The sequence below is a fragment of the Streptomyces sp. NPDC020780 genome (assembly GCF_044334475.1).
Taxonomy (GTDB): domain Bacteria; phylum Actinomycetota; class Actinomycetes; order Streptomycetales; family Streptomycetaceae; genus Streptomyces.
In genome coordinates, this window is sequence record NZ_JBIRTB010000010.1 from 284,846 (window position 1) to 339,955 (window position 55,110).

Genomic DNA, 55,110 nt, shown 5'->3' on the forward strand with positions numbered 1-55,110 from the left:
AGCAGTCGGCGGTCCGTCCCGAAGACGTTCATGGCCAGGGGCATGGACGCCCCCTTGACGTTCTCGAAGAGCAGCGCGGGGCCGCCCGCCTTGTTGACGCGGTCGACGATCTCGCCGACCTCCAGATGCGGGTCGACCTCGGCCTTGATGCGCTTGAGATCGCCCTCGCGCTCCAGAGCCCGGAGCAGGGAGCGAAGATCGTCGTAAGCCATGCTGTCCAGTATCGGCCACCCGCTACCCTGGGCCCGTCACCGGGGCGGGACTGCGCGCCCCCTCACCTCATCCCGGGGGATCCTTCCACCATGCTGCGGGCCCTGATCTACCTTCTGCCGCTGGCGCTGACGATCTACGCGTTCATCGACTGCCTGAACACCCCGGAGGACGAGGCCAGGCATCTGCCCAAGCTGGCCTGGGTCTTCATCATCCTGCTGTTCTGGATCGTGGGTCCGATCGTCTGGTTCGCCGCGGGCAAGCTGCGCCACGTGCCCGCCGGGGGCCGTACGCCCTCCGAGTGGCACCGCGACCACCGCACCACCTGGGTGGCGCCCGACGACAATCCGGAGTTCCTGAAGGCGCTGAAGGAGGAGAACAAGAAGGACGAGTCCCTCCTCAAGGACTGGGAGGCGGATCTGCGCCGCCGCGAGGAGGAGATCCGGCGCCGCGAGGGCAACGCGGGCCCGGGGGAGTCCGCTCCGCCCGCCACGTCCTGAGGCCCGTCCCGTTCCGCCCGGGCCCGCACCGTCTCCGCCCGGGCCCGGTCCCGCCGCGCCAGGCGGCACACGGGCAGAGCGGCCGGCGGGGGGTTCACGAGGACAGCAGCCGGCCCAGCCGGTCGAGCAGGGGCAGCAGTGCTGTCCGCTCCTGGGGGGTGAGCGCCTCCAGTGCGCCGTGCACCACCCGCATCTCGGCTCGGATGCGGTGCGCCAGCTCGGTCCCCTCCGCCGTGCGGGCGGCCACCTTGGAGCGGCGGTCACCGGGTGCGGGGGCTCGGGTGACCAGACCGCGGCTCTCCATCCGCCCGATCAGCCCCGTGGCGTTCGAGGCGTCGCACACCAGGTGCCGGGCCAGGGCGCTCATGGGCATGGGCTCACCGAGCGCGATCAGCGCCCGTGCCTGAGAGGTGCTCAGACCGTGCCGGGCCGCGACGGCCGTGAGGTCGTCGTGATGACCGCGGACGACGAGCGCGAGGGGTTCCAGCAGCTCGTCCGGGGTAGGGACGGCGCGGGGTGCCGGTTCCGTCGTCATGGTCGGTCATCCTTCGATCGGTACGCGTGGTCCGGAAGCCTGGAAGAGACGCCACGCAGCCGCATTCATTTGACATGCCCAACTTTTGGCAGTTACCTGGCTTCTGTTGCTTGAGCATATCAAGCTCTTCCGGAGCACTGCCTTCTTGTCGTAGGGAGCACCCCCCATGCCCTCCGTACTCTTCGTCCTCACCGGCGCCGACCACTGGACCCTCAAGGACGGAACCGCCCACCCCACCGGCTTCTGGGCCGAGGAGCTGGCCGCCCCGCACCGCGTCTTCGCCCAGGCGGGCTTCGACATCACCATCGCCACCCCGGGCGGCGTCGCCCCGACCGTGGACGCCTCCAGCCTGGCCGCAGAGGTCAACGGCGGCCAGGAGCAGGCCGACGCCGTCGCCTCCTACCTCGCCTCGATCGACGAGACGCTCCGTATCCCCGCCCGGCTGGAGGACACCGTCCCCACCTCGTACGACGTCGTCTTCTACCCCGGCGGCCACGGCCCCATGGAGGACCTGGCCGTCAACGAGGTCTCCGGCCGGCTCCTGACCTCGGCGCTGGACTCGGGAGTCCAGGTGGGCATCCTGTGCCACGCCCCCGCCGCCCTGCTGCCCGCCCGTCGCGAGGACGGCAGCTGGCCCTTCGCCGACTACCGCATGACCGGTTTCAGCAACGTCGAGGAGACCCAGGCCGGCCTCGCGGACAAGGCGCCCTGGCTGCTGGAGGACCGCCTGACCGAGCTGGGTGCCCGGTACTCCGCCGGAGAGCCCTGGGGACCGCACACCGTGCACGACCGCAACCTGCACACCGGCCAGAACCCGGCCTCCTCCGAACAGCTGGCCCGCGAGATCCTGGAGGCCCTGTGACCGTCGGCACCCCCGGATCCACGGCCGACCTCGTCGCCCGCCTGCGCGCCACCTTCCGCACCGGCCGCACCAGGGACCTCGACTGGCGCACCACGCAGCTGACCAGGCTGCGCGCCCTGCTCACCGAACACGGCGACGAGCTCGCCGCTGCCCTCCACGCCGACCTGGGCAAGAGCCGCAAGGAGGCGTACCGGACGGAGATCGACTTCACGGTCCGTGAGATCGACCACACCCTTGAGCGCCTCGCGGGCTGGCTGGAGCCCGAGCCGGCCCCCGTACCGGCGGCCCTCGCCGGGGCCACCGCCCACACGGTCCAGGACCCGCTCGGCGTCGTCCTCGTCATCGCTCCCTGGAACTACCCGGTTCAGCTGCTGCTGGCGCCCCTCGTCGGTGCGCTCGCGGCGGGGAACGCAGCGGTCGTGAAACCCAGCGAGCTGGCTCCCGCGACCTCGGCGGCCGTGGCCCGGCTGCTGCCGGAGTACCTGGACACGGACGCGGTCGCCGTGGTGGAGGGTGCGGTTCCGGAGACCACCGCGCTGCTCGCCGAGCGTTTCGACCACATCTTCTACACGGGCAACGGCACGGTCGGCCGGATCGTCATGGCCGCCGCCGCGAAGCACCTGACGCCGGTGACGCTGGAGCTGGGCGGCAAGTCGCCCGCTTTCGTGGACCGCGACACGGACCTGAGGACCGTGGCCTCCCGGCTCGTCTCCGGGAAGTTCCTCAACGCCGGCCAGACGTGTGTGGCCCCCGACTACGTACTGACGGATCCGGAGACCGCTGCCCCCCTGGCCGAGGCGCTCGCCGCGGCGGTCGAGGAGCGGTTCGGCCCCGACCCCTCCGCGTCCCCCGAGTACGGCCGCATCGTGAACGAGCGTCACTTCGACCGGCTGGTGGGACTGCTGGACTCCGGCCGCACAGTGACGGGCGGTACCCACGACCGCGGCGAGAAGTACATCGCGCCCACCGTGCTGGCCGACGTCTCCCCCGACGCCCCCGTCATGCGCGAGGAGATCTTCGGCCCGGTACTGCCGATCATCACGGTGGAGGGACTCGACGAGGCCATCGGCTTCATCAACGACCGGGACAAGCCGCTGGCGCTGTACGCGTTCACGCACTCCCCCGCCGTACGCGGCCGGCTGCTGACCGAGACCTCGTCGGGCGGGGTGGGCATGGGTCTGCCGCTGGCCCACCTGACCGTGTCGGACCTGCCGTTCGGCGGGGTCGGTGAGAGCGGCATGGGCAGCTACCACGGCAGGTACTCGCTGGAGACGTTCAGCCACCGCAAGGCGGTCCTGGACACGCCACTGGCCTGAGCCCGCACACGCCGCGAGGGCGCGACCGCACACCTCTGCGGTCGCGCCCTCGCGGCGTGTGCCTCCCGGTCAGACCCCCGCGTAGGAGTGCTTTCCGGTGACGAAGATGTTCACGCCGTAGTAGTTGAAGAGCCAGCAGCCGAAGGCCAGCAGCGCCAGGTAGGCCGCCTTGCGGCCCTTCCAGCCGGCTGTCGCGCGCGCGTGCAGGTAACTGGCGTACGCGACCCACGTGATGAAGGACCAGACCTCCTTGGGGTCCCAGCCCCAGTAGCGGCCCCAGGCGTCGCCGGCCCAGATCGCGCCCGCGATGATCGTGAACGTCCACAGCGGGAAGACGGCCGCGTTGACCCGGTACGCGAACTTGTCGAGCGTCGCCGCGGCGGGCAGCCGCTCCAGGACGGACCGGGCGAAGGAGCCGGGCGTGATGCCGTTGGCGAGCTTGTTCTCGTAGCTGTCGCGGAACAGGTAGAGCAGCGTGCCGACCGCGCCGAGGTAGAAGACCGCGCCGCAGATGATGGCGGTGGAGACGTGGATCCACAGCCAGTAGGAGTCCAGGGCGGGTACCAGCTGGTCACTGGCGGTGTAGAGCGTGGTGGTGGCGATCCCCAGGTCCAGCAGGACCGTGGTGACCAGCATGAGTCCCAGCCACCGCACGTTCTTCTTCAGCGCCAGGAGGACGAGGTAGGCGCCGACGGCCACCGTGGAGAAGGTGATCGAGAACTCGTACATGTTGCCCCAGGGGGCGCGCTGCACCGACAGGGCGCGGGTGAGGACCCCGCCCGCCTCGACCGCGAAGGCCAGCACGGTGAGGGAGACCGCGATACGCCCCCACAGGTCACCCTTGAACGTACCGCCCGCCGCGCCCGGGCCGTCCGGGACGTCCCGGGTGCCGGCTGCGGAGCGGGTGATGACCTCGGGGCGGTCCAGGACCGCGGTGCCTCCGCGCTGGGCGACCCGCACCTTCACCGGGGAGGCGGCGGCTGCCGGGCCGTTCAGCGCGGCGGCCGTGCGGCCGACCTTGCTGCGGCTCCCGAAGACCCACTCCGCGATGTGCGCGAAGAAGGCCAGGGTGTAGACGGCCATCGACGAGTAGATCAGCACATTGCTGGTGTGCGCCAGATTCTCGTTGGTTGCGGCGGCGAGATTCACTTCTCAGCCCCTTCGGCAGGTTCTTCGGAAGGTTGATCGGGCTCGGGATCGGGCTCGGGATCGGGCTCGGGCGCGGTGGGCGCCTCGGTGTGGAGCGCGACCGCGAGGTCGCCCAGCTCCTCGGGGAGCTTCGCGGACTCGCTGCGGCCCAGGCCCGCCATCTCGACGACGGTGACGCCGTCCGTCCCCCGGACGGCCCTGACCCAGACCCGGCGGCGCTGGATGAAGAGCGACCCGGCGAGCCCGGCGATGGCGGCGATGGCACCCGTGAGTGCCCAGCCGCTGGCGGGCTGGCGTGAGATCTGGAAGCTGGCCCACTCCTCGACGCCCTCGAAGGTGATGGAACCGGCGCCGTCGGGCAGCTGCATGGTCTCGCCGGGACGCAGCCGCTTCTTGAGCTTGTCGCCGTTGCTGTCCTTGAACTCCGTCATCTTGGACGTGTCGAGCTGGTACACGTTCTGCGGCAGTCCGGAGTCGACGCCGAGGCTGCCGTGGTAGCCGTTGAGCGCGAGGACCGGGTAGTCGGCTCCGGGGAACTGCGAGAACATCGTGCCCTGGCCGTCACCGGCGAACGTCGGGACGAAGAAGGCCTGGAAGCCCAGCTGGGTCTTCCTGCCGTTCTTGTCGCGGTAGCCGTCCATCACCTTGACCGCACCCGTGGAGGTGACGTTGTTGTCGATGGGCAGCAGGGGGACGGCGGTCCGGTAGACCTCCTTGCCCCTGCCGTCCTTGACGGAGAGGACGGGGGCGTAGCCGTGGGCGTTGAGGTAGACCTTCGTGCCGTCGACGACGAGCGGCTGGTTGACCCTGATGACCTTCTTCCGCTCCCTGCCGTCCGCGCCCTCGGAGTACGTCACCCGGGCCTCGTAGGTGCGGGGCGTGCCGCGCTGGGGGCCGCTGCGCTCGTACGTGCCGACGAAGTCGTCGAGGGTGAAGCTGAACGGGCTCAGGTCCTCGGTGTCGAAGAGCGAGCCGGACTTGAAGTCGTCGTACTGGGTGAGGGTGTTGGAGAACCCGTCACCCTCGACGACCAGCTTGCCGCCCTCCGACTTGAACAGCTGCCCGCTGGCGAAGGCAACCAGCATGACGATCAGGGCGACGTGGAAGAGGAGGTTGCCGGTCTCGCGGAGGTAGCCCTTCTCGGCGGCGACGGCGTCCCCGGCGACGTGCGAGCGGAAGCGCCGCCCGCGCAGGACGGCGAGCGCGGCCTCACGGACCCGCTCGGGGTCCGCCTCGGTGCGCCAGGTGGCATAGGCGGGCAGCCGGGTCAGGTTCTTCGGGGCGGCGGGCGGGCGGGCACGCAGCTGGCCGACGAACTGGCCGGTGCGCGGGACGATGCAGCCGATCAGCGAGACGAACAGCAGGATGTAGATCGCGGAGAACCACACCGAGCTGTAGACGTCGAAGAACTGCAGCTTCTCGTAGAGCGGGCTGACGGTGGTGTGGGCTTCCTTGAAGGTCTGCACCTTCATCTCGTCCACGCTGTTCTGCGGGATCAGCGATCCCGGGACGGCGCCCAGCGACAGCAGGAAGAGCAGGATCAGGGCGACCCGCATCGAGGTGAGCTGGCGCCAGAACCAGCGGGCCCAGCCGATGACGCCCATCGCGGGGACGGCCGCGGCGGATTCCTCACGCGGGGCGGTGGAGAGCTGCTCCCCGGCCCTGCCGAGGTCGCGCTCGTCCGTGGTGTTCAGGTTGCTCATGAAAACTCAGATCCCCACAGTGAAGCCGTCGGACCAGACTCGCATCTCCTGGATGAGCGCGTCCCAGGCGCCCGTCAGCAGGAGCACCCCGGTCACGATCATCATGCCGCCGCCGATCCGCATGACCCAGGCGTAGTGACGCTTGACCCAGCCGAACGCGCCGAGTGCCTTACGGAAGGCGACCGCCGCCAGGACGAAGGGGAGGCCGAGACCGACGCAGTACGCCACGGACAGGACGGCTCCGCGTCCGGCGGTCCCCTGCTGCATGGCCAGGGCCGTGACGGAGGAGAGGGTCGGCCCCAGGCAGGGCGTCCACCCGATCCCGAAGAGCGCGCCGAGTATCGGCGCGCCCACCAGACCGGTCACGGGCTTCTTGTGGATGCGGAACTCACGCTGCGTCATCCAGGGCATCAGGCCCATGAAGAAGATCCCCATGAGGATCATCAGCACACCCAGGACCTTGGTGAGGAGCGCGCTGTGCTCCAGGAAGTTCTGGCCGAAGTAGCCGAACAGCGCGCCGCCGGAGACGAAGACGACGGTGAAGCCGAGCACGAACAGCGAGGCGCCCGCGACCATCCGGCCGCGCCGGGCGTCGGCCAGATCGGTGCCGCTGACCCCGGTGACATAACTCAGGTAGCCGGGCACGAGGGGCAGGACGCAGGGCGAGAAGAAGGAGACGAGGCCGGCGAGCAGGGCGATGGGCAGGGCGACCAGGAGGGCCCCGCTGAGGACGGTCTCGTTGTCCCCGGTGTACGCGGCTAGCTGGAACACCGGATCACTTCTCCGCGATCAGCGGGTCGATCATCTCGTGCAGCTTCTCCGCGTCGAGGCCGCCCAGCTTGCGGGCGGCGACCTTCCCCTGGCGGTCGATGACCACGGTCGAGGGGATGGTCTGCAGGTTCAGGGTTCCCTTGGGGAAGCGGAGGATGAGCTTTCCGGTCGGGTCGTACAGGCTCGGGTAGGTGACCCCGAAGTCCTTCTCGAAGTTGACCGCCAGGGACTTCTGGGTGTCCCGGGTGTTGATGCCGACGAACTGGACGCCCTGGCCCTCGGTCTCCTTGGCGACCTTGGCGAAGTGCTTGGCCTCCAGACGGCAGGGCCCGCACCAGGAGCCCCAGACGTTCAGGACGACGACCTTGCCCTTGTAGTCGGCGACGTCGAGGGCCTTGCCGTCCAGCGTGGTGCCGTCGAGCTTCGGCGCGGCGGTGCGCTCGCCCTCGGCCACCGTGGAGATGCCGCTGCTGCCGGTGACGAAGTTCGTGTTACCGCCGCCGCCGGACTTGATGTCGTTGCCGCCGCACGCGGACACCGTCAGGGCACCGGCCACCGCGGCGGCGGCGAGCAGGGTGAAGCGGCGTCGGGGTGCGCGGCGTCCAGAGCTCATGTGAAAAGTTTCGCATGGCAGTTCCGGGGATCTTCCGCACCCCCCTCGATGCCCGTAAAGCCCCTTGTCAAGCCTGTTTAAAGAAGGTGTTCCAACCGCCGACGGGCGCCTGACCGACCTCGAGCGTACGCAGTTTCGCGAGTACCGCCGGGTCCTGGACGTCGAGCCAGTCGACGAACTGCCGGAATGAGACGAGGCGCACATCCGGCTTGTCCGCGATCCTTCTGATCACTTCCTCGACGGCGTCCATGTAGATACCGCCGTTCCACTCCTCGAAATGGTTGCCGACGTAGAAAGGCGCGCGATTCGTCTCGTAGGCACGGTCGAAACCCGCGAGGTAGGCGTCGGTGGCCTGGGTGCGCCAGTCCGGATAACGCGAGGGCATGCCGTTGGTCGAATTCTTCGACTGGTTGGCGAGGATGTTGTAGTCCATGGAGAGGACTTCGAAGGAATGGCCGGGGAAGGGCACGCCCTGCAGGGGGAGGTCCCAGATTCCCTCGCGCTTCTCGGGCCACATCTGCAGGCCGCCGGGTGAGCTGGCGTCGTATCGCCAGCCCAGCTGTTTCGCGGTCGGCAGGAGATTGTCCTGGCCGAGCAGACAGGGAGTGCGTGCGCCGACGAGTTCCTTGCGGTAGTCGAACGGCAGCGGCTCGACGTCCTCCCAGCCGGTGTTCGTCCGCCATTCGGTGACGAAGGAGACCGCCTGGTCGATCTCGCTCTGCCATTGCGCGGGCGTCCAGTTCTCCACGGATCCGGAACCGCCGCAGAAATGCCCGTTGAAGTGGGTGCCGATCTCGTGCCCGTCGAGCCAGGCCTGCCGGACGTAGGTGAGGGTCTGCTTGACGTGGTCGTCGCTGAGGTAGCCGATGTCGGAGGCGCCCCGGGGGTTGTTGGGCGGGCGGTAGAGGGACTTCTTCGACTCCGGCAGCACATACAGCCCGGAGAGGAAGAAGGTCATCGCCGCGTCGTGTTCCCTGGCGAGTTCCAGGAAGCGCGGGAAGAGCCCGTTGCCGACCTCTCCGGCCCCGTCCCAGGAAAAGATCACGAACTGCGGCGGCTTCTGGCCGGGTTCCAGCGGAACCGGTGCGGTGGGCTGATTGGGCTGCTTTCCGGTGTCGGCCGTGGAGCCGTCACCGATGAGCCTGACGTTCTTCTTGGGAGGGCCCCCGCCGTTCCCGTGCGTCCCCTTGTCCCCCTTGGGGCTCTTCTCGGGTCCCGGCCGTCCGTTGCCCGACGAGCCGAAGGAGCCGCAGCCGGCCATCGAGAGTGCGGCTGCGGCTCCGAGTCCGGCCCCGAGCAGGCCCCTTCGGTTGATCTCGCGCATAGCGTCCCCATCTGCGGTCGTTTTACCTCATTGCCATACAAACTGGCGAAGGCTTAGATGAGGCAACCAACACGACGGTTCCGCTGATAATCATAAAAGTTGTTACGCGAGGTGACCCTTTCGGGTAACGCACCTCGCGCAGGGACGGGACGCCGGGCGAACCGGGCCTTATGCCCCGAACGCCTTCGACTTCCCCTTCACCGGCTTCGCCCCGGCCAGCAGGTGCGCGGGCACCAGGTCCCTGGCGGGCTCGGTGTACCCGACCGACACGATCTTGTCGCCCTGATAGGTGAAGCTCGTCAGCGAGGCCAGCGTGCACTGCCGCTTGCGCGGGTCGTGCCACAGCCGCCGCCGCTCCACGAAACTGCGCACGATCCAGATCGGCAGCTGGTGGCTGACGCAGACCGCCTCGTGGCCGCGGGCGGCGTCGCGCGCGGCGTCCAGGGCGCCCATCATCCGTACGACCTGCTCGATGTACGGCTCACCCCAGGACGGCTTGAACGGGTTGGTGAGATGACGCCAGTTCTCCGGCTTGCGCAGCGCGCCGTCACCCACCCCGAAGGTCTTGCCCTCGAAGACGTTGGCCGCCTCGATGAGCCGCTCGTCGGTGGCCAGGTCCAGGCCGTGGGACGTGGCGATCGGCGTGGCCGTCTCCTGGGCACGCTCCAGCGGGGAGGCGACGACGTACGTGATGTCGCGCTTCTCCAGGTGCTCCGCGACCCGGTCGGCCATCCGCCGCCCCAGCTCGGAGAGGCTGTAGCCGGCGCGGCGCCCGTAGAGCACGCCGTCCGGATTGTGCACCTCACCGTGACGCATCAGGTGGACGACCGTGATGTCCTTCGCCGGACCCGTACTGTTCTCGCTCATGCGGTGGCCTCCGACGCGGCGCGCGCGGCCGCGGGCAGGGCGGCGGCGACCCGCTCGACGGCCTGCGTGTCGTGGGCGGTGGAGACGAACCACGACTCGAACGCGGACGGCGGCAGGTAGACGCCCTGCTCCAGCATCGAGTGGAAGAAGGCGGTGAAGCGGAAGGCCTCCTGCTTCTTCGCGTCCTCGTAGTCGCGGACGGGCCGGTCGGTGAAGAAGACGGAGAACATGTTGCTCGCCGCCGACACCGTGTGCGCGACGCCCTCCCTGGTGAACGCCTCGCTCACCAGGGCCCGCAGTTCGGCGGAGACCGCGTCGACCTTCGCGTACGCCGCGTCGTCGAGCAGCCGCAGCTGGGCGAGGCCGGCGGCGGTGGCGACGGGGTTCCCGGACAGGGTGCCCGCCTGGTAGACGGGACCGGCGGGGGCCAGGTGCGCCATCACGTCGGCGCGGCCGCCGAAGGCCGCGGCGGGGAAGCCGCCGCCCATGACCTTGCCGAAGGTCATCAGGTCGGGGCGCACACCGTCGATGCCGTACCAGCCGGCCTTGGAGGTACGGAATCCGGTCATCACCTCGTCGGAGATGTACAGCGCGCCCTCGGCGGCGCAGATCTCCTTGAGCCCGGCGTTGAAGCCGTCCCCGGGCGGCACGACGCCCATGTTGCCGGGTGACGCCTCGGTGATCACGCACGCGATCTCGCCCGGTTGCGCGGCGAACGCGGCCCGCACGGCCTCCAGGTCGTTGTACGGCAGCACGATCGTGTCACCGGCCTGGGCGCCGGTGACACCGGGCGTGTCGGGAAGGCCGAAAGTGGCGACCCCGGAGCCCGCGGCGGCCAGCAGCGCGTCGACGTGCCCGTGGTAGCACCCGGCGAACTTCACGACCTTCGCCCGCCCGGTGAAACCACGGGCGAGGCGGATCGCGGACATGGTCGCCTCGGTGCCGGAGGACACCAGCCGTACCTGCTCGACGGGCTCGATCCGCGCCACGATCTCCTCGGCGAGCGCGACCTCGCCCTCCCCCGGCGTACCGAAGGAGGTACCGCGCGCCACGGCGTCCTGGACGGCGGCGACGACCTCCGGGTGTGCGTGTCCGAGGATCATCGGCCCCCAGGAACACACGAGGTCGACGTACTCACGGCCGTCGGCGTCGGTGAGGTACGGACCCGTACCGGACACCATGAACCGGGGCGTACCACCCACGGCCCGGAACGCGCGTACGGGGGAGTTCACGCCACCGGGCGTCACGAGGGACGCGCGGTCGAAAAGCGACTGTGAAACTGGGGCTTCGTATGAATACGCCACTTTGGTCCTGATCTGCGATTCGGGGTTCGGGGGTCCGGCCGGAAATCTCCGGCCGCCGGTGAGCAGGGAGCGCACTCTCCCCGTATGAGGCTCGTACAACGAAAGGGCGTCAGTCTCCTCGCGTCTGCGAAACTGGGGCGTCATAGGGAAAGCTCACACATGCCATGGTGTCAGAGGCACACGCGGTCCTGCGGACAGGTGTTTCACCGCACGTTCGCGGGGGAGGTCACTGAGACGGTGATCGGGTTGCGCGGCGGGGCTGTGTCTCCTAAGAAGTAGTCGGGTGGATGAGATATGCATCGCGGTGGCGGAGTGGGCGAAGGGACCGACGACCTGGGGCCCGAGCCTGCCCGGCGAGGGCGGCACCGGCGCGAGGCCGAGCGGGCCCGGAACGACCGGGCGGCGAGTGCCGGGGTTCCCGGGAGCAGGAGCAGTGGACGGGTGGGGGTGACCTACAAGTACTTCGGCGCCCCCGACGGGGCCACGGCCGCACGCGTGCCCATTTCCATGCGGCCCGAGGAGCTCGGCGGGGACGAGCTGGGCATGGGGGGCATGTTCAGCAAGATCAAGCCGGAGACGGTGGCGGCCATGGTCCTCACCGGCATACAGGGCATACCCCTGCACAAGGTCCCTCCGCTGGAGCTGGTCGTGCTCCACCCCGACTACGCGGTGGTCAAGCTCCCGATGACGGTCGTCGACCCGCTGCGGGACGTCGGCGAGGAGTCGGTCGGCGCGGCCGCCTTCATCTGGTCCACGGTCCCGGACCGCGGAGGCCCGCGTGACGCCTTCAACGTCTACCAACTGCTCCACGAGTGGCAGGACTTCTCCTACCGGCTGCACGACGCGGGACATCAGGCGTACTGCCTGGTGTGGCCCTGACCCCGGGCCCCGCCCGCGCTGATGTGTACGAGGGAGAACAGGGACCGCGCGGCCGGTGGTGCGGCGGGGAGCACCTGACGGTCACACCCCGTGTTCTGCCCTGTCCGCAGTAGAGGAACATATGACGTATGGCGGCTGATGAACTGCGTGTGGTCGTAGAGGCCACAGACGACGGTGTCGTCCTGATCCGTGTCCGGGGGACGCTCGACGCGTGGTCGGGGCCCTCCGCGCTGGTGGAGGCACTGGAAGGGGCCGTCGGCACGGGCGGGAGGCTGACCGTGGCCGACCTGTCCGGGCTGACGTTCGCCGACTCGACGGGGCTGCACGTGCTGCTGAACGCCCAGCGCGGGCACGCGGAGGCCGGGGTGGGGCTGGTGCTCGCGGGACCGCTCAGGACGGAGGTGCGCCGGCTCTTCGAGGTCTCGGGCACCGCGGGCGCCTTCCGCTTCGCGGAGACCGTGGACGCGGCGCTGGCATGCTGACCGCCTCCCGGCCGCGCCGCGCACAAGGCCGCCCGCGAGGGGGACGTGTGACCGGGAACCGGCCGGGCAGGCGCAAGAGGTAATGGACGGGGAACGAGAAGTGCCGTGGGACGCCAGGGGCCCGGGCGGTGAGCCGGAGGAGGCCGTCGCCCCGTCCCGGCCGGAGAAGCGGCCGGGCGCGGGCCCGGCACCCGACGTGCCACGGAACGCGGCTGCCGCGCGGGAGATCGTCACCCGGCTCCTGGACGCACAGTTCTGCGGGCTGTCCGGAGAGGGCCCGGCCGATGTCGTGGTGGCCGACGCCCTGCTGGTGACGTCGGAACTGGTGACCAACGCCGTGAAACACGGCGGCGGGCTCACCGGCTTCACGGCGGAGATCGTGGACGGGGGGCTCCTCGTCACCGTCGACGACGCCAGTACGCGGCCGCCGGTCACCACGGAGCACGATCCCGCCGTCGCCTCCGTAGGCGGCTACGGATGGCTTCTGGTGCGCCGCCTGACGAAGCGGGTGTCCGTCACGTACGTACCCGGGGGCAAGAGCATCGTCGCGCTGATCGCCCTCGCCTGAGCGACGGCGTCACCCCGGACCCGTACTGCGGGCACGGCGGTCGTACGCAAGGAGCCGAGGCGCACGCCGCACGGGTGGGGCTTGCGCACAGCAGGGCCCGGACAGTTGGCATAATTACCCTCATGGTCCCTGAGTCCCCAGACGATTCCGCGCCCGCCGGCCCGCAGGTGGTGACCGGCGAACGCGAGATCAACGGCCACTGGGTCATCGGAGCTCAGGGCGACCTCGACACCGACACCATAGATCCGCTCTTCCTGGCCATGTGGCAGGCCGTGGGCGGGCACAAGGTCGTCGTACTGGACACGTCCGCGGTCACCTTCGCGGACTCGTCCTTCCTCAGCCTTCTCCTCGGTGTGCACCAGGAGACGGACCTGCGCATCGCCGCCCCGCAGCCGGCCCTGACGCGCCTGCTGCGCACCGCGGGGGTCGAACGGGTGCTCAGGACCTTTCCCACGCTCGACGCCGCCCTGGACGCTTCCTGACCCGTCGGCGCCGTACCGCCTCAGAGCCTGTCGGGTGACCTCCGACCGAGCGGCCACGCCCCGGCGCGCACCCGTCCCGCGGTGCCCAAAGGCCGACGCGGCGCCGCTACGTGGGCTTTCCAGCGCCTTGGAACCGCACGCACCGGATCGCGTCCGCTTTCCGGTCCCAGGTCACCCGACAGGCTCTCAGCCGGAGGGGGCGGGCGGCGGAACGGCCTGCTGCTGGGCACCGGCGGGCGCCGCGGTGTCCTCCGCCTGCTCGGGCTGCCGGCCTGCGGCCTCGGAGCCGAAGAGCTCCGATATCCCGGTGATCTCCAGGATCCTGCGGAGGAAGTCGGGCGGGCTCTCCAGGCGCAGCCCCACCCCGCGGGAGGTCGTGGCGCGGTGGACCATCAGGAGGGCGGAGAGCCCCATCGAGTCGCACAGCCGCAGCCGGGAGCAGTCCAGGAGGAGCTCACGCGGGCCGGGGTCGGCGGCGAGGCAGCCGAGGGCGCGCTCCACCAGCCGCTCGCTGGTGTCGTGGTCCAGGTCACCGGCGAGACGGAGGCGTACGGTCCGCGGCCCGGCCTCAGCTGTCAGGGTGAAGGACGAACGGGGAAATTCGGTCATCCGAGTCTCCGGTATCGGGGCCGCCGGACACCAGGAGAGCGTCCAGCACGGAACGCCCGCGGTCGAGCAGCAGAGTGGCACGGGGAAAGTCCTTGAGCTCCGCCGTCAGGACGTCGAGGACCGGCCGCAGGGACCGGCCCGGCACCTGCCGCGCCTCGAGTACGGCCGCGGTCCAGGTCAGGAAGCCGGTGAAGAGCTCGGCGTCGTCCATGTAGAGGGCCACGCCCAGGTAGTCGACGATGTGGGCGATGTCCTGGGCCGTGTGCTCGCGCTGCTGTTCCGTGTAGGCCGCCGCCTCGGGGAAACGGCTCTCGAGCTGCGCCAGCACCTCCCGCACGAGCTGAGGCCGGCTGCGGACGACGAGGGTGTACTCCTGGTCACCGAGGTGCGGCAGATCGTCGATCTGCTGGCGGCCGGCGGTCAGCACGGGGACCGCTATGCCGTCCGCCATCAGGCGCGCCGCGGAACGCGCGTCGGGTGCCCAGGCGTCGGCGCCCAGCAGGCGCGCGTACCTGCCGTCGGGCCCGAAGGCCGCTCCGCCCGCCAGTACGGGCACTCCCACGGCCTGACAGGCGGTGATCGCCGCGTGCGCGGCGGGCAGCCGGGTGGGTATCGAGGAGGACAGCGCGACCACGTCCGCGCCGTAGGTGTGCAGATGGCTGATCAGGTGGGGTGTGGGCACCTGGGCGCCCAGGAAGTCGACCTGCCACCCGCGCAGCGTGAGGACCTCGGCGAGCAGCCGGGCCGGCAGCACGTGCCATTCCTGGTCCACGCAGGCCACGGCCACGCGGCCCAGCCGCGGGGCGGTGCGTACGGCGGGGTGGTGGGCGAGCGCGGCGATGACCCGCTCGGCTATGGCGCTCGCCGCGTGTTCCTGCGCCACACCGAGGCGGTTGGCCGCCCACTCCGCGCCGACCCGCGCCTGTACGGGGGCGATGACGTCCAACAGCGCGGTCTCCGCGTCGATCCCGTCCTCCAGGGCGGTGAACACCACCTCGGCGGCGGCGTGTTCGTCCCGGGCGGTCACCGCCGCCCACAACCGGTCCTGCAGGCCGCGCACCAGGGGCGCGGCGGATACGTGTGACGTCATGCCGTGTACCTGCCCCGTGTGTGACCGTCCACCGCACTGAGGTGGTTGGTCGGCGGGGCGGTGATGGCGACGAGCGCCATGTCGTCGTGCCGGCCGTCGTGCAGCCACTGGGAGGTGAGCATCTGCACCCGCTCGATCACGGCCGCGCCCGGCATGCCCACGCATTCGGCCATGGCCCGCATCAGCCGCTCCTCGCCGAACAGCTCGTCGCCGAGGGGTCCTCCGCGCGCCTCGGTGACGCCGTCGGTGTAGAGGAGGCAGGTCTCACCCGGCTGGAGATCGGTCTCCACGGTGCGGGCCTCGATGTGGGGCAGCGCCCCCACCAGGGTTCCCTGGGTGTCGATCTCCTCGACACGGCCGTCGTTGCGGATCACCAGCGGGGCGGGGTGGCCCGCCGACGTCAGGCGCAGGCGCACCTGGTGCTCCGTGCGCCGCACCGAAGCCAGCACCAGGGTCGCGAAGCGGGTGTGGTGGGAGTTGAGGAGCGCTCCGTTGAGGAGCCGCAGCATGCGCCCGTGGTCGTCCGCCATCGGCGTCAGCGCCTGCAGCGTGTTGCGGATCTTGCCGGTGAGTACGGCCGCGTCCAGGCCCTTCCCGCACACGTCACCCAGGACCGCCAGGGTCGACTCGGCGGGGGTGCTCCCCGGATGTACGTCGTAGAAGTCACCCCCCACCCGGTCCCGGGCGGCGGCGGCCTGGTAGCCGCCGGCGAACTCGACCCCGTTCACCCGGGACAGCTGCGGCGGCAGCAGATCGCGCATCAGAGTACGGGTGATGTCGCTCTGTTCCGCGTACAGCCGTGCGGCGGACAGAGCGGCGCCGGCGCGGGCCGCGAAGAGGCGGGCGAACACCTCCTCGTGCTCGTTGAACTCGGCGGAACCGGCGCTGCGCAGCAGCACCAGGACGCCCGCCGGAACACCGTGGCCCGGCAGGGGCGTGACGGCGGCCGATCCCACGGGGCCGGTGAAGTCCTCCGGGATGAGCCACGCGGGCAGCAGGCCGGGGTCGATCCACCGGGAGGGGACGGGAGGGAAGCCCTGCAGTGCCTCGCTCAGACCGGGTACCTCGGCCGGGTCGGCCGTCACCGTGCCATGACCGGCCGCGCGGCCCCCGACGGCGACCGCCATGGGCAGTTTCCGGCCCGAGGCGGGTGCGATGACGACGGCCGCTTCGGCCAGGTGCTGGGAGGCCAGCTGCGCGGTCACCCGCATGCAGCGATCGGTGTTCAGCGACGCCAGCAGAACGTTCGACGCCTCGGCGAGGAAGGTGGTGCGCTGCCGTTCCGTGGTCAGTTGCTGCTCGGCGAGGCGGCGGTCGGTGTCGTCCACCAGCCACCACACCACGTGCCCCTCCGGGCCCGGGTTCGGATGGGCCTCGAAACTGTGGGCTCCGATCTCTCCCCGGAAACCACGGCCGTGAGGTCCGGCCTCCTGGCCGGCCGCCGCCCGCGTCGTCTCCTCATGGGCTCGTGCCAGCCAGGACGGCACCGCCCGCGCCAGCGGGGCACCCGGGGCAGCGCCTTCCAGCAACGCCGCTGCGGCAGGATTGACGTCGATGAGTGTTCCGGACCTGTCGGCGACGATCACCGGGTACGGGGCCGGGCCCCACTGTGCTGCGGACGGCCGGCGAGCTCTCGTAGCGATGTGTTCCTTCGGAGGAGCCATGAGGGGGGACCCGCCGGGAGCGGGTCGCACCACCTTCCAACTGGACGAAAATTACTTTCCCAGCGGCAACCATTGCCCAACTGGGGTCCGGATGGCAACCCGCCTCCCGCTCGGGAAAGGGTGCGGGCCGGGCGTCCACACCGTCCTCGCCCGGAAAACCCACGATAAACACACACCTCCGGCGGGCCGCGGCTCCCACCGCCCGCCGGTGCGGTGTGCCGGATGCGCGGGCCCGGCACACCGTCCCGCTCAGCCCGCTTCGGGGCGGCCGTGCCAGTCCAGGCACAGGACCAGCGCGTCGTCCAGCGCGGGGCCGCTGCCCCGATGGCCCAGCAGTGTCTCCAGCACCGTGCGCGGAACGTGGGACGCCGGCAGCAGTCGTGTGTCGGTCATCACCCTGGACAGCGCGCGCAGGCTGTACTTCTCCCCCGCCGGTGACAGCGCGTCGTACACCCCGTCGCTGAGGAAGAGCAGGCGGTCACCGGGCTCGACGGTGAAGTCCTGCACCGTGTAGACCGTGTCCTGGAACATCCCCAGGGGCATCTGGGCCTCCAGCTCAATGGCTTCGACAGCCCCTGCGCGCAGCCTCCAGATGCGGGGCGATCCCGCGTCGATGATCTGCACGTGGCCGGTGGGCAGGTGGAAGCGGAGCAGCAGTGCTGCCAGGAACCGCTCCCCGTGGTGCTGGCCGAAGACCGCCTGGTCGGCCAGGTAAGCCTGGTCGGCCAGGCTCAGCCCGGCCCGGCGGGCGTTGCGCAGGGCGTTCACTGCCAGATTGGTGAGCATCGCCGCGTCTATGTCCTCACCCATGCCGTTGTTGACGGTGAGGACGAGTTCGTCGGCCGACGCGGACCAGTCGAAGCTGTCGCCGTGAATGGCGTAGGCGGGCTCCAGCTGAGCACCGATGGTGTACTCCGGGCGGGCGCACGACCGCCCCGGCAGGAGCTGCCACTGCATCTCGGCGGCGAGGGTCAGCCGCTCCACCCTCCGGGCCCGCAGGAAGACGTCGGTGTCCCGCTCCGCGACGACGACCTCGTGGGCGAGTGCGTCCGCGCAGGCCTGCAGCTCGTCCAGCTCCTGGGCACCGGGGCCCTCGCCCCCCTGGTCGGGGAGCGTGACTCTCAGCACACCCATCCGGTCGCCGCGGACACTGACCGGCAGATGCACGGTCGTGGTCGCGCCCGCCGGGTCGTGCACGCAGTGCGCCCGCTGGGCCCCGAAGGCCCGGCCGGGGGCGCCGACGTGCACCGGCAACGGGTCGCGCGTGTGCGGCAGCTCACTTATGGGCTGCAGCCGGGACATCGCGTAGTCGGCCATGAGCAGCTCCACGGCCACGGCCTGGAACCGCAGCTCGAGATGGGTCCGGAGCGCCTCGAGGATCTGGTGCGGCGCGGCCTCACGCAGCTCGCGTTCAACCGCGCTGGGTCTCTCCACTTGTACACGTCCTGCTTTCGTTGGCTTATCTTCGAATCTGCGACTGCTCGCACCGGTCGGCCACCACAGTCGACAGAGGCTCACTCGGGAGTGTCACATGTGTGAGGATTTCACCCCCGCGGCCCGGGACGCGTCCGCAGGCGCTCCGGAAGCCGACCTGCTTCTGGAAATGATCGAGATCGCCTGGGAGCGCAGCAGGGACGCCTTCGACACCGCACCCGTGTCACCGACCCAGACCCGCGTGCTGTACGCCGTCGAGCGGGAACCGGGGATCAACATGCGCAGTCTGGGACGGCACCTCTCGATGGCCGCACCCTCGGTGAGCCGGCTGTGCGACCGGCTCCAGGCCACCGGATTCCTCCACCGGGCCCCCGGGGCCGAGGACCGCCGCGAGATACAGCTGCGGCTCACCGAGGCGGGCGCGGCACACCTGCGCACGCTCCGGCACCGCCGCGCGGAGTTCCTGCGGCGGACCATGGACGGCATGACACCGGCCGACCGTCAGGCTCTGGCCATCGGCCTCTCGGCGTTCTGCGCGGCGGTCGCCGGTCCGCCGCAGACGGTGGACCGGCTGTACGAGCGCCGGCACAGCGCGTAGCCCGGATCTCCCACCGCGGCCCCGGGGAGGCCGACGGCCACATCGCGACGACCGGCTCCGGAAGGCCCTCCCTCAGCCGGGGCGAACCGCGTCCCCGGTCTCTCCCCCCAGCCCGCGCAGTGGCATCCTGACCGGGTGAACGGACCCGAGATCGCCTTCGAAGTGGCCCCGGAACTGCGGCTCTTCGTCGCCCATGAGCGCCGCAGGGGGCGCACCGCCGTCGTCACCGACGGATCATCGACCCTGGGACACGTCGTGGAGTCCCTCGGGATCCCGCTCACCGAGGCCGGGCAGCTCGTCGTCGACGGCAGGCCGGTCCCCGTCTCCCATGTCCCGCGGGCGGGCGAGCGGATCGAGGTGCGGGCCGTGCGGCGCCCGCAGGAGGTCCCGGGCGCGCCCCTGCGCTTTCTCCTCGACGTCCACCTGGGCACGCTGGCCCGCCGGTTGCGCCTGCTCGGCGTGGACGCGGCGTACGAGAGCACGGACATCGGCGACCCCGCGCTCGCGGCCCTCTCGGCGAAGGAGCGGCGGGTGCTGCTCTCCCGCGACCGGGGACTGCTCCGGCGCAGGGAGATCTGGGCGGGGGCCTACCTCTACAGCGACCGCCCCGAGGAGCAGCTGCGCGACGTGCTGAGCCGCTTCGCCCCGCCGCTCGCCCCCTGGACCCGTTGCACCGCCTGCAACGGGGAGCTCACGGAGGCGGACAAGGACTCGGTGAGCGGCCGGCTGGAGCAGGGCACCCAGCGGAGCTACGACGTGTTCGCGCAGTGCACGGCCTGCGGCCGGGTCTACTGGCGGGGCGCCCACCACAGCCGTCTGGAGACCATCGTGGCGGACGCGGTGCGCGAGTTCGGCGGTACGGGGAGCGGGACCAGGCCCGCCCTCTGAGGCCCGGCACCGGGCGGAGCGGTTCCGCCGCGCCACCGCATCCGACGGCCCTTGATCCGGCTCCGCTCCCGCGTGAAACGCTGGTCCCATGCTCGTAGTCCGCTCCGTCGCCCTGTTCGCCGTCGCCGCGCTCTTCGAGATCGGGGGTGCCTGGCTCGTGTGGCAGGGCGTCCGCGAGCACCGCGGCTGGATCTGGATCGGCGCTGGCGCCCTCGCGCTCGGCGCGTACGGCTTCGTGGCCACGCTCCAGCCGGACGGCGAGTTCGGCCGCATCCTCGCCGCGTACGGCGGGGTGTTCGTCGCCGGGTCGATCGCCTGGGGCATGGCCGCCGACGGCTACCGCCCGGACCGGTGGGACGTCACCGGCGCCCTGGTCTGCCTCGCCGGCATGGCGCTCATCATGTACGCGCCTCGCGACCACTGAGCCCGGCCGGCGGCCCCCGACAGCCGGACCCGTGTCCGGGCGGCGTGCCTATCCTTGGCCCGTACCGATCAGCTGTCCGAGGAGTTCGCCATGGCCGCCACCCCCATCGCCGTCGTCACCGGCGCGAGCAGCGGCATCGGTGCCGCCACCGCCCGGCAGCTCGCCGCCGCCGGTTACCGCGTGGTGCTCACCGCCCGCCGCAAGGACCGCATCGAGGCGCTGGCCGCCGAGCTCACCGAGGCGGGCCACCACGCGACGGCGTACGCGCTGGACGTCACCGACCGCGTGGCCGTCGACGAGTTCGCCACCGCGTTCCGCTCCCTGGCCGTCCTCGTCAACAACGCGGGCGGCGCCCTGGGCGCCGACCCGGTGGCGACCGGGGACCCCGCCGACTGGCGCCAGATGTACGAGACGAACGTCATCGGCACCCTCAACATCACCCAGGCGCTGCTTCCCGCCCTCACCGCGAGCGGTGACGGCACGGTCGTGATCCTCTCCTCCACCGCCGCGCTCTCCACGTACGAGGGCGGCGGCGGCTATGTCGCCGCGAAGCACGGGGAGCACGTCCTGGCCGAGACCCTGCGCCTGGAGATCGTCGGCACCCCGGTCCGGGTGGTCGAGGTCGCGCCCGGCATGGTCAGGACCGAGGAGTTCGCCACGACCCGCTTCCGCGGTGACACCGAGAAGGCGGCCAAGGTCTACGCGGGCGTCGACGCCCCGCTCACCGCCGACGACGTGGCCGACACGATCCGCTGGGCCGTCACCCGCCCCAGCCACGTCAACATCGACCTGCTGGTGGTCCGCCCCCGCGCCCAGGCCTCCAACTCCAAGGTCCACCGCACGCTCTGACCGCCGACGACGTCAGGCCCCGGCCCGCACAGGGCCGGGACCTGACGGCCGGGCGGTCTCAGCCCTTCACGCACACGACCTGCTTGAGCTTCGCGACGACCTCGACCAGGTCCCGCTGCTGATCGATGACCTGCTCGATCGGCTTGTACGCGGCCGGGATCTCGTCCACCACACCCGAGTCCTTGCGGCACTCCACACCCCGCGTCTGCTCCTCCAGGTCCTTCGTCGAGAACCTCCGCTTCGCGGCGTTCCGGCTCATCCGGCGCCCGGCGCCATGCGAGGCGGAGTTGAACGACTTCGCGTTGCCCAGGCCCTTCACGATGTACGAACCGGTGCCCATGGAGCCCGGGATGATCCCGAGGTCCCCGGAACCCGCCCGGATCGCGCCCTTCCGGGTGACCAGCAGGTCCATGCCCTCGTACCGCTCCTCCGCCACGTAGTTGTGGTGGCAGGAGATGACCGGCTCGAACGTCACCTTCGCCTTCCTGAACTCCTTCCGGACCACGTCCTGGAAAAGGCTCATCATGATCGACCGGTTGTACTTGGCGTACTCCTGTGCCCAGAAGAGGTCGTTGCGGTACGCCGCCATCTGAGGGGTGCCGGCGATGAACACGGCCAGGTCCCGGTCGACGACGTCCTGGTTGTGGGGGAGCTTCTGGGCCTGCCCGATGTGGAAGTCGGCGAGTTCCTTACCGATGTTGCGGGACCCGGAATGCAGCATCAGCCACACCGATCCCGCCTCGTCGAGGCAGAACTCGATGAAGTGGTTGCCACTTCCGAGCGTTCCCATCTGCTTCGTGGCGCGCTCCTGTCGGAATTTGACCGCGTCGGCGACTCCGTCGAATCGCGCCCAGAAGTCGTCCCAGCCGGAGACCGGAAACCCGTGCAACCTGCCCGGATCCACCATGTCGTCGTGCATCCCGCGGCCGACCGGGATCGCCTGCTCGATCTTCGACCGGAGCCGCGACAGGTCCCCCGGCAGGTCGTTCGCCGTCAGCGACGTCCTCACCGCCGACATTCCGCAGCCGATGTCCACGCCCACCGCCGCCGGGCAGACCGCGCCGTGCATCGCGATCACCGAGCCGACCGTCGCGCCCTTGCCGAAGTGGACGTCCGGCATGACGGCGAGGCCCTTGATCCAGGGCAGCGTGGCCACGTTCCGCAGCTGCCCCATGGCGGCGTCCTCCACCGAGGCCGGGTCCGCCCACATACGGATGGGTACGTTCGCGCCCGGCACCTCTACGTACGACATAACTCCTCGATTCCCCCGGAAAAGACTGAAGCGCAAAACCGGTGCCAAGGTCGGCATATCGGTCGGCCGACCGGCATTCACAGCGGCGCGTGCGATACACATTGTGTCCATCGGCCGCCATCGGGCGGCAACCTGTTTTCCGTACCGAAGGGAGCCTGGGATCGTGCGACACATGGCGTACGTACCCGGCGTCGCGCTGCTCGCAGCGCTCGTCGCCGGCTGCAGCGCCGGTTCCGACGCCGACGACACCCGCGCCGACAGCAAAGCCGGCAGCCCGACGGTCTCGGCCGCACCTCCCGGCAAGTACCGGACGCTGCCCGAATCCTGCCGCGCCGTGCCCCGTACCACCCTCAGGGACCTGCTGCCGGGCGCCGCCGAACTGCCGGAGGAACAGCAGGAGAAGGTGTACGAGGGCACCGCCGCCGTCACCTACGACACCGACCGCAAGGTCGGCTGCCGCTGGAAGTCGGACGCCCCGGACGCCTCCCGGAACCTCTCCATCGACTTCGAGCGTGTCGTCTCCTACGACCCCGCGGTGAGCGACGACGACCGTGCCCGCGAGGTGTACGCCGCCAAGGAGGACGCCGCCGGCCTGCCGGCGGCGTCCGGCACCACGGACGTGGCCACCGGCGCCCCCGGCACCCCTTCCCACGGCTCTCCGGGCGGACCGGCCTCCGCCACCCCCACCACGGAACCGTCCGGCGATGGTGGACCCGACGCGGGCACCGAAGGCAGCACCGGTCCGGACGAGGCACTCCAGCCCCGGCTGCTCGACGGCCTCGGCGACGCCGCGTTCCTCGACGATGTGCTCGCCCGGGCCGGATCGACGACGCAGCACCGCACCGTGAGCGTGGTATTCCGCACATCGAACGTCATCGTCACCGTCCTGTACAGCGAGCAGCCGGCCGTCGTCGCCAAGGTGCCCGACAGCAGGGAACTGCAGGACAAGGCCCAGGCCCTGGCCCGGAATCTGGCGGAGACCCTCAACGAGTGACCGGCGCGTGACGGGCCCCTGCCGGGGCTCCGTCACGCGCCCGGGCCGCTGCCCGGGACGCCATGCCGCCTCCGTCCGTCGTACCGTGGCCGTCCGGAGCACCGGGTCCCGCCGCTCCGGCCGACCGAAGCACGCCGAGACAGACCCATCGACCGACGCACGACACGACAACCACACCGGCCGATCCGCAGCGGGTACCCCCTCGGCGGGAGTGCCCGCAGCCGGAACGACGCACCGCCGACCGCCCGCACGACCGAGACCGCCGTGCCGCCCGAGTGAAGGAACCATGCACCGATCAGCCCCGCGACTGTCCCGCATACTCGCCTGCGCCGCCGTACCGGTGATGCTCGTCGTCGCCGGCTGCTCGTCGGACTCCGACGACAAGAAGGACTCGGCCTCCTCCGCCGCGCCGAGCGCGACGAAGACGGAGCCGACCGTCGAGGCCGCCAAGTTCGCCCGCCTGCCGGACGCCTGCACGTCGATCGGCCGGAAGACGATCGTGTCCCTGGTCCCGAAGACCAAGAACAAGGGCGGCACGCCGGGCAAGTCGAGCGACACCGCGACGCGCGGCAGCTGCTCCTGGAACGGCCTGGACGACAACGGCGTCAAGGGCTCGCAGTACCGCTGGCTGGACGTCGGCTTCACCCGCTTCGAGTCCGACCAGTCCCTGGGCAGCGGTGCCGAGCGGGCGACGCAGGAGTACACGAAGCAGGTCGCGAAGGCGCAGGCCACGGAGGGCGCCCAGAAGGTGGCCGCCACCCCCACCCCCGGCCTCGGCGAGCAGGCCGTGACCGTCACCTACGACCTCACCAAGACGAGTGAGGACTTCAAGTACGCGACCGTCCTGGCCCGTACGGGCAACGTCGTCGTCAGCCTCACCTACAACGGTGCCGGATACGCCGGAGCGAAGACCCCCGACGCCGGTGACATCCTCAAGGACGCCCGGAAGGCCGCCAAGGAAGCCGTCGCGGCGGTGGACGCCGCAGGCGCACCCTCCGCCGGCACGCCCTCGGCCTCGTCCTCCCCCACGTCATCGGCGAAGGAGTCGGACACCGCCTCCGGCAGGACGACGGCCAAGTCGTCGCGCGGGACCACGGCGAAGTCGTCGGGCAAGGCTTCCGGCAGGGCGACGGCGAAGTCGTAGACCGGACCCGGCACGGCGACGGCCACGTCCTGAACCGGACCCGGCAGGGACGCGAACTCCCCTGCACAACGGCACTTCCTCGGAGCCCGGACCGCCCTGACGGTCCGGGCTCCGCCCCCTCCCCGCGCACCACGCCTCGCACGCATGTGCCAGGCTGTGCCGCGCCGGATGCCGAAACGGGGGCCGGTTCAACGAAGTCGGGAGGGGACAGCGGGTGGCCGCGATGCAGCTGACACGCACACACCGAGTACTCATCGGGGTCGTCGTCGCCGGTGCGGTACTCATCGCCGCGATCGGTTTCGCGGGCTCGTACGCCGCCGTGCGCGAACTGGCGGAGGAGAAGGGGTTCGGCCAGTTCTCGCTGGTCTTCCCGATCGGCATCGACGCGGGTATCTGCGTCCTGCTCGCGCTGGACCTCCTGCTGACCTGGATGCGCATCCCGTTCCCGCTGCTGCGCCAGACGGCGTGGCTCCTGACGGCGGCGACGATCGCGTTCAACGGCGCCGCCGCCTGGCCCGACCCGCTGGGCACCGGCATGCACGCGGTGATCCCGGTGCTGTTCGTCGTCTCCGTCGAGGCAGCCCGCCACGCCGTGGGCCGGATCGCGGACATCACGGCGGACAAGCACATGGAAGGCGTCCGCCTCACCCGGTGGCTCCTGTCCCCCGTCCCGACCTTCAAGTTGTGGCGGCGCATGAAGCTGTGGGAGCTGCGCAGTTACGAGCAGGTCATCAAGCTCGAACAGGACCGGCTGATCTACCAGGCCCGTCTGCAGGCCCGGTTCGGCCGGAACTGGCGCCGCAAGGCACCCGTCGAGTCGATGATGCCGCTGCGTCTGGCCAAGTACGGCGTCCCGCTCGCCGAGACCGCTCCGGCCGGCCTCGCCGCCGCGGGCATCGAGCCCGCCCTCCTGCCGCCCGTGCCGGTGGTGGAGCCCGGACAGCAGGCGCCGCAGCTCGCGTACGCCCCGCAGCAGGGGCCCGCGGACCCGCAGCCGGAACACCACCGGCGGCAGCGGCCCCCACAGCACGAGCAGCAGCACGAGCGCCGGCACGTGCAGCACCAGGAGGACCGGTCGCACGAGGAGGAGTGGCCCGAGGAGGGTCCCGGCTCCCACGACAGCCCGTGGTTCGCGGCCCCCCAGGTGCCGGACGACGCGTACGAGAGCGCGTACAACCCGACGTACGTCGAGGGCCTGGAGCCCACCCCGGTGCAGATCCCCTCCGGGCCGGGGCGTACCCGCCCGCTCGGCAACGTGGGCACCATCGGCGCGTTCCCGCACCCCCGGGCCGCCGAACCGCAGCCCGGCCCGGCTGCGGAGCAGGACCCGCGGGAGCAGCGGGCCGGGGCGGCGCGACAGGCCCGTCCGGAGCCGGAGCAGCCGGACGCGGAGCAGCCCCGGGACGCCCAGCAGGAGGCGGAATGGGCCGCGGCGGAGGCCGAATTCGGCGAGATCGCGTACGAGGTCTTCGCCGCCTACACCCATCAGCACCAGGACTACCCCAACGCGGCGGTGCTCGACATCCACCTCGCCGACGGGCACAACGTCCGCCACCCCCGCAGCGGCGCCCTTCTGCGCCGGATGCTGCCGGGCTTCCGGCAGCGTTTCGACAACGAGATGTCCGCCGACCACATCGCGTGACGGAGCGCGCGGAAAGCGCGGTACGCGGACAGGAAGAACCGGGCGGGCCGGCAAGCGGCCCGCCCGGCGGTGTCTCCGGCGGCGGCGTTACGCGCCGAGCAGCCTGCGGACCCGGTCCGCCCCCACCGCGAGCAGCAGCGTGGGCAGCCGCGGCCCGGTGTCCCGGCCGACGAGCAGCCGGTACAGCAGCGCGAAGAAGGACCGCTGGGCGGCCTTCAGTTCGGGCGTGGGCTTGGCGTCGGGCGCCAGGCCCTCGAGCACCTTCGGCACGCCGTAGACGAGCGTGGTCAGCCCGTCCAGCGACCAGTGCGAGTCGAGCCCTTCCAGCAGCAGCCGCAGCGACTCGCGGCCCTGCTCGTCCAGGGAGCCGAGCAGCTCCTTGTCCGGCTCGTCACGGACGATCGTGCGGGCCTCCGCCGGGACCTGGGTGGAGATCCAGTTCTCGGCGCGGTCCAGCCGGGGCCGTACCTCGTCGAGCGAGGTCAGCGGGCTCGAAGGGTCCAGTTCGCCGAGGATCCGCAGCGTCTGGTCCTCGGCACCGGCCGTGATGTCCACGACCGAGGCGAGCGTCCGGTACGGCAGCGGGCGCGGCGTGCCGGGCAGCTCACCGGCGGCCGTGCCCACGGCCCGGGCGTAGGCGGCGGCGTCGGCGGGCAGCACCGAGCCGTCGGCCACCTTGCGGCCCAGCGAGTCCCACTCGTCGTAGAGCCGCTGGATCTCCTGGTCGAAGGCGATCTTGAAGGACTGGTTGGGCTTGCGGCGCGCGTAGAGCCAGCGCAGCAGCGGCGCCTCCATGATCTTCAGCGCGTCGGCCGGGGTCGGCACACCGCCCTTGCTGGAGGACATCTTCGCCATGCCGGAGATACCGACGAACGCGTACATCGGGCCGATCGGCTGGACGCCGTCGAACACCTCGCGAACGATCTGTCCGCCGACGACGAACGAGGAGCCCGGCGAGGAGTGGTCCACACCGCTGGGCTCGAAGATCACGCCCTCGTAGGCCCAGCGCATCGGCCAGTCGACCTTCCAGACGAGCTTGCCCCGGTTGAACTCGTTCAGCCGGACCGTCTCGGCGAAGCCGCAGGCCGAGCAGGTGTAGTTCAGCTCGGTCGTGTCGTCGTCGTAGGAGGTGACGACGGTGAGGTCCTTCTCGCAGTTGCCGCAGTAGGGCTTGTACGGGAAGTAACCGGCCGCGCTGGAGCTGCCGTCGTCCTCGCTCGCCGCACCGGACCCCTCGGCGGCCTCCAGCTCCGCCTCGTCCACCTTCTGCTGCTGCTTCTTCCCGCCGCCCGCGGCCCCGTCCTTCTTGGTCCGGTAGCGGTCCAGGACGGCGTCGATGTCGGCGCGGTGCCGCATCGCGTGCAGGATCTGCTCGCGGTACGCGCCCGCCAGGTACTGCTCGGTCTGGCTGATGCCGTCGTACTCCACACCGAGCTCGTCCAGCGCCTCGGTCATGGCGGCCTTGAAGTGCTCCGCCCAGTTCGGGTACGCCGACCCGGCCGGTGCGGGCACCGAGGTCAGCGGCTTGCCGATGTGCTCGGTCCAGGACGCGTCGACGCCCGCGACGCCGTTCGGCACCTTGCGGTAGCGGTCGTAGTCGTCCCAGGAGATCAGGTGCCGCACGGTGTACCCGCGGCGGCGGATCTCGTCGGCGACCAGGTGCGGCGTCATGACCTCGCGGAGGTTGCCCAGGTGGATCGGGCCCGAGGGGGAGAGACCGGAGGCGACGACGACCGGTTTGCCAGGCGCACGTCGCTCCGATTCGGCGATGACATCGTCCGCGAAGCGGGAGACCCAGTCGGTCTCGGTGCTGCTCTGACTCGAAGCCACGGTCGGCACGTCCTTCTCTCGTGTAGGACTCGTAGGGGCACCCCGTCGGGGGCACCCCCATTCTCCCAGGTGCCACCCGCAGCGCGAAAACGGCTTTACGCCCCGTGGGATACTGGGGTGATCCTTCGTCCCCTACGGAAACGGCAGCCGCTCATGGCTTCGGTCCCTTCCCTCGCTTCCACGCTCCAGCAGCAGCTCGCGGACGCCCTGACGGCAGCTCTGCCGGAGGCCGGCGCCGCGGACCCGCTGCTGCGACGAAGCGACCGGGCCGACTTCCAGGCCAACGGCATCCTCGCGCTCGCCAAGAAGCTCAAGGGCAACCCGCGTGAGCTGGCCGCCCAGGTCACGGCCGCCCTGCCGGCGGGCGAGCTGATCAAGGACATCGAGGTCTCCGGCCCCGGCTTCCTGAACGTGACGCTCACCGACCGCGCGATCACCACGGCGCTCGCCGCGCGGGCCGCCGACGGCGACCGGCTCGGCGTGCCCCTGAAGACCGCCCCCGGCACGACCGTGATCGACTACGCCCAGCCGAACGTGGCCAAGGAGATGCACGTCGGCCACCTGCGGTCGGCGGTCATCGGTGACGCGATGGTCCAGATCCTCGAGTTCACCGGCGAGAACGTCATCCGGCGCCACCACATCGGCGACTGGGGCACGCAGTTCGGCATGCTCATCCAGTACCTCTTCGAGCACCCGGGCGAGCTGAAGCACGAGGGTGACGCGGCGGACGGCGAGGCGGCGATGTCGTCCCTCAACCGCGTCTACAAGGCCTCGCGGGTCCTCTTCGACTCCGACGAGGAGTTCAAGGCCCGCTCCCGGGACCGGGTGGTGGCCCTCCAGGCCGGCGACCCGGAGACCCTGGCGCACTGGCAGCGCTTCGTCGACGAGTCGAAGATCTACTTCTACTCCGTCTTCGACAAGCTCGACATGGAGATCCGCGACCCCGACATCGTCGGCGAGTCCGGGTACAACGACATGCTCGAGGAGACCTGCCGGATCCTGGAGGAGACGGGCGTCGCCGTCCGCTCCGAGGGTGCGCTGTGCGTGTTCTTCGACGACGTGAAGGGCCCGGACGGCAACCCGGTCCCGCTGATCGTGAAGAAGACCAACGGCGGCTACGGCTACGCCGCCACCGACCTCTCCGCGATCCGCGACCGGGTCAGCAACCTCAAGGCCGACACCCTGGTCTACGTGGTGGACGCCCGGCAGTCCCTGCACTTCAAGATGGTCTTCGAGACGGCCCGCCGCGCAGGCTGGCTGGACGAGGACGTGAAGGCGCACCAGCTGGCCTTCGGCACGGTCCTCGGCAAGGACGGCAAGCCGTTCAAGACCCGTGAGGGCACCACCGTCCGGCTGGAGGACCTGCTGGACGAGGCCGTCGAGCGGGCCACCGCCGTGGTGCGCGAGAAGGCCGAAAAGGTGGGCCTGTCCGAGGAGGAGATCGTCGAGAACGGCCGGTACGTCGGCGTCGGCGCCGTGAAGTACGCGGACCTCTCGACCTCGGCCGTCCGGGACTACAAGTTCGACCTCGACCAGATGGTGTCGCTGAACGGCGACACGTCGGTGTACCTCCAGTACGCCTACGCCCGGATCCGCTCCATCCTGCGCAAGGCGGGCGAAGCGAAGCCGGCCGCGCACCCGGAGCTGGCGCTGGCGCCGGCCGAGCGCGCGCTGGGCCTGCACCTGGACCAGTTCGGCGAAGTCCTCGCCGAGGTCGCCCAGGGGTACGAACCGCACAAGCTCGCGGCGTACCTGTACCAGCTGGCCTCGCACCTCACCACGTTCTACGACCAGTGCCAGGTCCTGAGCGGGGACAACCCGGCGGAGGTCGTCGAGAACCGGCTGTTCCTCGTGGACCTCACCGCCCGCACCCTGCACGAGGGCATGCGGCTCCTCGGCATCAGGACGCCCGAGCGCCTCTGACACGCTGTCCGGTACAGCAGGCGGGCCCGGCACCTCGTGTGCCGGGCCCGTGCTGTGCCCGACGTCCTACTGGGGCCGGCCCAGCGCCCATCCCGACACGTCCGCCAGCCGGCCGCGCCACAGGGGCAGGTGCAGGGCTCCCGTGCCGCCGAGAAGGAGCGTGACGTCCCTCAGGTGGATCCAGCGCGGCAGGTGTCCCACCCCCTCACCCGCGGCCAGCTCCCGGATTCCCTGGTCCACCGTCTCGGGGAACTCCGCGATCAGGTTGGCGCCCTCGCCCTCGACCTGGCGCAGACTCCTCGCCCAGTCGGCCTTCCACGCCTCGTGACCGATCACGTCCCCGTGGAGCACACCGCCGGTGAGGGTGAGGGTGATCGGCAGGCTGGACCGCAGCTCTCTGTCCAGCAGCTGGATCAGCAGCTGCAGCTGCAGATCGGGCACCGGCTCCGTGATGACCGCAGCCGCTTCCGGTGGTGCCTGGACGGACTCGCTCATGGCGCACTCCCTTCACCTGACGGACGGCAGGTGAAGCCCCGTATGCCCCCCGTCGGGGCCGGCACACCCGAAGCACCGGGGCGCGTCCGTCACAGCCAGCGGCGGATGGGCAGGACGGCGGCCTCCCGCGCCCGCTGCAGCGGGGAGCGGCGCTTCCACCGGCCGCCCTCGATCAGCTCGCTCCTCTTCAGGTCCTCCTCGAAGTGACCGTCCAGGACCGCGGTGAACTCCTGGTCCAGCACGGCGAGCATCACTTCCTCGTCATGGTCCAGCGAGCGCCGGTTGAAGTTCGTCGAGCCGATCAGCGAGGCCACCCGGTCCACCGTCAGTGACTTGGTGTGCATCATCGTCGGCTGGTATTCGTAGATCTTCACGCCGCTGGCGATGAGGTCCTCGTAGTAGTGCTGCCCCGCCAGCTGGCACACCCGCTTGTCCGTGTGCGGGCCGGGCAGCAGGATCTCCACCGAGACGCCCCGCCGGGCCGTGTCGCAGAGCACCCCGATGAAATACGCGTCGGGTGCGAAGTAGGCCGTGGTGAGCCGCACCCGCTCCTGGGCGGATTCCATGACGACCCGGAGCAGGGTCTGCATGTCCTGCCACCCGAAGCTGGCCGAACCGCGTACCACCTGCACGATCGCGTCGCCCTGCGGCCGGAGTTCGATGAACCGGTCGCGGTCGGTGAACAGCTCGTCGTGGCACTCGGCCCAGTTCTGGGCGAACGCTGCGGCGAGGCCGTCCACCGCCGGGCCGCTCACCCGCACGTGGGTGTCGCGCCACTCGTGCTCGTCACGGGCGTCGCCGCACCACTCCTCCGCGATCCCGACGCCGCCGGTGAACGCGGTCTCCTCGTCGGTGATGAGCACCTTGCGGTGGCAGCGGTGGTTCTGCTTGAGCGGCGACAGGTACAGCGGCTTGCGGAACCACGCCACCTCCACCCCGGCCTCGTCCATCATCGCCAGCTGGTCCTTCTCGATCAGCCGGCTGCCGAACCCGTCCAGCAGCAGCCGCACCCGTACCCCTGCGCGGGCCCGCTCCGACAGCGCTTCGGCGAAATCCCGGGCTATGTCACCGCGCCAGTACACGAACGTCATCATGTCCACGGTGTGCTCCGCACTGCGGATCGCGCCCAGCATCGCGGCGAATATCTCGTCCCCGTTGCGGAGCGGTACGAGTGCGTTGCCCTCGGTGGCGGCGATACCTATCAGTCGCTCCAGCCGCCGCCGCAACCGCAGGATGCGCTCGGGGTAACCGGATTCCGGTCTGTCGTCTGTGTCACTGGACATGGGGCACCTACCGAAGGGGAGAAAATGGGGGTTCTCCGACTGTACTCCGCGCCCGGTCAGCGTTCGGGCTTCGCCCACTCGGCCGTGTCCGGCTGGTAGAGGTACTCCGGCCGACCCGTGAGGCTGCTGGTACGGAACGGCTTGCCGTTGTCGTCGATGCGTAGGGTCCCGCTCCGTCCGCCACTGCTCCACTCCAGCTCCAGGTACCAGGTCACGTCGTGGCCCTCCACATGGGCGTCGAGGTTGAACACCTCCACGTCCGTGGAGCTCACGCGGTACGGGAAGTCCTTCGCCGGCACGACGACGTCGCCGCGCTGCCCCGCGACCGGCCGCGAGCGCGGCAGGTTCTCGTCCAGGTCGATGTCGAAGGTCTGCGGCGTGATGCCGCTGCCGCAGCCCTCCCCCATCGAGAACGCGGACCAGGCGAGCGCCGGCTCGCGCCCCACGACCCGCACGTGCAGGTCCTTGAGCACCACCGCTTCCCGCGACATCCCCTGGAGGGTGAGTTCGAGCAGCATGTCGCCCCCGTCCACACCGCCGAGCGCCCTCGCCCAGTTGCGGGAGTCCTGGGGCGGGGGCGGCGACGGCATGGTGCCGGGGTCACGGTCGAACAGGTAGTACTTCCCGCAGGGCGACTCCCAGTTGTACGAGCTGATGACCGCGCTCACGGGGACGCCCCGCTCGTCCGCCCCGTCGCCCTGCCGCGCCGGCGCACCGGTGGGCGCGGAGGCGGAGGGTTCGGCGGAGGGAGTGGCGGAAGGGCCGTCGCCGGCCGACGGGGAGAGCTGTGGGCTCGGCGTCGCGGACACGCCGGCGGTACCGCGGCTCCCGCTCACGCTCGGGACGACCGGGACGGTCACGTCTGCGGCCTCGGTACGCCCCATGCCGTCGTCCGTGAGGCCACGGACGACGAGGGCGGCGGGCACGGTGAGCGCGACGACGGCCACCGCGGCGAGCAGAACGCGCAGGCGCCCGGAGGGCCGCCGGGCGGGGCCCGCCCCGGCCGGGGCGGGCGACTCCTCCGCAGCCGCCGGGTACCCGGCCCCTGGCCCTGCGGCCGCACCCCCGACCGGCCGGGGACCGGCCTGACGTCCTGCCCCCCGCCCTGCGTCACGCGCCGTCTCCGAGGCCACTTCCGGGGCCGGTTCCGGGACCGGTTCCGGGGCCGGTTCCGGGGCCGGTTCCCCTACCGACTCCGACTGCGCCCGCTCTTCCGTTTCCGTCCGCGCTTCCGCTTCCGCTTCTGCTTCCGGCTGAGGTGTGGCCCTCTGTGAGGGGCCGGCGCCGGGCTCGGCCGCAGCGTCGGAGACGGGCGCGACACCGGCCCCCGCCTTCCGCGCCCCCCGCCGCTTCGCCTCGTCGGCCAGGATCCACTTCCGGTGCAGGGCGACGAGCTCGTCCGGAGTCGCCCGGCACACCCGGGCGAAGCGTTCGACCGGCGCGTAGTCATGCGGAACGGCGTCGCCGTTGCAGTACCGGTGGACCGTCGAGGTACTCATGTGCAGCTTCCGGGCGAGCATCCCGTAACTCAGCCCGGAACGCTCCTTGAGCCCGCTCAGCTCCGCCGCGAAGTCCTGGATCTCCGTACCCACCCCGACCGTTCCTCCCTCTGGTTCCATCCCGGGAACGCGTTCCAGGGAGGTCTTGTCTTCGCAGGTCAGACGGCATTCCACCGTTCCGCTGTCCCGTACCGGCCGTGAGCCGTTGCCCTCGGAATCCAGCGCCGGACAGGATGTGGACACACCACCGGCCCGACCTCGTCCACCCCGGGAGACGCAGTGCGTACCCGCTTCGAACTGAGCCTGACGGACGCGGTAGCCACAGGAGTGCTGATCGCCTCCACGGCGAGCGTCATCACGCTCCTGTGCCACCTCTGACCACTCGTCATTGTCCAGTACATCCAGCACGACCCGGTGCGCCAAAGCGGCGCCCCGGACACGACAGACCTTCTGAACGGGGAGAACCACCTCATGCGCAACCGTCACTTCCGCCGCGCCGCCCGCACCTCCGTCCTCGGCACCGCCGCGCTGCTGGCCGCGGTCACACTGACCGCCTGCCAGGGGAGCAGCCAGGCGGCGGACAGCTCCGCCCCGGCGGCCGCCACCCCGTCCGAGCAGCCCACGGCCGGTTCCGAGGCGTCGGCCGACCAGGGCAAGGGTTCCACCGGTTCGGCTTCGGGCGACACCGGTGCGGACACCGCCGCGAGCTCCGGTTCGGGTTCCGGTTCCGGTTCGGGCTCGGGGTCCGGTTCCGGAACGGCCGACGCCCAGCCCGCCGTGAGCAAGTCGAAGGGCACCGGCGGCGACACCGGCCCCGTCACCCTCGCGTGCCACGGCGGGAACACCAAGGCGACGCTGAAGGCCGTCCCCCGGCCCGTCAACCACATGCTGCTCACCGTGACCAACACCGGTTCGAAGGCCTGCAACGCCTACTACTACCCGTACCTGCGGTTCGGCGAGGCGCAGTCCGTCCCCGAGGTCTTCGAGGACAGCAAGCCGCAGGCCGTGGTCACCCTCAGCCCCGGGGAGTCCGCCTACGCCGGCGTCATGACCTCCTCCGCCGACGGAAGCGGCACGGGCGGCTACTCCACCAAGGACCTGACGGTCAGCTTCCAGGGCCGCGACGGCTCCGGCTCCACCGGCACCTCCGCGCACGTCCCGCTCACCAAGCCGGTCTACGTCGACAGCACCCTGACCGTCACCTACTGGCAGACGAGCAAGGACGACGCCCTCATGTACTGAACCGGCCCGACGGAACCCTGGGCACGCACGACCTGCTCATGGCCGGACTCGCGACACCTCCTGGCACCTCGGACCGACCCACGGCGCGGCCCATCGCACAGCCGGTGGCCCCTACGTCCCGTCCCGCCACAGCGCGCGGGACGGGACGACTATATGATCGCCGCGTCGACACGGGGGGAGTAGCGACATGGTGGCGGATCCCGGCCAGGAATGGGGCAGCGCGCGAACAGGCGGCGCGGGCCCCGGGGTGGGCACGCAGCTGAACGGCATACCGCCGGAGCCGTCCCGACCGGGCGGCTCCGTACCGGACTTCGCTTCGACGCCGGCGCAGAAGAAGACGGCGGCGAACACGGTGGAGAACGAGCTGGAGCCCAGCACGAAGAAGGCCGCGGACCACGCGGACGAGGCGACCGCCGCCGCCCGGAAGGGCTTCGGCGGCTGGGAGACGGCCTCCGGCCTGAAGACGGTCGCGGACACGTGGGACCAGCAGGTGAAGACCCTGATGGGCCGCCTGGCAGCCGAGAAGAACGCGCTGCGCGGAGCCTCGGGCCTCTTCGCGGACAATGACACCGGCGTGGGCAACCAACTGCTGTCGCAATCCAAGCTGAGCAACCTGTAGAGGCTGCGGTGCTCACCTATCACGAGGTCATGACCACCGACCTGGGCCTGCTGACGACGGCCGCCTCCACATGGGATTCGATGGCGGCCGAGTTGAACAAGGTCGAGACCCGCTACGGCGAGACGGTCCAGCAGATCTCCACGGGCCCGAGCTGGTCCGGTGTGAGCGCCGGTGTCGCGCGGACGAACTTCGCCGCGACCCGTTACGAGTACTCCGCCGCCCAGATCCAGGCCAAGGCGATCGCGAGCCTGCTGCGCGACGCCCACGAGCTGTTCACCGACCTCAGGAAGAAGCTCGAGAGCGCCCGCGACGACGCGATAGCCGCCGGCATGACCGTATCCGAGCAGGGATACGTCGCCTTCGACTACTCCCGGCTCACCCCCGCCGAACGCAGCGCGTACCACCACGACCCCGACGGCCAGAAGATCATCCGCGAATCCGTCGCTACGTGGACGCAGCACATCGACGACCGCGTCAAGGCCGTCTCCGAGGCCGACCGGAGCGTGAAGACCGCTCTCGCCGCCGCCGTCGTCGACAGCAACAAGGACGCTTTCGGCAAGGGCAACGACGCCACCTTCAACGGGTTCAACGCCCATCCCGTGGGGGACCTGGCGAAGGCCGGAGCACCCGGTGCCGACGAGTCCAAGACGAAGACCGACGGCTGGAAGTCCGAGGGCAAGACCTCGGCGACCGGGCCCGGCGCCGAGTTCAAGGTCACCGGCCCCAAGTACGGCAAGGAGGGTTCGGTCAAGGCCGCTGCCGACCTCTTCCACGTCAACGCCCAGGGAGCTCTGACCAACGGGGACTGGAAGCTCTCCGGGATCGCGGACGCCTACGGCGGTGCCCGGGCCACCGCGAACGCCGGCTTCACCGACGCGGGCCTCAACGCCAAGGCCGAGGCGTCCGCAGGCGTCCGCGGGCTCGCCGAGGGCCGGGCCGAGTACGGCCCCTACGCCGGTGTGTACGGGCGGGCCGAGGGCTTCGCCGGCGCGGAGGCGAGCGCAGGCGTCAAGGCGGGCAAGGACGGCGTGGTCGTCAACGCGAAGGCCTTCGCCGGGGCGAAGGCCTCCGTGGCCGGAGGCGGAGAGGTCGCCGGCATCGGCTTCGGCGCCACGGCCGAGGGGTGGGCCGGTCCTGGGGCCGAAGCCAAATGGGGCTTCGAGAAGAACGACGACGGCGTGTACAAGTTCGGGGGCAAGGTGGGGCTCTCCCCCGTCCTCGGCGGCTCCGTGGGGCTCGAGTTCACCGTTGATCCGGACAAGGTGTCCGAGAGTGTCGGCGACGCGGCCGACGCGGTGGGCAACGTGGTGGGCGACGGGGTCGACGCGCTCGGTGACGCCGCCGGGTCGGCCAAGGACACCGTGGGGGGCTGGTTCTCCTGATGTACTTCCGGTGGAAGGGGGGCACACGATGCCCATGACACTGCCCGTACCCATCGAGTTCCGCCTGCCGGAGGGCTGGATGCCGGCCGCGCCGCCGGACGACGTCGCCCTCCCGGACGTGGCCTTCGCCGCGGTGCATCCGCACCCGGACCACGGCTTCACCGCCAACATCACCGTCGTGGGGGAGGTCCCACCGGAAGCGGCGACTCTGGCGGAACTCGCCGACGAGTCGGCGCTGCGCCTGCGCGAGGCCGCCGGGCCGGTCGTGGTGGCCCACCGCCGCGAGGTCGGTTCCGCGGACGCTCCCGCCCTGACCCAGTGGCTCACGTTCTCGGCCGTCGTCGGCGGCACGCGACACGACCTCGTCCAGTCACAGGTCTTCCTGACCTTCCCGGACACCCACGATCCGCACCGGCGGGCGGTGATCCGGCTGGCCCTCACCGCGACGGCGACCCAGCACGAAGAGGTCCTGCGGGACTTCCAGGACTTCGTGCGCACGGTCGGCCCCGGCACGGGCGAGGAAGGAGCGTAACGATGGGCTTCCTGGACAACTACTTCGGCACCCGTGGACCCGAGGAGGGCGTCGCTCCACGCACGCCCCTGGAGGTCCGGACGGCGCTGCTGGCGCTCAACGGGCCGGGCGTCCCCTTCACCGTACGCAACGGAACGGCGAAGGAGGGCGACCTGGTGGCCGAGTGCAGCCTCCCCGAGCTGCGCGTGAGGCTCTGGACCCGGATGCGCCTGGACGCGGCGAAGCGGGAGGTACGAGCCCTCGACGAGCAGTGGGAGCTCTCGCTGACCGAGCACGTTCGCGGACAGCGCTCTCGCGGGCCGGCGAACGCGGTGTACCGGGTGTGGGGGAAGGAGACCGGACCCGACGGGCGCGAGCGCAGGGTCGAGACGTTCCGCTTCGAGACCCGGGATATGAAGGATCCCCTGCGCCAGGCGGTCCTGGACGCGGGATGGACCTGGCACGGCGTCCTGTTCCGGCTCTGACCGCCCCCCGACCGGTACGCAGGAGGGAGGCCTGGCGGGCCCCGACCGTCACCGGGGCCTCACCGGGAGGCAGGGGTGCGGACGTTCCCCCGCGTGCCGCACCGGTCTTCGGTACGGGCCGTCCGAGCGGTCCGATGTCAGTGGCGGACTCCAGGCTCACCACCATGGCAACGCTCCCGAACTCGGTTGCGTCCCTGTCCACTTCCGGTCCGGACGCCCCGCCGGACCGGCTCCTGCACGGCACCCGGGCGGCGGCGCGGACGCTGGCCGCCGAACACTTCGCGTTCTGTCCGGACACCATCGAGGCGGCCCCTCCGAACGGTCTGGACGCCTACGCCGAGAAGCATCTCCTGGGCCAGGAGACGTGGTCGTTCTGGTGGGACTGAGTAGGAGCGCTCAGGTGTCCGGTCGCCCAGCCCGGTTGACTCGTACGCATGCCCGACGACCTGCTCGATCCCCGTAGCCCTTACGCCTGGATCGCACCCCTGCTCTCGACACTCGTCACCCTGCCCGCAGCGGGTGCGGCCCTCTTCTACGGCGCGCTCTCCCCCATGGCCTGCGACTCCTGCAACGGCGCCGCCGCCGACCGCTTCACCGACTCGTTCGCAGTGGGCTGGGGCGTCCTCTGCGTCGGCCTGCTGCTGTCGCTGGTCGCGCTGGTGGCGAGCTGGGTCCTGCCCTGGCGCCGACGGCGGGACCCGGCCCGCTTGTTGCTCGCATGGGCCGCGCCCGCTGCCGTGCTGTGCGCCTTCATCGCCTTCATGGGCCTCGTCGACTGGCCCTGACCAGGCGGTCAGGGGGCTTTGAGCAGGTCGCGAAGCCCGGCGACGTACGCGCGCACGTCCCGTTCGGCGGGCAGTTCGACGGGGGCCTGCGGCGCCTCGCGCCCAGGCAGTCGGCAGGCGCGGCAGAGACCGTCCGGAAGTACCTCGGCTCGACCGGGTACCCCGCACTCGGTGCACTCCATCATCGCCCGCCCGGCAGGCGCACCGGCAGCGGGCGGCAGGGGGGCGGCGGGCGCCTGGGGCGGGATCTTGTCCGTGAGACGGCGGCGGACGAACCCGACCGGGGAGTCGACCTGGGCGGGCAGCCGGGCGACGAGGGCGTCGATGAGGTAGTCGGCGTCCACGCCACGCGCGAACCACCCTGCGGCCAGCGGCTCGAGGACCGCGCAGTCGGCTGCGGAGAGCGCCAGACGGGCATCGACGCGGCCGAGTCGTGCCAGGGCCGCGTACGCGACCGAAGGGCCCTCCTGCACGGGCGGGACCGGTGCCTGCGTCCGCTGCCGGGGGACGACGGGAGTCCCCGGCTGCCCGGCCTCGGGCACCGGCACGGCCTCCGCCCCGCGCACGACCTCGGGCTCGTCCACCGTCGGCTGCTTGCGTTCGGCACCGATGAGCGCCCCCCACCACGCGTTGTCACGGGCGGTGCGGGACCAGAACGTGCGGAAGACCCAGCGCACCTGCCCGCCCTCACCGGTCACCAGGCACCGCACGCGGCGCAGGTACCCGGCGACGGACAGGGCCCTGAGGGCCGAGCCGACCGCCTGCTGACCGTAGAGCGGCAGCTGCTTGGCCAGGCCCTTGACGTCCATGGCCGCGCCGTCGGGCAGCTGGTCGATGAACCCGGCGATGCTGCGCTCACGCGGCGGCAGCAGCGTGAAGTCGTCTCGGCCACGCGGCTGTTGGTCCGGGGCGGAGCGCTTGCCGTAACCGGGAGTGGCCATCGGGTACGGGCGCGAGGATGCGGGGGCGCGAAGGGCGGAGCTAGTCTGCTGGGTAGCCACGAGATCGGTCCTTCGATCTTGGGGTGAGACCCCGGCCTGGTGTTGCTAGCACCGCGTCGGGGTCGTTCTGTTTCCGCACCGTAAGCAGTCGCCACACTCTGCTGCAAGTTGGTCACGATTAGTCATACTTGCTGACCGCGACGGGTCCGGGAGGTCGGGAAGGTCTTTCCCCACCCTTCTTTCCCCTACCGGTTGTAAGAAGGCGCTCGAATCCCGGAGCCCGCATCCCGAAGCCCGCGTCCCGAAGCTCGAGCGTCGGGCCCGACGGCTGCCGCCACCACCCGGACGAGTGATCCCGCCCCTCCCGGAGCTCGATCCTCGGCACCCGGGTCCCGAAGCCTGAGCTTCGAGCTCCGGTTTCATGCCGTCGCCTCCGCACGATCCTCCGCCTGCTTCAGCACCCGCTCGATCGCCGCAGGCGGCTTGCCCGGCGGATAACCGCACGGACGCGGGAGCCGAAGCACCCGGGCCATGATCCGGTCCCCGGGGGTTGTCCCTGCGGATCCGCTCGTACCGCGCGTGCGCGATCCGCGCGAGGACCGAGTCGTCCATCTGCTCGCGACCGCCGAGGGTCGGCAGCCGGGGCGTCGCAGAAGGCCGGACACGGGCGAGGAGCGGGATTCCCGCCACCCGTAGCAGCGTTCTCGATGCCACGGAAAGCGGGCCACGACCTGTCGTGACCCGCTCCAGGACCTCCGCGAGGCGTCAGCGCCCGAGCCGTTGCGCGACCTCCGTCGCCCAGTACGTCAGGATCATCCGCGCCCCCGCCCGCCGGATGCCCAGCAGGCTCTCCATGATCGCCGCGTCACGGTCGATCCAGCCCTTCTCCGCGGCGGCCTCGATCATCGCGTACTCGCCGCTGATCTGGTACGCCGCGACCGGCACGTCCACCGTCTCGGCGACCTTGGCAAGGATGTCCAGGTACGGGCCGGCGGGCTTGACCATGACCATGTCGGCGCCCTCCTCCAGGTCGAGCGCCAGCTCGCGCAGCGACTCACGGATGTTCGCCGGGTCCTGCTGGTACGTCTTGCGGTCGCCCTTGAGCGAGGAGCCCACCGCCTCGCGGAACGGGCCGTAGAAGGCGGAGGAGTACTTCGCGGTGTAGGCGAGGATCGACACGTCCTCGTGCCCGGTCTGGTCCAGCGCGTCCCGGATCACCCCGACCTGGCCGTCCATCATGCCGCTCGGGCCCACCACGTGCGCGCCGGCGTCGGCCTGGACCTGGGCCATCTCGGCGTACCGCTCCAGCGTCGCGTCGTTGTCGACACGGCCGTCCTCGGTCAGCACCCCGCAGTGCCCGTGGTCCGTGTACTCGTCCAGACAGAGGTCGGACATGACCACGAGATCGTCGCCCACCTCCTTCCGGACCGCCCGCAGACCGGCCTGGAGAATGCCCTCCGGGTCGGTCCCCGCCGTCCCCCGGGCGTCCTTCTTCCCGTCCAGCGGTACGCCGAAGAGCATGATCCCCGAGACACCCGCCGCGACCGCGTCGACGGCGGCCTTCCGCAGCGTGTCCAGGGTGTGCTGCTGCACGCCGGGCATGGCCGAGATGGCGACCGGGGCGTCGATGCCCTCTCGCACGAACGCGGGCAGGATCAGGTTCGCCGGGTCGAGCCGGGTCTCGGCGACCATGCGGCGCATGACGGGGGTCGTCCGCAGCCGGCGGGGCCGCGAGCCGGGGAAGTTTCCGTAATCGGTCATCCTTCGAGACTAGACCCGCACACATCACCGGTTTACCGACATCCGAACCGGAAAAACACGGCCCCGACCAGCCCTCCGGGCCACCATGACACGACACCGGACGGAAATCACGTCGACAGAACCCCCCGAAGCCCGGCAGAGTGCCCGCTCGTGACGAGCAGCGAACTGTGGGACAAGGTGACCGCCGACCGCTACGACACCGAAGAGGGACCGAGATCCACCGCCGCCTTCCTCGGACCGACCCTCGACTTCCTCTCCGAACTCGCCGGTGACGGGCGGGCCCTGGAGTTCGCCATCGGGACCGGTCGCGTCGGCGTCCCACTCCGTGAACGCGGCATACCGGTGACCGGTATCGAGCTCTCCGAGCACATGGCGGCCGTACTACGACGCAAGATGGACGAGGACCGGCTCCCGGTCACCGTCGGGGACATGGCGACGACCGTCGTCCCCGGCACGTTCTCGCTGGTCTACGTCGTCTACAACACCATCTCGAACCTGCTCACCCAGGACGAGCAGGTCGAGTGCTTCCGCAACGCCGCACGCCATCTGGGACCCGGCGGCCGGTTCGTCGTCGAGCTCGGTGTGCCACCGCTGCGGCTCCTGCCGCCGACACAGACCGCGGTGCCGTTCGACATCTCCGAGCGGCACCTCGGCTTCGACACCTTCGACCTGGTCGGGCAGCTCCTCGTATCGCACCACTTCACCCGCGAGGAAGACGGCAGCTACCGACGCGGCAGCTGCCGCCAGCGATACGCGTGGCCGGCGGAACTCGACCTCATGGCGAAGATCGCCGGACTCCAGCTGGAACGCCGGGTCGCCGACTGGGAGGGGACACCGTTCACCCAGGACTCCGGCGGACACATCTCGGTATGGCGTAAGCCCCTCTGAGACCCGGAAGTCACGGGCGCGGCCGCACGGGGGTACGCGAAAGGGTCCGGCCGCTCCCCGAGGAAGCGACCGGACCCCGCACATCCGCTCCGACCGGTCAGGTCGTCGTCCGGCGCCGTCTCGCACCCGGACGGCGCTCGCTCGGCCGCGTCACCGGGTCACCGGCCTCCTTCGCCGCGTCCCGGCGCTGCGCGCCGAAGTCCGCCAGCGCCTGGGCCAGCTTGTGCACCGAGGGCTCCGGGGACAGGACGTCGACCCGCAGGCCGTGTTCCTCCGCGGTCTTCGCCGTGGCCGGACCGATGCACGCGATCACCGTCACGTTGTGCGGCTTGCCCGCGATACCGACCAGGTTGCGCACCGTCGAGGACGAGGTGAAGAGCACCGCGTCGAACCCGCCGCCCTTGATCGCCTCCCGGGTGTCGGCCGGCGGCGGCGAGGCGCGGACCGTGCGGTACGCGGTGACGTCGTCGACCTCCCAGCCCAGCTCGATGAGCCCGGCCACCAGCGTCTCCGTGGCGATGTCCGCCCGCGGCAGGAACACCCGGTCGATCGGGTCGAAGACCGGGTCGTACGGCGGCCAGTCCTCCAGCAGGCCGGCGGCCGACTGCTCGCCCGACGGAACCAGGTCCGGCTTCACACCGAAGTCGATCAGCGCAGCCGCCGTCTGCTCACCGACGGCCGCGACCTTGATCCCGGCGAAGGCACGGGCGTCGAGACCGTACTCCTCGAACTTCTCCCGCACGGCCTTCACCGCGTTCACCGAGGTGAAGGCGATCCACTCGTAGCGGCCCGTCACCAGACCCTTGACCGCGCGCTCCATCTGCTGGGGCGTGCGCGGCGGCTCCACGGCGATCGTCGGCACCTCGTGGGGCACCGCACCGTACGAACGCAGCTGGTCGGAGAGCGACGCCGCCTGCTCCTTCGTACGCGGCACGAGCACCTTCCAGCCGAACAGCGGCTTGGACTCGAACCACGCCAGCTGGTCGCGCCGGGCGGCGGAGCTGCGCTCCCCGACCACGGCTATGACCGGCTGGTGCCCGTCCGGCGACGGGAGGACCTTGGCCTGCTTCAGTACCTGGGCGATCGTCCCGAGGGTCGCCGTCCAGGTCCGCTGGCGGGTCGTGGTGCCGGCGATCGTGACCGTGAGCGGGGTGTCGGGCTTGCGGCCCGCCGAGACCAGCTCACCGGCGGCCGCGGCCACCGAGTCGAGCGACGTGGACACGACGGCCGTCGCGTCGCTCGCGCCGACCTCCGCCCAGCAGCGGTCCGAGGCGCTGCGGGCGTCGACGAAGCGCACATCGGCGCCCTGCGCGTCCCGCAGCGGTACCCCGGCGTACGCGGGCACCCCGACGGCGTTCGCCACACCGGGAACCACCTCGAAGGGCACACCCGCGGCGGCACAGGCGAGCATCTCCGCACCCGTGTCGCCGTCCATACCAGGATCGCCGGCGACAGCACGGACGACCCGCCTGCCGCCCTTGGCGGCCTCCATGACAAGATTGGCGGCGTCCCTGAGGACGGGCACCCCGGCGGCTGCTGACGCCATGTCAACAACCGTCATCTCAGGCGTGCTTACCCCTGCCCGCGCATGGCAGCGAACGACGTCGAGAACGTCGGGTTCCGCCACAAGGACGTCCGCGCTCGCGAGCGCCTCGACAGCGCGAAGAGTCAGCAGTCCCGGGTCGCCGGGACCGGCGCCGAGGAAGGTGACGTGCCCTGCGGACAGGACAGGGAAGTCGGATACGACGGGGCCGATGGGGCTCAAAGTGCTCGCTCCCCCATAAGACCGGCCGCACCCTTGGCAAGCATCTCGGCCGCGAGTTCGCGACCGAGGGCCGCCGCGCCGTCGTGCGACGTGGGAACGGAACCGGTGATGGACATCTGCACCAGGCGGGCGCCGTCGGGGGAACCGACGACACCGCGCAGGCGCAGTTCGTTGACAGTCTGCCCGTCGACCAGGAGGTCGGCCAGCGCACCCACAGGTGCGGAGCAGCCGGCCTCCAGGGCGGCGAGCAGGGCGCGCTCGGCGGTCACGGCGGCCCGGGTGTGCGGGTCGTCGAGCTCGGCGAGAGCTGCGGCGAGGTCGGCGCTGCTCGCAGCGCACTCGATCGCCAGTGCTCCCTGGCCGGGAGCGGGCAGGACGGTGTCGACCGGCAGGAAGTCCGTCACCTCACCGGTCCGGCCGAGACGGCTGAGCCCGGCGGCGGCCAGAACCACCGCGTCCAGCTCACCGCTTCGTACGAAACCGATACGCGTGTCGACGTTGCCACGGATCGCCACGGTCTCGATGTCGAGACCGTGCGACCGGGCGTACGCGTTGAGCTGCGCCATCCGGCGCGGCGAACCGGTGCCGACGCGGGCACCGGACGGCAGCTGCCCCAAGGTCAGCCCGTCCCGCGCCACCAGTACGTCGCGCGGGTCCTCGCGCTGCGGTACGGCGGCCAGGACGAGGCCCTCCGGCTGTGCGGTCGGCAGGTCCTTGAGCGAGTGGACGGCGAAGTCCACGTCGCCGCGCGACAGCGCCTCGCGCAGGGCGGCGACGAACACGCCGGTCCCGCCGATCTGCGCCAGGTGCTCCCGGGAGATGTCGCCGTACGTCGTGATCTCGACCAGCTCGACGGCGCGCCCGGTCACCTTGCTGACGGCCTCGGCGACGATGCCGGACTGCGCCATGGCGAGCTTGCTGCGCCGGGTGCCGAGCCGGAGCGGTTTGGTGGTCTCCCCGCCCAGGGGTGAGTTGTCGGTCATGACCGCCCTCTATTCGGGTCGTTCAGGTCTGCCCGGGAGACGGCGGCCACCGTCTGCGGGTCGAGGTCGAAGAGTTCCCGCAGCGCGTCGGCGTACCCGGCGCCGCCGGGCTCGCTGGCGAGCTGCTTGACCCGCACGGTGGGCGCGTGCAGGAGCTTGTCGACGACGCGGCGCACGGTCTGCGTGATCTCGGCGCGCTGCTTCTCGTCCAGGTCGGGGAGGCGTCCGTCGAGCCGCGCGATCTCGCCGGCCACCACATCGGCGGCCATGGTGCGCAGGGCGACGACGGTCGGCGTGATGTGGGCGGCCCGCTGGGCGGCACCGAACGCGGCGACCTCCTCGGCGACGAGCGTGCGCACCCGGTCCACATCGGCGGCCATCGGGGCGTCCGCGGACGCCTCCGCGAGCGACTCGATGTCGACGAGGCGCACACCGTCGACGCGGTGGGCCGCTCCGTCGATGTCACGCGGCATGGCGAGGTCGAGGAGGTGCAGCCGTACGGGACCGGTGGCCGCGGGCGGCACGGGTGCCCGGCGCACAGCCCTGCCCTGTCCGGCCGCCGCGGCGGATCCGTTCTCCACCCAGGCGGCGTGCCGGTCCAGCTCGGCGGGCACGGCGGCCGGGGCCGTGGACGGCCTGTCCGCGGTGTCGAAGCCGACCCCGAGCGCCTCGGCGACGGCCTCGGCGGTCAGCACGAGCCCGGTCGCGCCGGTGCACGACACCACGACGTCGGCACGTGTCAGTTCGCCCGCCACCGCGCCCATCTCCACGGCGCGCGCCCGGCTCCGGCCGCTCTGGCCGAGGATCTCGACGAGCCGGTCGGCACGCGCCCGGGTCCGGTTGGCGACGACGACCTCGGCGACACCGGCGCGCACCAGGGTGGCGGCGGCGAGGGAGGACATCGAGCCGGCGCCGATCACCAGGGCACGCTTGCCCGCGGCCCACCCCGTCACCTCGGCGCCGTCCGCGAGCTGCTCCAGGCCGAACGTGACGAGCGACTGTCCGGCCCGGTCGATCCCGGTCTCGCTGTGGGCGCGCTTGCCGACCCGCAGGGCCTGCTGGAAGAGGTCGTTCAGCAGGCGTCCCGCGGTGTGGAGCTCCTGGCCCAGGGCGAGCGCGTCCTTGATCTGGCCGAGGATCTGCCCCTCGCCCACGACCATCGAGTCCAGCCCGCACGCCACCGAGAAGAGGTGGTGGACCGCACGGTCCTCGTAGTGCACATAGAGATACGGAGTGAGCTCGTCGAGTCCGACGCCGCTGTGCTGCGCGAGCAGCGTGGACAGCTCGGCCACGCCCGCGTGGAACTTGTCCACGTCCGCGTACAGCTCGATGCGGTTGCAGGTGGCCAGCACGGCCGCCTCGGTCGCGGGCTCCGCGGCGAGGGTGTCCTGCAGCAGCTTCATCTGGACGTCGGCCGGCAGCGAGGCCCGCTCCAGCACGGAGACGGGGGCGCTGCGGTGGCTCAGTCCTACGACCAGGAGGCTCATGCCGGCATCACGGCGGGCATGTCCCCGTCGGGTCCCTTCCGGCCGGCGGGGGTGGCGCGCACGGGCGGCGCCTGTCCGGCGTCGGCGTCCACGACCGCGACGCCGTCGGCGGCGGCTTCCTCGCCGGCCTTGCGCTGCTCGTGGAAGGCGAGGATCTGGAGTTCGATGGAGAGGTCCACCTTGCGCACGTCGACGCCGTCGGGCACGGAGAGCACCGTGGGCGCGAAGTTCAGGATGGACGTCACCCCGGCGGCGACGAGCCGGTCGCAGACCTGCTGGGCCGCGCCGGGCGGGGTGGTGATGACGCCGATGGACACACCGTTGTCACTGATGATCCGGTCCAGGTCGTCGGTGTGCTGGACGGCGATCCCGGCGACGGGCGTACCCGTCATGGCGGGGTCCGCGTCGATCAGGGCGGCGACGCGGAAACCGCGGGAGGCGAAACCGCCGTAGTTGGCGAGCGCGGCGCCGAGGTTGCCGATGCCGACGATGGCCACGGGCCAGTCCTGGGTGAGCCCGAGTTCGCGGGAGATCTGGTAGACGAGATACTCGACGTCGTACCCGACACCGCGGGTGCCGTAGGAGCCCAGGTAGCTGAAGTCCTTGCGCAGCTTGGCGGAGTTGACCCCCGCCGCCGCGGCGAGTTCCTCGGAGGAGACCGTGGGGACAGAGCGCTCGGAGAGCGCCGTCAGTGCGCGTAGATACAGCGGTAGCCGGGCGACGGTGGCCTCGGGAATTCCTCGGCTACGGGTCGCCGGTCGGTGAGTTCGGCCAGTTGCCACGGTGCTCCTGCGGGATGAGCGGGGCTGCAGGCGGCCGTATGTCCAAAGACCGCCCCGTCGACAGCAGGCTATGTCTTTGTGAACGCGTGCACAAAGATAGTGTCCGTTTTGTCCGGTCAAAGTGACCGGGGTCACGCATATTCCTCGCGCGATCCCGGAACCCGGGACCTCGTCAGCCCGTTGCGGGCCCGAAGGGGGCACGGCGGTACACACTCCTCATGTCCATGCCCCCGAGACCACTCAAAACGCCCACGATGGTAGCCGGGTTCCGCCCGGGAAGTGCCCTTCGCGCCGCGCGGAGCGGGCTACGCGCCCAGCGCCGCCCGCAGCCGCGCCGGATCCACCCGCCAGAACGTGTGCTGTTCGCCATCGATCAGCACCACCGGAATCTGCTCCCAGTACTCCTTGTGCAGGGCCTCGTCCCGCGTGATGTCCTTCTCCGTCCAGGAGGCGCCGGTCTCCTCGCAGACCGCGCTCACCACCGTCCGCGCCTCGTCACACAGATGGCAGCCGGGCTTCCCCACGAGGGTCACCACCCGGTCCGCGGGCTTCTTCCTGGCACGACGCAACAGGGCACTCATGCCCCCATTCTGCGCCCCTGGGGCCACCGCTCCGTCACCCGTTCGCCATGACGCCCCCGAAGAGTTCACACCGCGGCATCCCGCCGGGTCCGGAACGGCCGAACGGAATGGTTATGCTCACGCCATGGCCGCTCTTGGATGGCTCACACCCCGCAGGCGCCCCGCCACGGCACGGAGCGTGCTGGCAGGCGAGGCCGCGGCCGAGGCCGCGCAGAAGGCGACGCTCCCCGCAGGCGAGTCCCCCCTTCCCGCCGACGCACTGGATCTGCTGACCGCCGTCGAGGAGACCGCCGAGCCGGCGTTCCCGGTGGCCGGGGACGAGCGGGCCGCCGCCTTCTTCGACCTCGACAACACCGTGATGCAGGGCGCCGCGCTCTTCCACTTCGGCCGCGGCCTGTACAAGCGGAAGTTCTTCCAGCGCCGCGAACTGACCCGGTTCGCCTGGCAGCAGGCATGGTTCCGGCTGGCCGGCGTCGAGGACCCGGAACACATGCAGGACGCCCGCGACAGCGCCCTTTCCATCGTCAAGGGCCACCGCGTCTCCGAGTTGATGTCCATCGGCGAGGAGATCTACGACGAGTACATGGCCGACCGCATCTGGCCCGGCACCCGCGCCCTCGCCGAGGCCCACCTCGACGCGGGCCAGAAGGTCTGGCTGGTCACGGCCGCCCCGGTGGAGACCGCCACGATCATCGCCCGCCGCCTCGGCCTGACCGGCGCCCTGGGCACCGTCGCCGAATCGGTCGACGGCGTCTACACCGGCCGCCTGGTCGGCGAACCGCTGCACGGCCCGGCGAAGGCCGAGGCGGTACGCGCCCTGGCGGCGGCGGAGGGCCTCGACCTGGAGCGCTGCGCCGCCTACAGCGACTCGCACAACGACATCCCGATGCTCTCCCTGGTCGGCCACCCGTACGCGATCAACCCGGACTCCAAGCTGCGCAAGCACGCCCGGGCCCTGGACTGGCGGCTGCGCGACTACCGCACGGGGCGCAAGGCCGCCAAGGTCGGCATCCCCGCGGCCGCGGGCGTCGGCGCCCTGGCCGGCGGCACCGCCGCCGCGGTCGCCCTCCACCGCCGCCGCCGCTGAACCGGGCCGGCCCGCCGCCCGCCCCGAGGCCACGCCCGGGCCGTACGGCCGATCGTGAGGGGTTCGCCCCGCCCCGGCACCCACCGCTCCCGCCAGTCGCGTTGCGTACACGCGACCACAACCCGTCGCCTCCGCAGACAGTTGTCGAAGCAAATCGATCAATAACCGATCACGATCTGCTGCCCGAACCGTCACTTAGAGGTTACGGAAGCGACGTAACCGATGATTTAAGCAACTCGGTGTAGCACCTCCTGCACGAAGCGTTATTCTCCTCAGACGCACAAGGAGCCCGCCCCCCACTACCACGGGTGACGGTTTTCGAACTGCACGTGATGGAAGCTCTGCCTCTGGGAGTCCCGTGTACCCACACGTCGGGGTTGACACCTCGGGCCTGGCTACGCTGCGCGCAATGGTCCTCGACCTCTTGCGCGGCTTCGTCCCCACCGCGTACGCCGCCCCCGCATTTGCCACCCCTGCACCTGCCGGCCCCTGCTATGCGCTGGCCGAACGCAGTGCGGCGGTCGGAAGACGCAGCAACCGCGGCGCCACGGCCGCTGCGCCGTCGGCTCCCGTCCGCCGGCCGACAGCCGACAGCGACAGCGCGCGCATGATGGACCTCGTCGAGCGCGCGCAGGCCGGTGAGGCCGAAGCCTTCGGCCGCCTGTACGACCAGTACAGCGACACCGTGTACCGGTACATCTACTACCGCGTGGGAGGGAAGGCCACAGCGGAGGACCTCACCAGCGAGACGTTCCTGCGCGCACTCCGCCGCATCTCCACCTTCACCTGGCAGGGCCGGGACTTCGGCGCCTGGCTGGTCACGATCGCCCGGAACCTGGTCGCCGACCATTTCAAATCCAGTCGTTTCCGACTGGAAGTGACCACGGGCGAGATGCTCGACGCCAACGAGGTCGCACGGAGCCCCGAGGACTCCGTCCTGGAGTCCCTCTCCAACGCCGCACTGCTGCAGGCCGTACGGCGGCTCAACCCGCAACAGCAGGAGTGCGTCACGCTGAGGTTCCTGCAGGGCCTCTCGGTCGCCGAGACCGCCCGGGTCATGGGAAAGAACGAGGGCGCCATCAAGACGTTGCAGTACCGCGCCGTCCGTACGCTCGCCCGCCTCCTGCCCGACGACGCACGCTGAGTCCCCGCCGCCCACGGCCCGCCCGTCCCCCGGCCCGGGGACTCACCCGGCGGCCCCTTCCCCCGCAGCCCCCGTCACCTCCAGTGACGTGCTCGTGACACACTGCAGGATCGTCCTCCGTCCGTAACCCAACTGTCGCGCCCCTCGTTGTGCCGGATGCAGGCCCCCTGTCACCACCCGGACCGGCCCCACTCGCTCGATCGTGTGGGAAAACGTCCGGTGGGCAACCTTCCGGACCCTCAGGGGAGTCGACCGTCATGACGAGAGGAGGTGCCGCCAGTGATCGCAAACGTTTCGGCACACCGGCGGGCGAACGCCTTCGCCCAGGCCCTGGAGGAGCAGTCGCCCCAGGGTGCGGCGGCCGTACAGCCCGAGGACCCGGCCGAACAGGCCGACCACGGACCGCTGTTGGCCCTGGCGAACGGCCTCGGTGAGCTACCGAAGCCGCAATTGGATCCCGAGGTGAAAGTGGTGCAACGAGCCCAGCTCGTCGCCGCCATGGAAACCATGTTCGCCGAAGGTGGTGCGTCCACGGGCCCTACGGTGCCCGAACAGCGGAGCAAGGGAGCACACCGCGCCTCCCCGCTCCGGAAGCTGCGCCCGCGCTCCCGCTGGGCGAAGGGCCTCACCGCCGGCGGACTCACGGTCGGAGTGGCCGCGGGAGCCTTCGGCGGAGTAGCCGCTGCCAGTTCCGACGCCCTGCCCGGTGATTCCCTGTACGGGCTCAAGCGCGGCATGGAGGACATCCAGCTCGGCATGGCCGACGGCGAGACCGACCGCGGCGAGGCCTACCTCGACCAGGCGTCGACCCGCCTGAGCGAGGCCCGCCGACTGATGGAGCGGGCCCGCGCCGGCGAACTGGACCACGAATCGCTCGGCGAGGTCAGACGCACCCTCGACCGCATGACGCGGGACGCCACCGAGGGCCACCGTCTGCTCCACTCCGCCTACCGCCGGGACGGGGCCATCGGACCGATCAGGACGCTGGACACCTTCTCCCGCTCGCACCGCGCGAGCTGGAGCAACCTCCGCGACCGGCTGCCCGTCCAGCTGACCGACGTCGGCGAGAAGGTCAGCTCCGTCTTCGAGGCCATGGACCAGGAGGTCGCACCGCTCCAGGCCCTGCTCCCACCCACTCCGGACAGCGGCGACGAGGTACGGCGACCCACCTCCCCCGACCCCGGCGGCAACCCCTCGGGGCCGGCCGGCACGGCGCCGTCCTCACCCGCGGGCCCGCATGACGGCAAGGACGGCGGAACGGCGCCCGAGCCGTCCGGCTCCCGCTCCGGCAGCGGCCCGGCCGACGGCCTGATCAACGGCGGCACGGACGGCCTGCTGGACGACCTCCCCACCGGCGGCGCCACCCCGTCCGCCCCCGGTGGCGAGGCCGACCCGTCCCCCGCACCGGACGTGACCCTGCCGCCCCTCCTCCCGGGCCTGCTGCCCGGTCTGGGCATCGACGGCGAAAACCTCCAGCCGTAGCCGGGACACACGAAGAGGCGGGGCCGTCCGACCGGGCGGCCCCGCCTCTTCGGCGTGCCCTCGGTCAGAAGAAGACCGAACGGCGCTGCACCAGCAGCTTGTACAGCGTGTGCTGGATCTGCTCCCGCACCTGGTCGGTCAGGTTGAACATCAGCATCGGGTCCTCCGCCGCCTCCGGCGGATAGCCGTCCGTCTCGATCGGCTCACCGAACTGGATCGTCCACTTCGTCGGCAACGGAACCGCGCCCAGCGGGCCCAGCCACGGGAACGTCGGCGTGATCGGGAAGTAGGGGACCCCCAGCACCCGCGCCAGCGTCTTCGAGTTGCCGATCATCGGGTAGATCTCCTCCGCGCCCACGATCGAGCACGGCACGATCGGCACCCCGGCCCGCAGCGCCGTCGACACGAAGCCGCCCCGCCCGAAACGCTGGAGCTTGTACCGCTCCCCGAACGGCTTGCCGAGGCCCTTGAAGCCCTCCGGCATCACACCGACCACCTCGCCGCGCTGCAGCAGCCGTTCCGCGTCCTCCGCGCACGCCAGCGTGTGACCGGCCTTCCTGGCGAGCTCGTTGACCACCGGAAGCATGAAGACCAGATCCGCCGCCAGCAGCCGCAGGTGCCGCTCCGCCGGGTGGTGGTCGTGCACCGCGACCTGGAGCATCAGCCCGTCCAGCGGCAGGGCCCCCGAGTGGTTGGCCACCACGAGCGCCCCGCCGTCAGACGGGATGTTCTCGACACCCTTGACCTCGACCCGGAAGTACGTGTCCGCGAGCGGCCGCAGCACCGACATGAGGACCTGGTCGGTCAGTTCCCTGTCGTAGCCGAACTCGTCGACGTCGTAGTCACCCGTGACCCGCCGCCGCAGGAACGCGAGCCCGCCCGCGATCCGCCGGTCCCAGCCACCCCGCCCGGAGCCCTCCTGCGGCTCCTGGGGCGCCGCCGCCGCCCGGACGGCGCCCTCCGGCACCTGGCCCCCCGGGAGGGCACTGACGGGCGCCGCACCCGTCTGCGCGGGCGTCCTGTCCCGGCCGGTGCCCGGCAGCGCGCTTCTGCGCCGTCCCGCCCCCGCGCGTGAACGGTCGTCGTCGAACGGGATCACCTTGGCGTCCGCCATCGTCGGTCGCGCTCCTCTACCTGGCGCCGTCAGTCGGATGTGTCGTATCGGCCGCGCCCCCGGCGAAGGGGAGCCCGGCCAGCCGGTCGACGGCTCTGCCCATCCTCTCCGGCGGCAGCAGTCCGGGCCCCCGGCTCCGCGCGAACTCCGCGAACGTCTCCGCGGTGGTGAACGCCGGCCGGAAACCCAGTGTCTCGCGCATCTGGACGGTCGAGACGACCCTGCCGTGGGTGAGCAGCCGGATCTGCTCGGGCGAGAAGTCGGTCATCCCCACCGTACGGAGCGCCGAGCCCACCCAGGTGACGGCGGGCAGCAGAACCGGCACGGTCGGGCGGCCGAGCCGCCGCGAGCACTGGGAGAGCAGCAGCACCCCGTCCCCGGCGATGTTGAACGTGCCGCTGTTCAGGGTCCCCCGCCGTGGCTCGCGGGACGCGATCTCCAGGACGTCGACGACGTCGTCCTCGTGGACGAACTGGAGCCTCGGGTCGTAGCCGAAGACCGTCGGCAGGACGGGCAGTGACAGGTAGTCGGCCAGCGGCGAATCGGGGTCGGGGCCCAGGATGTTCGCGAACCGGAGCACGCACACGGCCACGTCCGGCCTGCGGCGGGCGAAGCCGCGTACGTACCCCTCGACCTCCACGGCGTCCTTCGCGAAGCCGCCGCTGGGAAGGGACTTGGGCGGGGTCGTCTCGGTGAAGACCGCGGGATCCCGCGGCGCGGAGCCGTAGACGCTCGTACTGGACTTCACCACCAGCCGCTGGACGGTGGGGGATTTCTGGCACGCGCCGAGCAGCTGCATGGTGCCGATGACGTTGGTCTCCTTGACCGTCGTCCGGCCGCCCGCGCCGAGCACCCTGGCGGAGACGTCCAGATGGACGACGGTGTCGACGGAGTGCTCGGCCAGGACCCTGGCGATCGCGGGCTGCCGGATGTCCGCCATGACGAACGTGGCGTCACCCAGCCGGTGCCCGGGCGTGACCGCGTCGACGGCGATCACCCGGTCCACCCCGGGGTCGCGCTGGACACGCCGAACGAAGCGGCCGGCCAGCTGCCGGGCCGCGCCTGTGACGAGCACGATCTTCCCCAAGATCAGCGCCTTCCGTCGGTCGTTCCTCGAGCGGGGTCTTCCCCTGGCCGTCACCGTAGCCGCTGGACGCCTGCCTGTGACGGCCCCATGACCGGCTTTACCGAACCGATGGCGGGAAACACACCGACGCCGGAAGGAGACGGGCGGGAGAACCGCGCGGGCCGGCCGGAAGAGCCCGCGGGCGCCCCTGCGGCAGGGCCGCCGCCGGCCCCGTGGAGACCTCCTGGCACCCCGCCGGAGAAACGCCGAGGCCCTCCCGCCAGGTCGGCGGGAGGGCCTCGGACTCACGAACCGCGTTCGCTTACTTCTTGTTGCGACGCTGAACGCGCGTGCGCTTGAGCAGCTTGCGGTGCTTCTTCTTGGCCATCCGCTTGCGCCGCTTCTTGATAACAGAGCCCACGACTACCCTCGCTCACTTCTTCTTCACTGGTGCGGGGCGTCTGGGCCCACACGACCTACGTCGGCCTAGCCTACCCGCCACCGCGTGAGGGACGTAATCCGAGGGCGACGTCAGGCCGACTCCACCCCCACGAAGGAGTCGCGGAGATACTCGTGAACCGCTTGCTCCGGGACCCGGAAGGACCTTCCCACCCTGATCGCCGGCAGATGACCGCTGTGCACCAAGCGGTACACGGTCATCTTCGACACCCTCATGACCGAGGCGACTTCCGCCACGGTCAGAAACTTGACCTCGTTGAGAGGCCTCTCGCTGCCAGCAGCCATGACCCACCTGTACCTTCCGCACGAGACGCGCACCGGCTTCCCCTCCGGTGACTCTTCGTCGTTGTGCGCTCACTCCCCAGATTAGGTGCGGGTGATGCGAGTGGGGAAGAGGTGAGACGATCGGCCGCCTACTGGGACAGATGCGCCCGATTGAGTACATACCGAACGAGGGGCCGGTAGTACTCCGACCGCACACCGTCATCCACCGGTACGGCCACGGACACCCGCCCCTCGGCCTCCCCCACGAAGAGCGCGGGATCGTCCGTGTCGGCCGGACCGATGGCCTCGATACCCAGTTGACCTGCCCCGCAGACCCACCCGTGGTCCCCGATCACCAACTCGGGCAGCACCGCACGCGCTTCGGCGATCCGCTCCAGCACGGCCCGGACCGGCAGCGGTGAATGGGTATGTGCGCCGGTGTCACTCCCCGCGGCCCGCACGCCCGGTTCGCGCACCAGCGCGACTCCCCGTACGTAGTCGAGACTGTACGTGCGTACGCCGAACCGGGTCGTTATGTCGACACATCTGCCCTGCGCGGGGGTGAGGACCGTACACCCTGCCGCCGACAGGGCGTCTGCCAGCCCGGCGTAGAACTCGAGCAGCCGGTGCGGATGCCCGGTCCCCAGGAGGACGGGGACCCGCCTCCGCGCGGCGCTCGCCAGCCGTTCCGCGAAAGCCTCCAGGGCGGCCAGGGTCCGCTCCGGATCGATCACGTCGGGCCCGGACACGTGACCCGGATCGGCCGAGACCCCGCACCTGTCGGCCATCAGCCGCAGCAGCTCCCCCTCCCCCCAGGCCCGTTCGGGCTGGAGCCCGAGCGTCACCCGCGGATCCCGCGCGGCGAAGAGCCGATAGCTCCGCAGGCTGTCCTCCCGTGAGGTGGCCACGGGCCCGGCCAGCCGGGCCGCCAGCAGATGAGCGCGCAGCGCTCCGGTGCTCAACACCCGCCCGATGGTGCCGCACCGGGACCAGCCCGGCACGGGAACCGTGGAAGACCACCACCGTTGGGCTAACCGGACTTGCGCGCGGGGCCACGGCCCTACTCAGACAGGAGGCGTCTGCCGCGCGAGGAGGCCGT

Annotated in this window: 56 protein-coding genes (1 of these 56 running past the window's edge); 26 read left to right on the forward strand and 30 right to left on the reverse strand. The window is 71.1% G+C overall.

Annotated features, from left to right (window positions below):
• Nucleotides 1-212, reverse strand: partial view of a menaquinone biosynthesis decarboxylase gene (locus tag ACH4VO_RS21470; protein ID WP_360986934.1) — the beginning only. Its footprint begins 1,246 nt before the window's first position; 212 of the gene's 1,458 nt are visible here — the first part of the coding sequence; it begins with the start codon at nt 210-212; its stop codon lies beyond the left edge, outside the window.
• 90 nt (nt 213-302) lie between these two features.
• On the opposite strand from ACH4VO_RS21470, the gene ACH4VO_RS21475 reads away from it, so the two are divergent.
• Nucleotides 303-710: a PLD nuclease N-terminal domain-containing protein gene (locus tag ACH4VO_RS21475; protein ID WP_360986931.1), complete on the forward strand. Its 408-nt coding sequence runs from the start codon at nt 303-305 to the stop codon at nt 708-710.
• A 94-nt stretch (nt 711-804) separates the two neighbouring features.
• Here ACH4VO_RS21475 and ACH4VO_RS21480 read toward each other — a convergent pair whose 3' ends face one another.
• On the reverse strand, nt 805-1,245 hold the full coding sequence (locus ACH4VO_RS21480) for a MarR family transcriptional regulator (protein WP_360986928.1): 441 nt from the start codon (nt 1,243-1,245) through the stop codon (nt 805-807).
• 166 nt (nt 1,246-1,411) lie between these two features.
• Here ACH4VO_RS21480 and ACH4VO_RS21485 point away from each other — a divergent pair, with 166 nt between their 5' ends.
• Nucleotides 1,412-2,107: a type 1 glutamine amidotransferase domain-containing protein gene (locus ACH4VO_RS21485; RefSeq protein WP_360986925.1), complete on the forward strand. Its 696-nt coding sequence runs from the start codon at nt 1,412-1,414 to the stop codon at nt 2,105-2,107.
• Nucleotides 2,104-3,423: an aldehyde dehydrogenase family protein gene (locus ACH4VO_RS21490; RefSeq protein WP_360986922.1), complete on the forward strand. Its 1,320-nt coding sequence runs from the start codon at nt 2,104-2,106 to the stop codon at nt 3,421-3,423. The genes ACH4VO_RS21485 and ACH4VO_RS21490 overlap by 4 nt, the downstream gene beginning before the upstream one ends.
• Nucleotides 3,424-3,492: 69 nt before the next feature.
• Here the strand turns inward: ACH4VO_RS21490 and ccsB are convergent, their stop codons facing one another.
• The 7 genes from ccsB to hemL all read right to left on the reverse strand — a co-directional run bounded on the left by ccsB (nt 3,493) and on the right by hemL (nt 11,154).
• Entirely contained in the window at nt 3,493-4,572 is a 1,080-nt protein-coding gene (gene ccsB, locus ACH4VO_RS21495) for a c-type cytochrome biogenesis protein CcsB (RefSeq protein ID WP_360986919.1), read from the reverse strand.
• Entirely contained in the window at nt 4,569-6,275 is a 1,707-nt protein-coding gene (locus ACH4VO_RS21500) for a cytochrome c biogenesis protein ResB (RefSeq protein WP_360986916.1), read from the reverse strand. Before ACH4VO_RS21500 ends, ccsB begins: the two co-directional genes overlap by 4 nt.
• Before the next feature lie 6 nt (nt 6,276-6,281).
• Entirely contained in the window at nt 6,282-7,046 is a 765-nt protein-coding gene (locus ACH4VO_RS21505; protein WP_360986913.1) for a cytochrome c biogenesis protein CcdA, read from the reverse strand.
• A gap of 4 nt (nt 7,047-7,050) precedes the next feature.
• Complete coding sequence (locus tag ACH4VO_RS21510) at nt 7,051-7,659, reverse strand: TlpA disulfide reductase family protein (protein ID WP_360986910.1); 609 nt, start codon at nt 7,657-7,659, stop codon at nt 7,051-7,053.
• Between the two features lie 67 nt (nt 7,660-7,726).
• Entirely contained in the window at nt 7,727-8,983 is a 1,257-nt protein-coding gene (locus tag ACH4VO_RS21515; RefSeq protein WP_360986907.1) for a hypothetical protein, read from the reverse strand.
• Nucleotides 8,984-9,151: 168 nt separating this feature from the next.
• The gene (locus ACH4VO_RS21520) at nt 9,152-9,850 is read right to left on the reverse strand and encodes a histidine phosphatase family protein (protein WP_360986904.1); all 699 of its coding nucleotides are present in this window, start codon (nt 9,848-9,850) and stop codon (nt 9,152-9,154) included.
• Nucleotides 9,847-11,154: a glutamate-1-semialdehyde 2,1-aminomutase gene (gene hemL / locus ACH4VO_RS21525; protein WP_360986901.1), complete on the reverse strand. Its 1,308-nt coding sequence runs from the start codon at nt 11,152-11,154 to the stop codon at nt 9,847-9,849. The genes ACH4VO_RS21520 and hemL overlap by 4 nt, the downstream gene beginning before the upstream one ends.
• Nucleotides 11,155-11,448: 294 nt before the next feature.
• Here hemL and ACH4VO_RS21530 point away from each other — a divergent pair, with 294 nt between their 5' ends.
• The 4 genes from ACH4VO_RS21530 to ACH4VO_RS21545 all read left to right on the forward strand — a co-directional run bounded on the left by ACH4VO_RS21530 (nt 11,449) and on the right by ACH4VO_RS21545 (nt 13,565).
• The gene (locus ACH4VO_RS21530; RefSeq protein WP_360986898.1) at nt 11,449-12,033 is read left to right on the forward strand and encodes a hypothetical protein; all 585 of its coding nucleotides are present in this window, start codon (nt 11,449-11,451) and stop codon (nt 12,031-12,033) included.
• Between the two features lie 128 nt (nt 12,034-12,161).
• Nucleotides 12,162-12,515, forward strand: coding sequence for an STAS domain-containing protein (locus ACH4VO_RS21535; protein WP_360986895.1), 354 nt, complete (start codon nt 12,162-12,164; stop codon nt 12,513-12,515).
• An 82-nt stretch (nt 12,516-12,597) separates the two neighbouring features.
• Nucleotides 12,598-13,083, forward strand: coding sequence for an ATP-binding protein (locus ACH4VO_RS21540; protein WP_360986892.1), 486 nt, complete (start codon nt 12,598-12,600; stop codon nt 13,081-13,083).
• A gap of 122 nt (nt 13,084-13,205) precedes the next feature.
• Nucleotides 13,206-13,565: an STAS domain-containing protein gene (locus ACH4VO_RS21545; RefSeq protein ID WP_360986889.1), complete on the forward strand. Its 360-nt coding sequence runs from the start codon at nt 13,206-13,208 to the stop codon at nt 13,563-13,565.
• Nucleotides 13,566-13,751: 186 nt separating this feature from the next.
• On the opposite strand, the gene ACH4VO_RS21550 is transcribed toward ACH4VO_RS21545, so the two are convergent.
• From ACH4VO_RS21550 to ACH4VO_RS21565, 4 genes are all read right to left on the reverse strand, one after another.
• Nucleotides 13,752-14,174 carry an STAS domain-containing protein gene (locus ACH4VO_RS21550; protein WP_360986886.1) on the reverse strand — a complete coding sequence of 141 codons (423 nt, stop codon included), beginning with the start codon at nt 14,172-14,174 and terminating at the stop codon, nt 13,752-13,754.
• Nucleotides 14,134-15,264 (reverse strand): cobalamin-dependent protein, encoded by a 1,131-nt coding sequence (locus ACH4VO_RS21555; RefSeq protein ID WP_360986882.1) that lies wholly within the window; start codon nt 15,262-15,264, stop codon nt 14,134-14,136. The genes ACH4VO_RS21550 and ACH4VO_RS21555 overlap by 41 nt, the downstream gene beginning before the upstream one ends.
• Nucleotides 15,261-16,928, reverse strand: coding sequence for a PP2C family protein-serine/threonine phosphatase (locus tag ACH4VO_RS21560; RefSeq protein WP_360986879.1), 1,668 nt, complete (start codon nt 16,926-16,928; stop codon nt 15,261-15,263). Before ACH4VO_RS21560 ends, ACH4VO_RS21555 begins: the two co-directional genes overlap by 4 nt.
• A 249-nt stretch (nt 16,929-17,177) precedes the next feature.
• Nucleotides 17,178-18,362 carry a PP2C family protein-serine/threonine phosphatase gene (locus tag ACH4VO_RS21565; RefSeq protein WP_360986876.1) on the reverse strand — a complete coding sequence of 395 codons (1,185 nt, stop codon included), beginning with the start codon at nt 18,360-18,362 and terminating at the stop codon, nt 17,178-17,180.
• Between the two features lie 97 nt (nt 18,363-18,459).
• On the opposite strand from ACH4VO_RS21565, the gene ACH4VO_RS21570 reads away from it, so the two are divergent.
• From ACH4VO_RS21570 to ACH4VO_RS21585, 4 genes are all read left to right on the forward strand, one after another.
• Nucleotides 18,460-18,960, forward strand: coding sequence for a MarR family transcriptional regulator (locus ACH4VO_RS21570; protein ID WP_360986873.1), 501 nt, complete (start codon nt 18,460-18,462; stop codon nt 18,958-18,960).
• Between the two features lie 135 nt (nt 18,961-19,095).
• Complete coding sequence (locus tag ACH4VO_RS21575; protein ID WP_360986870.1) at nt 19,096-19,848, forward strand: Mut7-C RNAse domain-containing protein; 753 nt, start codon at nt 19,096-19,098, stop codon at nt 19,846-19,848.
• 88 nt (nt 19,849-19,936) lie between these two features.
• Entirely contained in the window at nt 19,937-20,272 is a 336-nt protein-coding gene (locus tag ACH4VO_RS21580; protein WP_360986867.1) for a YnfA family protein, read from the forward strand.
• A 90-nt stretch (nt 20,273-20,362) separates the two neighbouring features.
• On the forward strand, nt 20,363-21,121 hold the full coding sequence (locus tag ACH4VO_RS21585) for an SDR family oxidoreductase (protein WP_360986864.1): 759 nt from the start codon (nt 20,363-20,365) through the stop codon (nt 21,119-21,121).
• A gap of 58 nt (nt 21,122-21,179) precedes the next feature.
• Here ACH4VO_RS21585 and ACH4VO_RS21590 read toward each other — a convergent pair whose 3' ends face one another.
• Nucleotides 21,180-22,373 (reverse strand): RtcB family protein, encoded by a 1,194-nt coding sequence (locus ACH4VO_RS21590; RefSeq protein WP_360986861.1) that lies wholly within the window; start codon nt 22,371-22,373, stop codon nt 21,180-21,182.
• Between the two features lie 172 nt (nt 22,374-22,545).
• Between ACH4VO_RS21590 and ACH4VO_RS21595 the strand changes: the two genes are divergently transcribed.
• The 3 genes from ACH4VO_RS21595 (at nt 22,546) to ACH4VO_RS21605 (ending at nt 26,153) form a co-directional block, all read left to right on the forward strand.
• The gene (locus ACH4VO_RS21595; RefSeq protein ID WP_360986858.1) at nt 22,546-23,367 is read left to right on the forward strand and encodes a DUF3558 domain-containing protein; all 822 of its coding nucleotides are present in this window, start codon (nt 22,546-22,548) and stop codon (nt 23,365-23,367) included.
• A 286-nt stretch (nt 23,368-23,653) separates the two neighbouring features.
• On the forward strand, nt 23,654-24,511 hold the full coding sequence (locus tag ACH4VO_RS21600; RefSeq protein ID WP_360986855.1) for a DUF3558 domain-containing protein: 858 nt from the start codon (nt 23,654-23,656) through the stop codon (nt 24,509-24,511).
• Between the two features lie 214 nt (nt 24,512-24,725).
• On the forward strand, nt 24,726-26,153 hold the full coding sequence (locus ACH4VO_RS21605) for a DUF2637 domain-containing protein (RefSeq protein ID WP_360986852.1): 1,428 nt from the start codon (nt 24,726-24,728) through the stop codon (nt 26,151-26,153).
• Between the two features lie 87 nt (nt 26,154-26,240).
• On the opposite strand, the gene lysS is transcribed toward ACH4VO_RS21605, so the two are convergent.
• Complete coding sequence (gene lysS / locus ACH4VO_RS21610) at nt 26,241-27,992, reverse strand: lysine--tRNA ligase (protein ID WP_360986849.1); 1,752 nt, start codon at nt 27,990-27,992, stop codon at nt 26,241-26,243.
• Between the two features lie 144 nt (nt 27,993-28,136).
• On the opposite strand from lysS, the gene argS reads away from it, so the two are divergent.
• Nucleotides 28,137-29,906, forward strand: a complete 1,770-nt coding sequence (gene argS / locus ACH4VO_RS21615) for an arginine--tRNA ligase (protein WP_360986846.1) — start codon at nt 28,137-28,139, stop codon at nt 29,904-29,906.
• A 66-nt stretch (nt 29,907-29,972) separates the two neighbouring features.
• On the opposite strand, the gene ACH4VO_RS21620 is transcribed toward argS, so the two are convergent.
• The 3 genes from ACH4VO_RS21620 to ACH4VO_RS21630 form a co-directional block, all read right to left on the reverse strand.
• On the reverse strand, nt 29,973-30,401 hold the full coding sequence (locus tag ACH4VO_RS21620; protein WP_360986843.1) for a hypothetical protein: 429 nt from the start codon (nt 30,399-30,401) through the stop codon (nt 29,973-29,975).
• A gap of 89 nt (nt 30,402-30,490) precedes the next feature.
• Nucleotides 30,491-31,684, reverse strand: coding sequence for a phospholipase D-like domain-containing protein (locus ACH4VO_RS21625; RefSeq protein WP_360986840.1), 1,194 nt, complete (start codon nt 31,682-31,684; stop codon nt 30,491-30,493).
• A gap of 56 nt (nt 31,685-31,740) precedes the next feature.
• Nucleotides 31,741-33,276: a helix-turn-helix transcriptional regulator gene (locus ACH4VO_RS21630; RefSeq protein WP_360986837.1), complete on the reverse strand. Its 1,536-nt coding sequence runs from the start codon at nt 33,274-33,276 to the stop codon at nt 31,741-31,743.
• A gap of 378 nt (nt 33,277-33,654) precedes the next feature.
• Between ACH4VO_RS21630 and ACH4VO_RS21635 the strand changes: the two genes are divergently transcribed.
• The 7 genes from ACH4VO_RS21635 to ACH4VO_RS21665 all read left to right on the forward strand — a co-directional run bounded on the left by ACH4VO_RS21635 (nt 33,655) and on the right by ACH4VO_RS21665 (nt 38,207).
• On the forward strand, nt 33,655-34,425 hold the full coding sequence (locus tag ACH4VO_RS21635; RefSeq protein WP_360986834.1) for a DUF4232 domain-containing protein: 771 nt from the start codon (nt 33,655-33,657) through the stop codon (nt 34,423-34,425).
• Between the two features lie 187 nt (nt 34,426-34,612).
• Nucleotides 34,613-35,044 carry a hypothetical protein gene (locus ACH4VO_RS21640; RefSeq protein WP_360986831.1) on the forward strand — a complete coding sequence of 144 codons (432 nt, stop codon included), beginning with the start codon at nt 34,613-34,615 and terminating at the stop codon, nt 35,042-35,044.
• A gap of 29 nt (nt 35,045-35,073) precedes the next feature.
• Nucleotides 35,074-36,426, forward strand: a complete 1,353-nt coding sequence (locus tag ACH4VO_RS21645; RefSeq protein ID WP_360986828.1) for a hypothetical protein — start codon at nt 35,074-35,076, stop codon at nt 36,424-36,426.
• Between the two features lie 28 nt (nt 36,427-36,454).
• A complete protein-coding gene (locus ACH4VO_RS21650; RefSeq protein ID WP_360986826.1) occupies nt 36,455-36,958 on the forward strand; it encodes a hypothetical protein in 504 nt (167 codons plus the stop codon).
• Between the two features lie 2 nt (nt 36,959-36,960).
• Nucleotides 36,961-37,422, forward strand: a complete 462-nt coding sequence (locus ACH4VO_RS21655; protein ID WP_360986823.1) for a hypothetical protein — start codon at nt 36,961-36,963, stop codon at nt 37,420-37,422.
• A gap of 164 nt (nt 37,423-37,586) precedes the next feature.
• Nucleotides 37,587-37,808, forward strand: coding sequence for a DUF4253 domain-containing protein (locus tag ACH4VO_RS21660; RefSeq protein ID WP_398441174.1), 222 nt, complete (start codon nt 37,587-37,589; stop codon nt 37,806-37,808).
• A gap of 48 nt (nt 37,809-37,856) precedes the next feature.
• Nucleotides 37,857-38,207: a hypothetical protein gene (locus ACH4VO_RS21665; RefSeq protein ID WP_360986820.1), complete on the forward strand. Its 351-nt coding sequence runs from the start codon at nt 37,857-37,859 to the stop codon at nt 38,205-38,207.
• Nucleotides 38,208-38,215: 8 nt separating this feature from the next.
• Here ACH4VO_RS21665 and ACH4VO_RS21670 read toward each other — a convergent pair whose 3' ends face one another.
• Nucleotides 38,216-39,208, reverse strand: coding sequence for a MarR family transcriptional regulator (locus tag ACH4VO_RS21670; protein ID WP_360986817.1), 993 nt, complete (start codon nt 39,206-39,208; stop codon nt 38,216-38,218).
• Between the two features lie 705 nt (nt 39,209-39,913).
• Nucleotides 39,914-40,909, reverse strand: coding sequence for a porphobilinogen synthase (hemB, locus tag ACH4VO_RS21675; RefSeq protein WP_360986814.1), 996 nt, complete (start codon nt 40,907-40,909; stop codon nt 39,914-39,916).
• 150 nt (nt 40,910-41,059) lie between these two features.
• On the opposite strand from hemB, the gene ACH4VO_RS21680 reads away from it, so the two are divergent.
• Nucleotides 41,060-41,797, forward strand: coding sequence for a class I SAM-dependent methyltransferase (locus tag ACH4VO_RS21680; protein ID WP_360986811.1), 738 nt, complete (start codon nt 41,060-41,062; stop codon nt 41,795-41,797).
• A gap of 97 nt (nt 41,798-41,894) precedes the next feature.
• On the opposite strand, the gene ACH4VO_RS21685 is transcribed toward ACH4VO_RS21680, so the two are convergent.
• The 5 genes from ACH4VO_RS21685 to ACH4VO_RS21705 all read right to left on the reverse strand — a co-directional run bounded on the left by ACH4VO_RS21685 (nt 41,895) and on the right by ACH4VO_RS21705 (nt 47,395).
• Complete coding sequence (locus ACH4VO_RS21685; RefSeq protein WP_360986808.1) at nt 41,895-43,562, reverse strand: bifunctional uroporphyrinogen-III C-methyltransferase/uroporphyrinogen-III synthase; 1,668 nt, start codon at nt 43,560-43,562, stop codon at nt 41,895-41,897.
• Entirely contained in the window at nt 43,559-44,545 is a 987-nt protein-coding gene (gene hemC / locus ACH4VO_RS21690; protein WP_360986805.1) for a hydroxymethylbilane synthase, read from the reverse strand. Before hemC ends, ACH4VO_RS21685 begins: the two co-directional genes overlap by 4 nt.
• A complete protein-coding gene (locus ACH4VO_RS21695; protein ID WP_360986802.1) occupies nt 44,542-46,032 on the reverse strand; it encodes a glutamyl-tRNA reductase in 1,491 nt (496 codons plus the stop codon). The genes hemC and ACH4VO_RS21695 overlap by 4 nt, the downstream gene beginning before the upstream one ends.
• Entirely contained in the window at nt 46,029-46,814 is a 786-nt protein-coding gene (locus ACH4VO_RS21700; RefSeq protein ID WP_360986799.1) for a redox-sensing transcriptional repressor Rex, read from the reverse strand. Before ACH4VO_RS21700 ends, ACH4VO_RS21695 begins: the two co-directional genes overlap by 4 nt.
• Before the next feature lie 305 nt (nt 46,815-47,119).
• Complete coding sequence (locus tag ACH4VO_RS21705) at nt 47,120-47,395, reverse strand: glutaredoxin family protein (RefSeq protein ID WP_360986796.1); 276 nt, start codon at nt 47,393-47,395, stop codon at nt 47,120-47,122.
• 124 nt (nt 47,396-47,519) lie between these two features.
• Here ACH4VO_RS21705 and ACH4VO_RS21710 point away from each other — a divergent pair, with 124 nt between their 5' ends.
• The 3 genes from ACH4VO_RS21710 (at nt 47,520) to ACH4VO_RS21720 (ending at nt 51,108) form a co-directional block, all read left to right on the forward strand.
• The gene (locus ACH4VO_RS21710; RefSeq protein ID WP_360986793.1) at nt 47,520-48,482 is read left to right on the forward strand and encodes an HAD-IB family hydrolase; all 963 of its coding nucleotides are present in this window, start codon (nt 47,520-47,522) and stop codon (nt 48,480-48,482) included.
• Between the two features lie 358 nt (nt 48,483-48,840).
• A complete protein-coding gene (locus tag ACH4VO_RS21715) occupies nt 48,841-49,626 on the forward strand; it encodes an ECF subfamily RNA polymerase sigma factor, BldN family (RefSeq protein WP_360986790.1) in 786 nt (261 codons plus the stop codon).
• Nucleotides 49,627-49,905: 279 nt separating this feature from the next.
• Nucleotides 49,906-51,108, forward strand: a complete 1,203-nt coding sequence (locus ACH4VO_RS21720; RefSeq protein WP_360986787.1) for a DUF5667 domain-containing protein — start codon at nt 49,906-49,908, stop codon at nt 51,106-51,108.
• Between the two features lie 64 nt (nt 51,109-51,172).
• Here the strand turns inward: ACH4VO_RS21720 and ACH4VO_RS21725 are convergent, their stop codons facing one another.
• From ACH4VO_RS21725 to ACH4VO_RS21745, 5 genes are all read right to left on the reverse strand, one after another.
• Nucleotides 51,173-52,222: a lysophospholipid acyltransferase family protein gene (locus tag ACH4VO_RS21725; RefSeq protein WP_360986784.1), complete on the reverse strand. Its 1,050-nt coding sequence runs from the start codon at nt 52,220-52,222 to the stop codon at nt 51,173-51,175.
• Between the two features lie 16 nt (nt 52,223-52,238).
• Nucleotides 52,239-53,309 carry an NAD-dependent epimerase/dehydratase family protein gene (locus ACH4VO_RS21730; protein WP_360986781.1) on the reverse strand — a complete coding sequence of 357 codons (1,071 nt, stop codon included), beginning with the start codon at nt 53,307-53,309 and terminating at the stop codon, nt 52,239-52,241.
• A gap of 301 nt (nt 53,310-53,610) precedes the next feature.
• Nucleotides 53,611-53,709, reverse strand: a complete 99-nt coding sequence (locus ACH4VO_RS21735; protein WP_003948845.1) for a 30S ribosomal protein bS22 — start codon at nt 53,707-53,709, stop codon at nt 53,611-53,613.
• A gap of 110 nt (nt 53,710-53,819) precedes the next feature.
• Nucleotides 53,820-54,032: a helix-turn-helix domain-containing protein gene (locus ACH4VO_RS21740; protein WP_326698169.1), complete on the reverse strand. Its 213-nt coding sequence runs from the start codon at nt 54,030-54,032 to the stop codon at nt 53,820-53,822.
• Nucleotides 54,033-54,160: 128 nt separating this feature from the next.
• Nucleotides 54,161-54,976: a phosphatase gene (locus tag ACH4VO_RS21745; RefSeq protein WP_360986778.1), complete on the reverse strand. Its 816-nt coding sequence runs from the start codon at nt 54,974-54,976 to the stop codon at nt 54,161-54,163.
• Nucleotides 54,977-55,110 lie beyond the last annotated feature (134 nt).

What these genes read in the sequence shown, in the direction of transcription:
- ACH4VO_RS21475 (WP_360986931.1), top strand. Translation starts at nt 303, where the DNA reads ATGCTGCGGGCCCTGATCTACCTTCTGCCGCTGGCGCTGACGATCTAC.
- ACH4VO_RS21480 (WP_360986928.1), bottom strand. Translation starts at nt 1,245, where the DNA reads ATGACGACGGAACCGGCACCCCGCGCCGTCCCTACCCCGGACGAGCTG.
- ACH4VO_RS21485 (WP_360986925.1), top strand. Translation starts at nt 1,412, where the DNA reads ATGCCCTCCGTACTCTTCGTCCTCACCGGCGCCGACCACTGGACCCTC.
- ACH4VO_RS21500 (WP_360986916.1), bottom strand. Translation starts at nt 6,275, where the DNA reads ATGAGCAACCTGAACACCACGGACGAGCGCGACCTCGGCAGGGCCGGG.
- ACH4VO_RS21510 (WP_360986910.1), bottom strand. Translation starts at nt 7,659, where the DNA reads ATGAGCTCTGGACGCCGCGCACCCCGACGCCGCTTCACCCTGCTCGCC.
- ACH4VO_RS21515 (WP_360986907.1), bottom strand. Translation starts at nt 8,983, where the DNA reads ATGCGCGAGATCAACCGAAGGGGCCTGCTCGGGGCCGGACTCGGAGCC.
- ACH4VO_RS21520 (WP_360986904.1), bottom strand. Translation starts at nt 9,850, where the DNA reads ATGAGCGAGAACAGTACGGGTCCGGCGAAGGACATCACGGTCGTCCAC.
- ACH4VO_RS21530 (WP_360986898.1), top strand. Translation starts at nt 11,449, where the DNA reads ATGCATCGCGGTGGCGGAGTGGGCGAAGGGACCGACGACCTGGGGCCC.
- ACH4VO_RS21535 (WP_360986895.1), top strand. Translation starts at nt 12,162, where the DNA reads ATGGCGGCTGATGAACTGCGTGTGGTCGTAGAGGCCACAGACGACGGT.
- ACH4VO_RS21540 (WP_360986892.1), top strand. Translation starts at nt 12,598, where the DNA reads ATGGACGGGGAACGAGAAGTGCCGTGGGACGCCAGGGGCCCGGGCGGT.
- ACH4VO_RS21545 (WP_360986889.1), top strand. Translation starts at nt 13,206, where the DNA reads ATGGTCCCTGAGTCCCCAGACGATTCCGCGCCCGCCGGCCCGCAGGTG.
- ACH4VO_RS21550 (WP_360986886.1), bottom strand. Translation starts at nt 14,174, where the DNA reads ATGACCGAATTTCCCCGTTCGTCCTTCACCCTGACAGCTGAGGCCGGG.
- ACH4VO_RS21555 (WP_360986882.1), bottom strand. Translation starts at nt 15,264, where the DNA reads ATGACGTCACACGTATCCGCCGCGCCCCTGGTGCGCGGCCTGCAGGAC.
- ACH4VO_RS21560 (WP_360986879.1), bottom strand. Translation starts at nt 16,928, where the DNA reads ATGGCTCCTCCGAAGGAACACATCGCTACGAGAGCTCGCCGGCCGTCC.
- ACH4VO_RS21570 (WP_360986873.1), top strand. Translation starts at nt 18,460, where the DNA reads ATGTGTGAGGATTTCACCCCCGCGGCCCGGGACGCGTCCGCAGGCGCT.
- ACH4VO_RS21580 (WP_360986867.1), top strand. Translation starts at nt 19,937, where the DNA reads ATGCTCGTAGTCCGCTCCGTCGCCCTGTTCGCCGTCGCCGCGCTCTTC.
- ACH4VO_RS21585 (WP_360986864.1), top strand. Translation starts at nt 20,363, where the DNA reads ATGGCCGCCACCCCCATCGCCGTCGTCACCGGCGCGAGCAGCGGCATC.
- ACH4VO_RS21590 (WP_360986861.1), bottom strand. Translation starts at nt 22,373, where the DNA reads ATGTCGTACGTAGAGGTGCCGGGCGCGAACGTACCCATCCGTATGTGG.
- ACH4VO_RS21595 (WP_360986858.1), top strand. Translation starts at nt 22,546, where the DNA reads ATGGCGTACGTACCCGGCGTCGCGCTGCTCGCAGCGCTCGTCGCCGGC.
- ACH4VO_RS21600 (WP_360986855.1), top strand. Translation starts at nt 23,654, where the DNA reads ATGCACCGATCAGCCCCGCGACTGTCCCGCATACTCGCCTGCGCCGCC.
- argS (WP_360986846.1), top strand. Translation starts at nt 28,137, where the DNA reads ATGGCTTCGGTCCCTTCCCTCGCTTCCACGCTCCAGCAGCAGCTCGCG.
- ACH4VO_RS21620 (WP_360986843.1), bottom strand. Translation starts at nt 30,401, where the DNA reads ATGAGCGAGTCCGTCCAGGCACCACCGGAAGCGGCTGCGGTCATCACG.
- ACH4VO_RS21625 (WP_360986840.1), bottom strand. Translation starts at nt 31,684, where the DNA reads ATGTCCAGTGACACAGACGACAGACCGGAATCCGGTTACCCCGAGCGC.
- ACH4VO_RS21635 (WP_360986834.1), top strand. Translation starts at nt 33,655, where the DNA reads ATGCGCAACCGTCACTTCCGCCGCGCCGCCCGCACCTCCGTCCTCGGC.
- ACH4VO_RS21640 (WP_360986831.1), top strand. Translation starts at nt 34,613, where the DNA reads ATGGTGGCGGATCCCGGCCAGGAATGGGGCAGCGCGCGAACAGGCGGC.
- ACH4VO_RS21645 (WP_360986828.1), top strand. Translation starts at nt 35,074, where the DNA reads ATGACCACCGACCTGGGCCTGCTGACGACGGCCGCCTCCACATGGGAT.
- ACH4VO_RS21650 (WP_360986826.1), top strand. Translation starts at nt 36,455, where the DNA reads ATGCCCATGACACTGCCCGTACCCATCGAGTTCCGCCTGCCGGAGGGC.
- ACH4VO_RS21655 (WP_360986823.1), top strand. Translation starts at nt 36,961, where the DNA reads ATGGGCTTCCTGGACAACTACTTCGGCACCCGTGGACCCGAGGAGGGC.
- ACH4VO_RS21660 (WP_398441174.1), top strand. Translation starts at nt 37,587, where the DNA reads ATGGCAACGCTCCCGAACTCGGTTGCGTCCCTGTCCACTTCCGGTCCG.
- ACH4VO_RS21665 (WP_360986820.1), top strand. Translation starts at nt 37,857, where the DNA reads ATGCCCGACGACCTGCTCGATCCCCGTAGCCCTTACGCCTGGATCGCA.
- hemB (WP_360986814.1), bottom strand. Translation starts at nt 40,909, where the DNA reads ATGACCGATTACGGAAACTTCCCCGGCTCGCGGCCCCGCCGGCTGCGG.
- hemC (WP_360986805.1), bottom strand. Translation starts at nt 44,545, where the DNA reads ATGACCGACAACTCACCCCTGGGCGGGGAGACCACCAAACCGCTCCGG.
- ACH4VO_RS21695 (WP_360986802.1), bottom strand. Translation starts at nt 46,032, where the DNA reads ATGAGCCTCCTGGTCGTAGGACTGAGCCACCGCAGCGCCCCCGTCTCC.
- ACH4VO_RS21705 (WP_360986796.1), bottom strand. Translation starts at nt 47,395, where the DNA reads ATGAGTGCCCTGTTGCGTCGTGCCAGGAAGAAGCCCGCGGACCGGGTG.
- ACH4VO_RS21710 (WP_360986793.1), top strand. Translation starts at nt 47,520, where the DNA reads ATGGCCGCTCTTGGATGGCTCACACCCCGCAGGCGCCCCGCCACGGCA.
- ACH4VO_RS21725 (WP_360986784.1), bottom strand. Translation starts at nt 52,222, where the DNA reads ATGGCGGACGCCAAGGTGATCCCGTTCGACGACGACCGTTCACGCGCG.
- ACH4VO_RS21740 (WP_326698169.1), bottom strand. Translation starts at nt 54,032, where the DNA reads ATGGCTGCTGGCAGCGAGAGGCCTCTCAACGAGGTCAAGTTTCTGACC.